The sequence below is a fragment of the Cryobacterium sp. TmT2-59 genome, assembly GCF_004403545.1.
GTDB lineage: Bacteria > Actinomycetota > Actinomycetes > Actinomycetales > Microbacteriaceae > Cryobacterium > Cryobacterium shii.
The window spans coordinates 1-51659 of record NZ_SOGM01000013.1 but is presented as its reverse complement, the minus strand read 5'-3'; the positions used below and the strand labels follow the sequence as shown (position 1 = coordinate 51659).

Annotated in this window: 43 protein-coding genes, 3 tRNA genes and 1 pseudogene; 20 read left to right on the top strand and 27 right to left on the bottom strand. The window is 67.9% G+C overall.

Annotated elements, in window-relative coordinates:
- Positions 1–138 precede the first annotated feature (138 nt).
- Positions 139–849 (top strand): annotated as a pseudogene (locus E3T24_RS17630) (AzlC family ABC transporter permease); the annotation flags it as partial.
- Between the two features lie 75 nt (positions 850–924).
- Positions 925–1236 carry an AzlD domain-containing protein gene (locus tag E3T24_RS17625; protein ID WP_134367837.1) on the top strand — a complete coding sequence of 104 codons (312 nt, stop codon included), beginning with the start codon at positions 925–927 and terminating at the stop codon, positions 1234–1236.
- A gap of 25 nt (positions 1237–1261) precedes the next feature.
- On the opposite strand, the gene E3T24_RS01720 is transcribed toward E3T24_RS17625, so the two are convergent.
- The 3 genes from E3T24_RS01720 to E3T24_RS01710 form a co-directional block, all read right to left on the bottom strand.
- Positions 1262–2341: an alpha/beta hydrolase gene (locus tag E3T24_RS01720; protein ID WP_134404752.1), complete on the bottom strand. Its 1080-nt coding sequence runs from the start codon at positions 2339–2341 to the stop codon at positions 1262–1264.
- Positions 2342–2431: 90 nt separating this feature from the next.
- Positions 2432–3592: an FUSC family protein gene (locus E3T24_RS01715; RefSeq protein WP_241976114.1), complete on the bottom strand. Its 1161-nt coding sequence runs from the start codon at positions 3590–3592 to the stop codon at positions 2432–2434.
- Entirely contained in the window at positions 3589–4065 is a 477-nt protein-coding gene (locus tag E3T24_RS01710) for a GNAT family N-acetyltransferase (protein ID WP_134403088.1), read from the bottom strand. The genes E3T24_RS01715 and E3T24_RS01710 overlap by 4 nt, the downstream gene beginning before the upstream one ends.
- A gap of 261 nt (positions 4066–4326) precedes the next feature.
- Between E3T24_RS01710 and E3T24_RS01705 the strand changes: the two genes are divergently transcribed.
- Positions 4327–6480 carry a DEAD/DEAH box helicase gene (locus E3T24_RS01705; RefSeq protein WP_134434216.1) on the top strand — a complete coding sequence of 718 codons (2154 nt, stop codon included), beginning with the start codon at positions 4327–4329 and terminating at the stop codon, positions 6478–6480.
- A gap of 98 nt (positions 6481–6578) precedes the next feature.
- On the opposite strand, the gene E3T24_RS01700 is transcribed toward E3T24_RS01705, so the two are convergent.
- The 7 genes from E3T24_RS01700 to paaI all read right to left on the bottom strand — a co-directional run bounded on the left by E3T24_RS01700 (position 6579) and on the right by paaI (position 13225).
- Positions 6579–9332, bottom strand: a complete 2754-nt coding sequence (locus E3T24_RS01700) for an HAD-IC family P-type ATPase (RefSeq protein ID WP_134434215.1) — start codon at positions 9330–9332, stop codon at positions 6579–6581.
- Between the two features lie 9 nt (positions 9333–9341).
- Entirely contained in the window at positions 9342–9854 is a 513-nt protein-coding gene (locus E3T24_RS01695) for a universal stress protein (protein ID WP_134404744.1), read from the bottom strand.
- A 72-nt stretch (positions 9855–9926) separates the two neighbouring features.
- Positions 9927–10271 carry a helix-turn-helix domain-containing protein gene (locus E3T24_RS01690; RefSeq protein ID WP_134367849.1) on the bottom strand — a complete coding sequence of 115 codons (345 nt, stop codon included), beginning with the start codon at positions 10269–10271 and terminating at the stop codon, positions 9927–9929.
- A gap of 61 nt (positions 10272–10332) precedes the next feature.
- Positions 10333–10689 (bottom strand): hotdog fold thioesterase, encoded by a 357-nt coding sequence (locus tag E3T24_RS01685; RefSeq protein ID WP_134367904.1) that lies wholly within the window; start codon positions 10687–10689, stop codon positions 10333–10335.
- 60 nt (positions 10690–10749) lie between these two features.
- Positions 10750–11358 carry a TetR/AcrR family transcriptional regulator gene (locus E3T24_RS01680; RefSeq protein ID WP_134367851.1) on the bottom strand — a complete coding sequence of 203 codons (609 nt, stop codon included), beginning with the start codon at positions 11356–11358 and terminating at the stop codon, positions 10750–10752.
- 96 nt (positions 11359–11454) lie between these two features.
- Positions 11455–12774, bottom strand: coding sequence for a phenylacetate--CoA ligase PaaK (paaK, locus tag E3T24_RS01675; RefSeq protein ID WP_241976112.1), 1320 nt, complete (start codon positions 12772–12774; stop codon positions 11455–11457).
- Positions 12775–12796: 22 nt separating this feature from the next.
- On the bottom strand, positions 12797–13225 hold the full coding sequence (paaI, locus tag E3T24_RS01670; RefSeq protein WP_198416047.1) for a hydroxyphenylacetyl-CoA thioesterase PaaI: 429 nt from the start codon (positions 13223–13225) through the stop codon (positions 12797–12799).
- Between the two features lie 138 nt (positions 13226–13363).
- Here paaI and paaA point away from each other — a divergent pair, with 138 nt between their 5' ends.
- From paaA to E3T24_RS01640, 6 genes are all read left to right on the top strand, one after another.
- Positions 13364–14347 (top strand): 1,2-phenylacetyl-CoA epoxidase subunit PaaA, encoded by a 984-nt coding sequence (paaA, locus tag E3T24_RS01665; RefSeq protein ID WP_134367852.1) that lies wholly within the window; start codon positions 13364–13366, stop codon positions 14345–14347.
- Complete coding sequence (gene paaB, locus E3T24_RS01660; RefSeq protein ID WP_104102564.1) at positions 14347–14652, top strand: 1,2-phenylacetyl-CoA epoxidase subunit PaaB; 306 nt, start codon at positions 14347–14349, stop codon at positions 14650–14652. The genes paaA and paaB overlap by 1 nt, the downstream gene beginning before the upstream one ends.
- Positions 14649–15479: a 1,2-phenylacetyl-CoA epoxidase subunit PaaC gene (gene paaC / locus E3T24_RS01655; protein ID WP_134409868.1), complete on the top strand. Its 831-nt coding sequence runs from the start codon at positions 14649–14651 to the stop codon at positions 15477–15479. The genes paaB and paaC overlap by 4 nt, the downstream gene beginning before the upstream one ends.
- Entirely contained in the window at positions 15473–16000 is a 528-nt protein-coding gene (paaD, locus tag E3T24_RS01650) for a 1,2-phenylacetyl-CoA epoxidase subunit PaaD (RefSeq protein ID WP_134367856.1), read from the top strand. Before paaC ends, paaD begins: the two co-directional genes overlap by 7 nt.
- A 2-nt stretch (positions 16001–16002) precedes the next feature.
- Positions 16003–17184, top strand: a complete 1182-nt coding sequence (gene paaE, locus E3T24_RS01645; protein WP_134403085.1) for a 1,2-phenylacetyl-CoA epoxidase subunit PaaE — start codon at positions 16003–16005, stop codon at positions 17182–17184.
- Between the two features lie 80 nt (positions 17185–17264).
- A complete protein-coding gene (locus tag E3T24_RS01640) occupies positions 17265–18038 on the top strand; it encodes an enoyl-CoA hydratase/isomerase family protein (protein WP_134367860.1) in 774 nt (257 codons plus the stop codon).
- A gap of 446 nt (positions 18039–18484) precedes the next feature.
- Here E3T24_RS01640 and E3T24_RS01630 read toward each other — a convergent pair whose 3' ends face one another.
- The 5 genes from E3T24_RS01630 to E3T24_RS01610 all read right to left on the bottom strand — a co-directional run bounded on the left by E3T24_RS01630 (position 18485) and on the right by E3T24_RS01610 (position 24281).
- Entirely contained in the window at positions 18485–19192 is a 708-nt protein-coding gene (locus E3T24_RS01630; protein WP_134367862.1) for an ABC transporter ATP-binding protein, read from the bottom strand.
- The gene (locus tag E3T24_RS01625) at positions 19189–21105 is read right to left on the bottom strand and encodes a branched-chain amino acid ABC transporter ATP-binding protein/permease (protein ID WP_134367864.1); all 1917 of its coding nucleotides are present in this window, start codon (positions 21103–21105) and stop codon (positions 19189–19191) included. The genes E3T24_RS01630 and E3T24_RS01625 overlap by 4 nt, the downstream gene beginning before the upstream one ends.
- Positions 21106–21109: 4 nt before the next feature.
- Positions 21110–21982: a branched-chain amino acid ABC transporter permease gene (locus tag E3T24_RS01620; protein ID WP_160141074.1), complete on the bottom strand. Its 873-nt coding sequence runs from the start codon at positions 21980–21982 to the stop codon at positions 21110–21112.
- A gap of 2 nt (positions 21983–21984) precedes the next feature.
- Positions 21985–23169: an ABC transporter substrate-binding protein gene (locus E3T24_RS01615; RefSeq protein WP_134404738.1), complete on the bottom strand. Its 1185-nt coding sequence runs from the start codon at positions 23167–23169 to the stop codon at positions 21985–21987.
- A 146-nt stretch (positions 23170–23315) separates the two neighbouring features.
- Positions 23316–24281, bottom strand: coding sequence for an EamA family transporter (locus E3T24_RS01610; RefSeq protein WP_134367869.1), 966 nt, complete (start codon positions 24279–24281; stop codon positions 23316–23318).
- Between the two features lie 61 nt (positions 24282–24342).
- Here E3T24_RS01610 and E3T24_RS01605 point away from each other — a divergent pair, with 61 nt between their 5' ends.
- The 6 genes from E3T24_RS01605 to E3T24_RS01580 all read left to right on the top strand — a co-directional run bounded on the left by E3T24_RS01605 (position 24343) and on the right by E3T24_RS01580 (position 32108).
- A complete protein-coding gene (locus E3T24_RS01605; protein ID WP_134367871.1) occupies positions 24343–24957 on the top strand; it encodes a copper resistance protein CopC in 615 nt (204 codons plus the stop codon).
- 80 nt (positions 24958–25037) lie between these two features.
- The gene (recQ, locus tag E3T24_RS01600) at positions 25038–27050 is read left to right on the top strand and encodes a DNA helicase RecQ (RefSeq protein WP_134403082.1); all 2013 of its coding nucleotides are present in this window, start codon (positions 25038–25040) and stop codon (positions 27048–27050) included.
- Between the two features lie 76 nt (positions 27051–27126).
- Positions 27127–27705, top strand: coding sequence for a class I SAM-dependent methyltransferase (locus E3T24_RS01595; RefSeq protein WP_134367875.1), 579 nt, complete (start codon positions 27127–27129; stop codon positions 27703–27705).
- Positions 27706–28027: 322 nt separating this feature from the next.
- A complete protein-coding gene (locus E3T24_RS01590; RefSeq protein ID WP_134367910.1) occupies positions 28028–30175 on the top strand; it encodes an acyl-CoA dehydrogenase in 2148 nt (715 codons plus the stop codon).
- 82 nt (positions 30176–30257) lie between these two features.
- Positions 30258–31214 (top strand): prolyl aminopeptidase, encoded by a 957-nt coding sequence (pip, locus tag E3T24_RS01585; RefSeq protein ID WP_134367877.1) that lies wholly within the window; start codon positions 30258–30260, stop codon positions 31212–31214.
- Positions 31215–31223: 9 nt separating this feature from the next.
- Complete coding sequence (locus tag E3T24_RS01580) at positions 31224–32108, top strand: neutral zinc metallopeptidase (RefSeq protein WP_134403081.1); 885 nt, start codon at positions 31224–31226, stop codon at positions 32106–32108.
- Positions 32109–32172: 64 nt separating this feature from the next.
- Here E3T24_RS01580 and E3T24_RS01575 read toward each other — a convergent pair whose 3' ends face one another.
- The 6 genes from E3T24_RS01575 to E3T24_RS01550 all read right to left on the bottom strand — a co-directional run bounded on the left by E3T24_RS01575 (position 32173) and on the right by E3T24_RS01550 (position 40947).
- Positions 32173–35088: a fibrinogen-like YCDxxxxGGGW domain-containing protein gene (locus E3T24_RS01575; protein WP_134403080.1), complete on the bottom strand. Its 2916-nt coding sequence runs from the start codon at positions 35086–35088 to the stop codon at positions 32173–32175.
- Between the two features lie 186 nt (positions 35089–35274).
- Complete coding sequence (locus E3T24_RS01570; RefSeq protein WP_241976101.1) at positions 35275–36234, bottom strand: CDP-alcohol phosphatidyltransferase family protein; 960 nt, start codon at positions 36232–36234, stop codon at positions 35275–35277.
- Positions 36235–36295: 61 nt separating this feature from the next.
- Positions 36296–36676: a hypothetical protein gene (locus E3T24_RS17160; protein ID WP_134367882.1), complete on the bottom strand. Its 381-nt coding sequence runs from the start codon at positions 36674–36676 to the stop codon at positions 36296–36298.
- Between the two features lie 442 nt (positions 36677–37118).
- Positions 37119–38543: a polysaccharide biosynthesis C-terminal domain-containing protein gene (locus E3T24_RS01560; RefSeq protein ID WP_160141075.1), complete on the bottom strand. Its 1425-nt coding sequence runs from the start codon at positions 38541–38543 to the stop codon at positions 37119–37121.
- Positions 38544–38635: 92 nt separating this feature from the next.
- Positions 38636–39388 carry a WecB/TagA/CpsF family glycosyltransferase gene (locus E3T24_RS01555; RefSeq protein WP_160141076.1) on the bottom strand — a complete coding sequence of 251 codons (753 nt, stop codon included), beginning with the start codon at positions 39386–39388 and terminating at the stop codon, positions 38636–38638.
- An 11-nt stretch (positions 39389–39399) separates the two neighbouring features.
- On the bottom strand, positions 39400–40947 hold the full coding sequence (locus tag E3T24_RS01550; RefSeq protein ID WP_134404730.1) for a hypothetical protein: 1548 nt from the start codon (positions 40945–40947) through the stop codon (positions 39400–39402).
- A 124-nt stretch (positions 40948–41071) separates the two neighbouring features.
- On the opposite strand from E3T24_RS01550, the gene E3T24_RS01545 reads away from it, so the two are divergent.
- Complete coding sequence (locus tag E3T24_RS01545) at positions 41072–42412, top strand: O-antigen ligase family protein (RefSeq protein ID WP_134434213.1); 1341 nt, start codon at positions 41072–41074, stop codon at positions 42410–42412.
- 34 nt (positions 42413–42446) lie between these two features.
- On the top strand, positions 42447–43376 hold the full coding sequence (locus E3T24_RS01540; protein WP_134367892.1) for a glycosyltransferase family A protein: 930 nt from the start codon (positions 42447–42449) through the stop codon (positions 43374–43376).
- Between the two features lie 75 nt (positions 43377–43451).
- Here the strand turns inward: E3T24_RS01540 and E3T24_RS01535 are convergent, their stop codons facing one another.
- The 3 genes from E3T24_RS01535 to E3T24_RS01525 all read right to left on the bottom strand — a co-directional run bounded on the left by E3T24_RS01535 (position 43452) and on the right by E3T24_RS01525 (position 47165).
- Positions 43452–44849, bottom strand: coding sequence for a family 16 glycosylhydrolase (locus tag E3T24_RS01535; protein ID WP_241978586.1), 1398 nt, complete (start codon positions 44847–44849; stop codon positions 43452–43454).
- 274 nt (positions 44850–45123) lie between these two features.
- A complete protein-coding gene (locus tag E3T24_RS01530) occupies positions 45124–45582 on the bottom strand; it encodes an adenylyltransferase/cytidyltransferase family protein (protein ID WP_241976099.1) in 459 nt (152 codons plus the stop codon).
- A 44-nt stretch (positions 45583–45626) separates the two neighbouring features.
- On the bottom strand, positions 45627–47165 hold the full coding sequence (locus E3T24_RS01525; RefSeq protein ID WP_241976097.1) for a sugar transferase: 1539 nt from the start codon (positions 47163–47165) through the stop codon (positions 45627–45629).
- Positions 47166–47559: 394 nt separating this feature from the next.
- Between E3T24_RS01525 and E3T24_RS01520 the strand changes: the two genes are divergently transcribed.
- On the top strand, positions 47560–48624 hold the full coding sequence (locus E3T24_RS01520; protein ID WP_134434212.1) for a Gfo/Idh/MocA family oxidoreductase: 1065 nt from the start codon (positions 47560–47562) through the stop codon (positions 48622–48624).
- A 65-nt stretch (positions 48625–48689) separates the two neighbouring features.
- On the opposite strand, the gene E3T24_RS01515 is transcribed toward E3T24_RS01520, so the two are convergent.
- The 3 genes from E3T24_RS01515 to E3T24_RS01505 all read right to left on the bottom strand — a co-directional run bounded on the left by E3T24_RS01515 (position 48690) and on the right by E3T24_RS01505 (position 49088).
- Positions 48690–48762 (bottom strand) — tRNA-Phe (locus tag E3T24_RS01515).
- Between the two features lie 70 nt (positions 48763–48832).
- Positions 48833–48906, bottom strand: a tRNA-Asp gene (locus E3T24_RS01510).
- A 109-nt stretch (positions 48907–49015) separates the two neighbouring features.
- Positions 49016–49088 (bottom strand) — tRNA-Glu (locus tag E3T24_RS01505).
- Between the two features lie 275 nt (positions 49089–49363).
- Here E3T24_RS01505 and E3T24_RS01500 point away from each other — a divergent pair.
- Together E3T24_RS01500 and E3T24_RS01495 are read left to right on the top strand one after the other, a co-directional pair.
- Positions 49364–50755, top strand: a complete 1392-nt coding sequence (locus E3T24_RS01500) for a M23 family metallopeptidase (protein WP_134367915.1) — start codon at positions 49364–49366, stop codon at positions 50753–50755.
- Positions 50748–51659: NlpC/P60 family protein (locus tag E3T24_RS01495; RefSeq protein WP_134434211.1), on the top strand; the 912-nt coding region annotated here is incomplete at its 3' end. The genes E3T24_RS01500 and E3T24_RS01495, both read left to right, overlap by 8 nt.

The following is a 51659-nucleotide window of genomic DNA, read 5'->3' as shown; positions in this document are numbered from 1 at the left end:
CCTGCGGACCAATAGCCCTGCGGACCAATAGCCCTGCGGACCAATAGCCCTGCGGACCAATAGCCCTGCGGACCAATAGCCCTGCGGACCAATAGCCCTGCGGACCAATAGCGGCCCGCGCACCAATAGCATTGAGCGGTGCCGACCACTCTCCGCCAGTCCCCCGGGGCCAGGGTCGGTTTGTCGATCGCGGTGGCGACCGGACTCTACGGCATCTCGTTCGGTGCCCTGTCCGTGGCGTCCGGACTCACGCTCTGGCAGACGTCGGCGCTGAGCCTGTTGCTCTTCTCCGGGGGTTCCCAGTTCGCGTTCATCGGTGTGATCGCGGGCGCCGGCACCCCCGTGGCCGCCGCCGGAGCGGCCGCCCTGCTTGGCATCCGGAACGCGGTCTACGGCATGCAGCTGAACGCGCTGCTGCACCCCCGCGGCTGGCGCCGCCTGGCCGCCGCCCACGTCACCATCGACGAATCGCTCGCCACGAGCACCGGGCAGTCCGACCCGGTCGAGCAGAAGCGCGGATTCTGGGTGGCCGGAGTCGGCATCTTCGTGTTGTGGAACGCGTTCACACTGGTCGGGGCGCTCGCCGGCGACGCGCTCGGAGACCCGAAGCAGTGGGGACTCGACGGCGCCGCGGTGGCCGCGTTCCTCGGGTTGCTCTGGCCCCGGCTCCGGTCGCGGGAGGCCGGCGCGATCGCGGTGGTCTGCGCGCTGGCGACCGTGCTCGCCGTGCCGGTCGTGCCGCCGGGCGTGCCCATCCTCGTGGCGGCCGTCGTCGCCGGCGCCATCGGCTGGTTCGGCTTCCGGCGCGGTCCGGAGGGTGAGGGGCTGGAGCCCGACATCGACCCGTATCCCGCTCCCCGCCCCCAGACTGACCGGCCGGGCGAGCCCGGGACGGCCGGGCGAGCCCGGGACGGGAGCCGTTTCGTGACCCTGTGGCTCTGGATCCTGGTCGCCTGCGCGGTGGGTTTCCTCACGAAACTGCTCGGTTATCTCGTGCCGCGCCGGTGGCTCACGAATCCCCGGGTCGCCCGCGTGGCCGGCACCCTGACGATCGGCCTGCTGGCGTCCCTGACGGTCGCGAACACGGTCGCGACCGGCCAGGAACTCGTGCTCGACGCCCGGATCGGGGCCCTCGCGGCCGCGGCCGTCGCCCTCTGGCTGCGGGCGCCGTTCCTGGTGGTGGTGGTCGTGGGCGCGGCCGCGGCAGCCGGCCTGCGCCTCCTCGGCTGGAGCTAGTCGCGCGGGGCCGGTCGCCCTGGAACTAATCGTCCAGGGCCGCGTGCAGGAACGCCGAGACCTTCGCGCGCATGGCCTCGTCGAGGATGCCGATCGAGTGGTAGCTTCCCGGCACGGTCACCAGTTCGTGCGGGATTCCCTGGCTCTCGAGCGCGTCCGCGTACCCGGTGGACTGGCTCAGCGGGATGAACTCGTCCATTGACGCCCCGATGAAGACGGGCGGGTCGCTCGGGTCGAGCTTGTTGGCTACGGACGCGGCCTCGGCGGCGGAGCAGTCGGTCGGCGCCGCACAGCCCAGGTAACGCTGCACGAGCCGCTGCAGCCCGAACGGGGCGCCGCCGGTCACGAGCCCCTGATAGCTGAGATCGACCGGTGCGGTCAGTTCGGCGACCGCGGCCACCCGCGACCCCTCGGTCAGCGGCCCGGAGCCCCGGGCACCGAGGAGGGCGGCAAGGTTGCCGCCCGCGGAACCGCCGAAGGCGCCGATCCGATCCGGGTCGATGCCGTAGCGCAGGGCGTGGTCGGGCTGGCGCATCCACTCCACGGCCAGGCCCAGGTCATCGATCGCGGCGGGGAACAGGGCATCCGGAACCAGGCGGTAATTCACCGAGTAGGCCACGAATCCCTCGCTCGCGAGCCAGGTGCAAACCGCCCGCCAGTCGCTGTTGCCCTTGTCCCCGTGGTTCCAGCTGCCGCCATGGACCGAGAGAACGGCGGGGCGCCGCGCAGACGCGGGGCCGGCCGCCGCCTCGGTCGCCGCCGCATCCGTGGCCGTCGGCGCCGGGGACGCCGTTGCCTCCGGTGCGGCCTCGGCGGGGGAACAGACGTCGAGGGTGAGCTGGGCGCCGTCCGCCCGGGTGCCGTACAGGACATCCGTGTCGACCGTCACGCCTTCGGGTGGGGCGATGGTCCGGATGCCGATGATCTCCGTCGTCACGAGTTCACTGTCGGCGGCGCCCGGCTCGTCCGGCGTCACGTCGTGCGGTGCGGGGCGGAGCCCGGCCAGCAGGGTCGTCGCGGTGAGTGCGACGGCCGCTGCGCCGAGGATCGCCGTGATGCGGACGCGGCGTGAACCGAATCGGGTGAGGCGGGGGCCGATGATCACGGATGCTCCGAGCTGCGGGTAGGTGTCTCGAGGATAGATCGTGCCCGGCCTCGCACCGAATCCCGTTCCCGGGTCGGCTCCCGCGAACGCTCAGCGTGGCGGCGCGGCATCCGGGGTAGGCGCGGTCTCCTCCGCCTCCTCCGGCCGGAGGGCCGCGAGGATCCGGGTGATGCTGATCGAGATGGTCGACGCGACGGCCATGGACGTCGCCGGAGCCGAGGCCTTCCGTTCGTCCAGTTCCGTCATCAAATTCTGGAGGGCGGCCTCTGCTTCTGTGAATGCGGCCGTCGCGCCCTCGTCCGGGTCCCAGTCCCGCAGCACCGCGGCCACGGCGTGCAGCGCGCGGCTCAGCGCCGGCCGCAGTTCGGGCCGCAGCTCGAGCTGCACCGGTGTGCCCCAGACCGCCCCGGTGAGCACCTCGGTCAGGTCGCGCACATGGAACGTGACGGTCTCGAGCGCGGCCAGGTCGTCGTAGTCCGTGCGGAGATCCCGCCGGTGGAGGCGGGCGCGGGGGTTGCCCTTGCGGCTGTCGTCGGCGTGGCTCACCGCCGCCCGCACGGCGCGGCCGACCGCCACGAGCTCCTGGCTGCGGGAGGCCCAACCGTCCTTTTCGGGTGGCCAGCTGTCGGCGAGCGCGTCGGCGACCTCCGACAGGTGCTCGGCGAGGGTTCGACGGAAGAGGGCCAGCTGGTGACCGACGGCTTCGAAGGCGAGCGGCGGGAAGAAGAGCAGGTTCACGGCGAGGCCGACCAGGATTCCCAGCGTCATCTGCTCGAGGTAGCCGATGGAGTAGCCGTCGGCATTCGGCCCGCCGACGATCAGCACGAACAGGGCGGTGACCGGGATGTACTCGCGGTTGGCGCCGAACCAGCCGGAGGCCGCGATGACGGCGCCCACGCCGACCGCGAGGGAGATGGTGAACACGTTGGGTTCGCTGAGAACGATGACGGCCCCGGCGAGCAGGATTCCGACGGCCAGGCCGCCCAGGGTCTGCAGGGCGTTCCGCACGGAGCTCATCAGCGTCGGGTACATGCTCACGAGCGCACCCAGAGGCGCGTAGTAGGGGTAGTCGTCGGCCACGCCGGGCAGGAGCGGCGCGATCGACCAGGCGATCGCGACGGCGACGGCGGCCTTGAGGGCCTGCACGATCCGCGGGCTGGTGGCCGTCGTCCCCATCCAGAAGAACGACTTCCGTGCCATCGGGGCGCTGCCCGTTGCCGCCCGGGTCAGGGTGCCCCTTGCCCGCTTCACAGCGACCCCTCCGCCAGGGCCTTGGCGAAGCAGACGCTGAACTCCTCGCCGATGTACTGGCCGAACCGGGGAATCTCACGGTAACCGGCCGTGCGGTAGAACGCGAGCGCCGCGGCACTGTCCGGCCCCGTCTCCAGAACGATTTCACGGATGCCGCCGGCCAGCGCATCCGTTTCGATCCGGTCGAGCAGGCGGCCGGCGATGCCCTGGCCGCGGGCCTCCGGGTGCACGAACATGCGCTTGAGCTCCGCCGTCGCAGCGTCATCTGCGGCCACCAGGGCGGCAATGCCGAGGGCGCGGCCGTCGTCATCCCTGGCCGTGTAGAAACGCACGCCGGGCTGCTCGAGTTCGTCGGCGCTCAGCAGAAAGTTGCTTTCGGGCGGGTAGAGGGACTGGGCGAAGTCGGCGCTCAGCCGCAGCAGGGCGGCGATCTCGGCCGGACGCGGAGACTCGATGGCGATGGTCATCAGCATCAAATAAGCGTAGACGCTGCAGACCGGCCGTGACATTTCGGCGTCAATCAGGTAACGTAGGCAGGTCGGCTCTTGACACCGTGTTTGTTTTTGTGTGCGCGGATGGGTTTGTAAGTCAGGATGGGCCGGTTTCCCAGTAATCCGCTGGTGAAAAATCACTGTATGTGAACGGCCCCGGCCATAGACTGCCCGGGTTCTCAGGTTGCGTCGCGTGTGCGTCGTTGTTCTGCCATGTACTCAACACAACCCAGGAATGTCTCCATGCCTAAAAATTTTGATCCGAAGTACGCCGCCAAGGGCGGACCGTCCAAGGGCGGCAGCAAGAGCCCCGGACACCGCGGCCACCACGCCGACGATGGTGCGCCCAAGAAGGCCCGCTGGAACGCCGGCGAACGCGCCGACCGTGCCGCCGGCCGCCCTGCCGGCAACGACCGCCCTGCCTACGGCCAGCGTCCCGATCGTCCCGCCTACGGCGACCGCCCGAACCGCAGCGATCGCCCCTCCACCGGTGGCGCCCCGCGCGGCGACCGCCCCTCGTACAACAGCGACCGTCCCCGTAACGACCGTCCCTCCTACAACAGCGATCGTCCGGCCTACGGGGACCGCGCTCCGCGCACGGATCGTCCGGCCTACAACAACGACCGTCCCCGTACGGATCGTCCGGCCTACAACAACGACCGTCCCCGTACGGATCGTCCGGCGTACAACAACGACCGCCCGCGCACGGATCGTCCGGCGTACAACAACGACCGCCCGCGCACGGATCGTCCGGCGTACAACAACGACCGCCCGTCGTACGGCGACCGTCCGGCCCGCTCCGATCGTCCGGCCTACGGTGACCGCGCCCCGCGCACGGATCGTCCGGCGTACAACAACGACCGTCCCCGCACGGATCGTCCGGCCTACAACAACGACCGTCCGCGCACGGATCGTCCGGCGTACAACAACGACCGCCCTGCTCGCTCTGATCGTCCGTCCTACGGTGACCGTCCCGCCCGCACGGACCGTCCCGCGTACAACAACGACCGCCCGGCTCGCACCGAGCGTCCGTCCTACGGCGACCGTCCCGCCCGCATGGATCGTCCGGCGTACAACAACGACCGCCCGGCACGCAACGAGCGTTCACACTCCGAGGGCGGCCACTCCAGCAACTTCTACCCGGACCGCGACTCCAAGCCGCACTTCGCCGCCGGCGACGACGTGGTGCTCGAGCGTCTGGAAGCCATCGCGACGACGGCTGCCGAAGTCGTCGGTGTGACCTTCGGCGACCTGGGGCTCGGCGAGAACATCGTTCGCGAGCTCGCCACCCTCGGCGCCTCGGCCCCGTTCCCGATCCAGGCCGCGACCATCCCGGATGTGCTCGCCGGCCGCGACGTGCTCGGCCGCGGCAAGACCGGCTCCGGCAAGACCATCGCCTTCGGCGCTCCCCTCGTGGAGAAGCTGCTGGAGAACAACGGCGCCAAGGACCGCAAGATGGCCCGCAAGCCCCGCGCGCTCATCCTGGCCCCGACCCGTGAGCTGGCCCTGCAGATCGACCGCACCATCCAGCCCATCGCCCGCAGCGTCGGCCTCTTCACCACCCAGATCTACGGCGGGGTCCCGCAGTACCGTCAGGTCAGCGCCCTCCAGCGCGGCGTGGACATCATCATCGGCACCGCCGGCCGCATCGAAGACCTGATCGAGCAGGGTCGTCTCGACCTGTCCGAGGTTGTCGTCACCGTCCTCGACGAGGCCGACTACATGTGCGACCTGGGCTTCCTCGAGCCGGTTCAGCGCATCCTGCGCCTGACCAAGAAGGGCGGCCAGAAGCTGCTCTTCTCCGCCACCCTCGACAAGGGCGTCGCCCAGCTGGTCAAGGAATTCCTGACCAACCCGGCCGTGCACGAGGTCGCCGGTGAAGACCAGGCCTCCTCCACGATCGACCACCGCGTGCTCATGATCGAGCACCGTGACAAGAGCGCCATCATCGGCCAGCTCGTCGACCGTCAGGGCAAGACGCTGATCTTCTCGCGCACCCGCGCCTACGCCGAGCAGCTCGCCGAGCAGCTCGAAGACGCCGGCGTGAAGGCGACCAGCCTGCACGGCGACCTGAACCAGGCCCGCCGCACTCGTAACCTGCAGATGCTGACCAGCGGACGCGTGAACGTGCTGGTGGCAACGGATGTCGCGGCCCGCGGCATCCACGTCGACGACATCGATCTGGTCATCCAGGCCGACGCTCCCGACGAGTACAAGACGTACCTGCACCGCGCGGGCCGTACCGGCCGCGCCGGCAAGTCCGGCACCGTCGTGACGCTGATCCCGAAGCAGCGTCGCCGCCGCATGGACGACCTGCTCGACCGGGCCGAGATCGAGGCCAGCTTCACCAGCGCGACCCCGGGCGACTCCGCGGTTCGCGACCTCGCGGGCATCTAACCCGAGCAGCACCCGGCAGTACCGCACAGCAGCACCTGAAGAAGGGGCACCCGCCGTCACGGTGGGTGCCCCTCCGCGCGTTCCGGGGCAGGAAAGCCTCAGCGGCGAGCCGCCCGACGACCGGTTGCCCGCACGATGGCCTTCCGGATCTCCTCGATCCATAGCACCGACGACCCGACCAGTACGCAGAGGCCCCACTGGGTCGGCGTGAGGGCGGTGGTGTCGAAGAGCGCCTGGAGCACGTCGATCTGCACCACGAGGATCTGCAGGACTATCACCGCGGTGAGTGCCAGCCAGATGCTGCGGTTGGTGAACGTCTGAAGTGAGAAGACGGAGTGGGTGTCCGAGCGCACGTTGAGCAGGTTGAAGACCTGGTAGAAGACGAAGGTGGTGAACGCAAGGGTTGTGGCGAAGGCTGGGTTCCCAGCACTTTCCGGGAACAGCGGGGACGCCTGAGTCAACACGGTCAGGGTGCCCGCGGCCATGACGAGGCCGAGCCCGAGAATGCGCAGCATCCGGTCCCGAGTGATCAGGGGTTCGTCCGACGGGCGCGGAGGCCGGCTCATCGTGCCGGGTTCGGCCGGATCCAGGCCGAGCGCCAGTGCGGGTGGGCCGTCCATGATGATGTTGACCCAGAGGATCTGCAGCGCAGTGAACGGCGCACCAGCGGCCCAGCCGGTGACGCCCGCGATCAGGAAGATGAGCACGAATCCCCACGCGGTGGTCAGCTGGAACCGGACGAACTTCAGGATGTTGGCGTAGATTCCGCGTCCCTCCCGCACCGCGGAGACGATCGTGGAGAAGTTGTCGTCGGTGAGGATCATGTTTGCGGCGCCTTTGGAGACATCCGTGCCGGTGATACCCATGGCGATGCCGATATCGGCCTGCTTCAGTGCCGGCGCGTCGTTGACGCCGTCCCCGGTCATGGCCACGACATCGCCGCCGGCCTGCAACGCCCTGACCACCCGGATCTTGTGGGCCGGGGTGACCCGCGCGAGAACCCCATAATCGGCGGCGTAGACGGCGAGCTCGTGGTCGTCGAGGTCGTCCAGCGTGGCACCGGCAGCAGCCTCGCCCGGCAGGCCCAGGTTGCGGGCGATGGCCGAGGCCGTCACCAGGTGGTCGCCCGTGATCATGTGCACGCGGATGCCGGCGCCGAGCGCCACCGAAATAGCCTCGGCCGCCTCAACCCGGGGTGGGTCGACGATTCCGACGATGGCGTAGAGGGTCAGCCCGGTGACCAACGAGCGACCGGAGTCCTCGCCCGGAACGGTGCCGGCGTCGAGGGTGCGTCCGGCGATCATGATGGTGCGAAGGCCGTCCCCGGCCAGCTCCTGGATGGTGTCGTGGATCCGTTGCCGCAGAGTGTCGTCCAGAGGGCGGAGGCCGTCGTCGGTGAGCACGGAGTCGGTCAGGGGCAGCAGGGCGCCCGGCGCGCCCTTGGCGAAGCAGCGGTGTCCGGGTTGCGGGAGTCCGCTCGTCGGCTCGGCCGGTCGGTGGAACGTGGCCATGAATTTGTAGTCGGAGTCGAAGGGCACTTCGGCCACCCGGGGGTGGGTCCGCCTCGCACCCGCGACGTCGATGCCGCCCTTCTCGGCCAGCACGGCCAGGGCCCCCTCGGTGGGGTCGCCGACCAGCACGCCGTCGTGCAGCACGGCGTCGTTGCACAGGGCCATGGTCAGGAACGCCTCCGTGAGGTCAGGCATTGGGGCGTCGTCGGCGGTGAGGATCCTGCCATCGGTGGAGTAGCCCTCGCCGGTGATGCGGAAATCGCGGCCATGGGTGTGCAGCCGGCGGGCCGTCATCTCGTTCATGGTCAGCGTGCCGGTCTTGTCGGTGGCGATGTGGCTGACGCTGCCGAGCGTTTCCACCGCCGAGAGCTGCTTGATGATCGCGCCCTGGGCGGCCAGTCGCGAGGCACCCATCGCCAGGGTGAACGCGACGACCGCGGTGAGACCCTCGGGAATGGTCGCAACGGCCAGCGAGACGGCGGTGATCAGGAGTTCGGTCCAGGACTCCCCGCGCAGCAGGCCCAGCACGAAGACGATCGCCACCACGACCAGCGCCGCGATTGTGAGCAGCTGGGCCAGCTGGTCGATCCTCCGCTGCAAAGGCGTTTTGTCGTTCTTCACCTCGTTCAGCAGCACCGCTATGCCGCCGACGGCCGTGCCCATGCCGGTGTCGGTGACCACCATGGTGGCCCGGCCGCGGGTGACCAAGGTGTTCATGAAGAGCATGTTGGTGCGGTCGGCGAGCGGCAGTCCGGCATTGTCCAGCGCGGGTATGGTTTTGCCGACCGGTTCGGATTCCCCGGTCAGGGCAGCCTCCGCCACCTGGAGGCCGGCAACGTCGATGACCCGGCCGTCCGCCGGAACGGAGTCGCCGGCGTCGAGGAGCACAATGTCGCCCGGCACCAGCTCGGAGAACTGCACCTCGAGTTCGGTGCCGCCCCGGCGAACGACGGCCCTGCCTTCCGATAGCTTTTGCAGCGCCTGGAGGCTGCTCTCAGCCCGTCGCTCCTGCACATAATTGAGGACGGTGTTCAGGATGATCACGGCCAGGATCACGATTGGCGTTTCCAGCTCCCGCGAGACGACGGCGCTGACGACCGCGGCTACCAAGAGCACGATGGTCATCTTCTCGGCCAGAAGGCGCACGATCTTGCGCCAGGTCGGCACGCGCTTCGGCTTACGAAGCAGGTTCGGTCCGTAACGCCGCCGGCGGTCATCGACGGCGGAGGCGGCAAGCCCGGTGCGGGCGTCGACGTCCTGGGCCGTGGTGGTTTCAGCGGCCGAGAGAGTGTGCCAGGCGGCGTGCTCGGTTGCCTCCGCTGGGGACCAGGTGGCAGGCATCCGTTTGGGTCAGCCCGTCGCCGGCTTGCGCGTCACCAGCACCGGGCAGACCGAGAGTCGGGTGCACTGGTCGCTGACCGAGCCCAACAGAAGGCCGGCCAGGTTGCCGCGGCCGCGGGAACCGACCACGAGCATGCGCGCGTCCCGCGACACCTCGATCAGGCTTCGGGCCGGCCCCGCATGCACGGCCCGGTAGTCGACGCTCACGTGCGGGAAGGCGTGCACCATCGCTGCGGTGTCTTCGATCAGTGCTGCCCGAACCGCGTCGGAGTATTCGGCGAAGGACGATACGTAGCCGAACTCCCAGCTCGCGGGCCTGGGGGCGGTGTCGATTGACCAGGCGCGCACGATCACGATCGGGGCGTGCAGCTGGTCGGCGAGCCCGAAGGCCGTGCTGAGCGCGTGGTCCGCGAAGGTCGAGCCGTCGTGGCCGACGACGATGCTGCCGGGCGGTGCCGGCGGTTGCCTGGTGGCCGCGGCGGTTTCCGATCTGGCTGCTGGGGTGGTGCCTTCGGTGCTCACGGCGGACTCTCCGGACTAAGGTGACGAGTAAGGCAGAACGATCAGAACACTCCCAGATTAGTGAACTGCGGTTCAGGTGTCCAGTGTGGGGGGCGGGGTCGGCACCAGCACGGCGAGCAGCTCGTCGAGTTCGTGGCCGTCGGACACCGGATGCCGGAACGGTCGCCCGGTGGCGATCTGGTAGTTGTTGCGCCGCCCGATCCTGGTTCTGGTGATGTAACCGTCTGCCACGAGGTCGGCGATGATCTTCTGGGCGCCGCGCTCGGTGACGCCCACCCGGGAGGCCACCTCGCGCATCCGGCACTGCGGATCGCGCGCGATCGTGACGAGAACGTGCGCGTGGTTGGTCAGAAACGTCCAGCGGGCGTCGCTCCCGGGGGCAAGTCGGGGTTCCTGGTCAGGGTCCGATGCGTTCATCTAAGCGAGAGTAGTCCACCGGCGTCGCGCAGGTGTCGGCGGTCTCGAGCCCGTGGACGGACTACGGCCGCTCCGGCGCCTCGATGATCAGGTTGGTGATGCGGGCCGTGCAGAGGCGGCGGCCCTGGTCGTCGCTGATCACGATCTCGTGCGAGGCGATGGTGCGGCCGAGCCGGATGGCCGTGGCCACGCCGGTGACGATGCCCGACCGGGCCGCGAGGTGGTGCGTCGCGTTGATGTCGAGTCCCACGGCGCTGCGGCCGGGGCCGGCGTGGATCACGGCCGCCCACGAGCCGAGGGCCTCGGCGAAGGCGACGGATGCCCCGCCGTGCAGCAGCCCGAACGACTGCCGGTTGCCCTCCACCGGCATCGTCGCGACCACCCGTTCCGCGGACTGTTCGACGATGGTCACCCCCATCTTCTCGTCCAGTTCGCCGAGCGTGATCTTCCAGTTCTCGTTCACTTTTCCCACTTCCGTTCAGTTCCCGGCCGGCACGCGCAGCCCGTCGAGGGCCACCGCGAGCACGTCGTCGGCGAGCGTCTCGGCATCCTCCGGGCCTTCCGGCCGGTACCACTCCACGATCGAGTTGACCATGCCGAACAACAGGCGGGTCACGATTCGAGGGTCGATGTCGCTGCGCAGGGAGCCTTCGTCGCGAGCTTCCGTCACGAGCGCCGACACGGCCCGGTCGAAGGCGCGTCGTCGGGCCAGCGCGGTGCGTTCGACGACCGTGTTTCCGCGCACCCGAAGCAGCAGGGTCACGTAGGGCAGGCGGGAGGTCAGAACCTCGACGGCCCCGCGCAGCACCCAGGCCAGCCGGTCGATCGCCGGGCCGACCCGGGCGTTCTCGTCCCGCAGCACCCCTTCGAGCCCGTCGAGGGCCTCGTCGAGGGCCAGCTCCAGCACCTCCTCCTTCGAGGAGAAGTGGTGGTAGATCGCCGATTTCGACAGGAACAGCCGCGTCGCGAGCACGCCCATCGACGTCGCGTCGTAGCCGAACTCGTTGAACGCGGCGACCGCGACCTCGAGAATGGCGCGTTGGTCATAGCCGGGACGGCCGCGTTTGGTGACAGGTCGCTCAGACATTACCGAGAAGTCTCTCACGACCCGGCCCGCCCGCGTCGAGGCGCGGGCGAACCGGCGTCGAAACGCCCTTCCCGGGAAAAGCGCAGTACGGCCCGCTCAGCGCAGGTCGTAGACACGCTTGTGCTTGCCGGTGCTGCGCTCGAGGGTTCCGGGTTCGACGATCAGAACGCTCACGCTGGACCCGATCAGGTCCTTGATCCGGTGGATCAGCAGCGCGGCGGCGATGTCGGAGGATGCGTTGGTCGCGTGCTCGTGCCGTTCGATCCGCACGGTCAGCTCGTCCATTCGGTTCGGCCGGGTCAGTTCGATCACGAAGTGCGGGGAGAGGTGCTCGATGCCGAGCACGATCTCCTCGATCTGGGTCGGGAACAGGTTGACGCCGCGAAGGATGATCATGTCGTCGTTGCGGCCGGTGATCTTCTCCATCCGGCGCATGCCGGGGCGGGCGGAGCCGGGCAGCAGGCGGGTCAGGTCGCGGGTGCGGTAACGGATGACCGGGAAGGCCTCCTTGGTCAGCGACGTGAACACGAGCTCGCCCTGGGTCCCGTCCGGGAGCACCAGGCCGGAGTCGCCGTCGATGATCTCGGGCAGGAAGTTGTCCTCCCACAGGTGGGGGCCGTCCTTGGTCTCGATGCACTCGTTGCCGACGCCCGGGCCCATGACCTCGCTGAGGCCGTAGATGTCGAGGGCGTCGAAGTCGAGGCGGTCTTCGAGCTCGAGGCGCATCTGGTTGGTCCACGGCTCGGCGCCGAGCACGCCGGCCTTGAGGCTGGACGAGCGCGGGTCCATGCCGGCCGCGACCATGGCATCCGTGATGGTGAGGAGGTAGCTGGGGGTGGACATGATCACGTCGGGCTGGAAGTCCTGGATCATCTTGACCTGCTTGTTGGTCTGCCCGCCGGACATCGGGATCGTGGTGGCGCCGAGCGCCTCGATGCCCGCGTGCGCGCCGAGCCCGCCGGTGAACAGGCCGTAGCCGTAGGCGTTGTGCACGCGCATGCCGGGGCGCACGCCCGAGGCGCGGAGGCTCCGCGCCACCAGGCCGGCCCACATCTTGAGGTCGTTCTTGGTGTAGCCGACGACGGTCGGCAGCCCGGTGGTGCCGGAGGAGGTGTGGATGCGGGCGACCTGGTCCATCGGCACCGCGAACATGCCGAACGGGTAGGAGACGCGCAGGTCGTCCTTCGTGGTGAACGGCAGCAGCGACACGTCATCCAGGGTGCGGATGTCATCGGGGTGCACGCCGACCTCGTCGAACTTGCGGGTGTAGAGCGGCACGTTCTGGTACGCGAGGCGCACGGTCTTCTGCAGCCGGGTCAGCTGCAGCGCCTGCAGCTCGTCCCGGGACATGCGCTCTTCCAGGTCGAGTTCATCCTGGGCCGGAGCGTGCAAGCGGGTCTTGGTCATCGTTGACATGAGGCCTCCTGGTGGAAGTGAATTAGTGAGCGGCGGTGCCGGGGAGAGGAAAATTGGTGGTGCGGCTGCGGCCGCGGAATTCCGCGATCGGCACGTTGTGCTCGGTGGCGACCCGCACGTCGTAGAGGCCGGAGCGGCCGCTCTTGGTGCGCAGCACGGCGGTCGCGGTCAGGGTCTGCCCGACGGTGGTCGGCTTCAGGAAGGTGATGTCGGCGCCCGACGCGAGCGTCACGTGGTGGTCGTCGTTGCAGGCGATCGCGAACGCGGTGTCGGCCAAGGCGAAGACGATCCCGCCGTGGGTGACATCGAATCCGTTCATCATGTCGTCCCGCAGGAGCATGGACACGACGGCCCGGCCCGGCTCGGATGCGTGCACGACCATCCCGAGAGCGGCGGACGCCCGGTCGTTCATCATCATTGCCCCGTTGGAGGGAGGTGGAGCATCCGTCATGTGGTTCTCCTCATTGAGTTCCGTGTGAATTGAGTTCCGTGTGCCGCAACCGCAACACGTGGTTGTGGGGCTAGTAGGGAAACCATATACTAACTGAACGATCGGTTGGTAAAACTTCGCCAAGCCCAGGAGTCAAAGATGACAATCCCGCCAGTTCCCTACGCTATCGCCCCGGAGAGTACCGACACGGTCTCCGCCGAGGAACAGCAGTTCAACGACCTGATTGCCGCCGATTCACGAATCGAGCCGCGCGATTGGATGCCGGAGGGCTATCGCAAGACCCTCATCCGGCAGATTTCCCAGCACGCGCACTCCGAGATCATCGGGATGCAGCCGGAAGGCAACTGGATCACCCGGGCGCCCAGCCTGAAGCGCAAGGCGATCCTGCTGGCCAAGGTGCAGGATGAGGCCGGTCACGGTCTCTACCTCTACTCCGCCGCGCAGACCCTCGGCATCAGCCGCGACCTGATGACCGAGCAGCTGATTGCCGGCAAGGCCCGCTACTCGTCGATCTTCAACTACCCGAGCCCCACCTGGGCCGACATGGGCTCGATCGGCTGGCTCGTCGACGGCGCCGCGATCTGCAACCAGGTGCCGCTGTGCCGGGCGTCCTACGGCCCGTACGGCCGCGCCATGGTGCGCATCTGCAAGGAAGAGTCCTTCCACCAGCGCCAGGGCTTCGAGATCCTGCTCGAGCTGATGAACGGAACGCCCGCCCAGCGCGAGATGGCCCAGGAATCGGTCAACCGCTGGTACTGGCCGGCCCTGCAGATGTTCGGACCGCCCGACGACGACTCGCCCAACTCGGCGCAGTCGATGGCCTGGAACATCAAGCGGTTCTCCAACGACGAACTGCGCCAGCGCTTCGTCGGAATGCTCGTGCCGCAGGCCGAGGTGCTCGGCGTCACGCTGCCGGACCCGGACCTGCGCTGGAACGAAGAAAAAGGTGTGTACGACATGGGTGAAATCGACTGGACCGAATTCCACGAGGTCCTCGCGGGCCGCGGGCCGGCGAATGCGCGGCGCCTCCAGCGCCGCCGCGACGCACACAACGAGGGCCAGTGGGTGCGTGAGGCTGCTGCCGCGTACGCCGCGAAGCAGGCCGTGAAGGCGGTCGCATAATGAGCGCTCCCGGTGCATCCGAGAAGGAGATCTGGCCCCTCTGGGAGGTTTTCGTGCGCTCCAGCCGCGGAATCAGCCACACCCACGTGGGCTCCCTGCACGCCCCCGACGCCACCCTCGCGGTGCGCAACGCCCGTGACCTCTACACCCGCCGCAACGAGGGTGTCTCGATCTGGGTCGTGCCCGCCGACGCGATCACCACGAGCGACCCGGATGCCAAGGGTGCGTTCTTCGAATCGCCCGCCGGCAAGAACTACCGCCACGCCAGCTACTACACGAAGAGTGAAGGGGTGAAGCACCTGTGAGCGACACCATCGAGCAGGACGCACACGGCCACGTCGACGTCGATAAGGTCGAGCTCTCCGCCGAACTGGTCGAAGCGGCATCCGTCGCCTCGCACGACGTCGCCGAATACGCGCTCTGGCTGGGCGACGACTCCCTGGTTCTGGCCCAGAACCTGGGCTGGTGGATCTCCCGCGCCCCTGAACTGGAAGAGGACATCGCCCTCGGCAACATCGCCCTGGACCTGATCGGGCACGCCCGTTCGCTGCTGCACTACGCCGGCGCCGAATCGGACCGCACCGAGGACGACCTGGCCTACTGGCGCGACGAACCCCAGTGGCGCTCCGCGCACCTGTTCGAACAGCCCAACGGCGACTTCGCCCACACGATCGCCCGACAGTTCATCGCCGCGCACTACCTGTTCGAGCTGTACAGCGCTCTGATGGAGTCGACGGATGCGACGCTCGCCGCGATCGCCGCGAAGGCGGTCAAGGAGGTCGACTACCACCGCGACCACTCCATCCAATGGGTGCTGCGCCTCGCGCAGGGCACCGAGGAATCCCGCCGGCGCATGATCACGGGCCTCTCCGACCTGTGGCCGTTCGTCGAAGAGCTCTTCGTCGACGAGCCGCTGATCGACCGGCTCGAGGGCGTCGCCGTTCGACCGTCTACCCTGGAGGCCACGGTTCTGGCCGCCATGCTCCCCGTCCTCGCCGAAGCCGAGCTCGAGGTTCCCCGCGGCTTCATCTCCTCCGGGGGCGGCCGCCGCGGCGACCACTCCGAGAACCTCGGGCCGCTGCTCGCCGAGATGCAGGTGCTGGCCCGGGCGCACCCCGACGCGAAATGGTAGACGTGGCATCGATCGCCCGTCCGCGCCCGAGCGACGCGGCCTCGCAACGGGCCTGGGACATCGCCGCCGAGGTCTGCGACCCCGAGGTGCCCGTGCTCACGATCGAGGACCTCGGCGTGCTGCGGTCGGTCGCCGTGACCGCGGACGGCACCCACGTCATCCTGACGCCGACCTACAGCGGATGCCCGGCGATGGAAGCCATGCGCGACGACGTCACCACGGCGCTCACCGGCGCCGGCTATGACAACGTCACCGTGGAGCTCGTGCTCTCCCCGGCCTGGACCACCGACTGGATGAGCGAAGAGGGCAAGGCGAAGCTGGTCAGCTACGGCATCGCCGCTCCGACCGGTCACTCCGGCGTGCGCCCGACCGGCACCGTCCGGCTCCAGCTCGCGGTCAAGTGCCCGCGCTGCTCCTCACTGAATACGCGGGAACTCGCCCGCTTCGGTTCGACGTCGTGCAAGGCACTCTACGAGTGCCGCGACTGCCTCGAACCGTTCGACTACTTCAAGGTGTTGTAACCATGGCCGCACTCAATCTGGGCAGTACCGATTCCCGAACGACCGTCACCGTCCTCGACGAGGGCTCCGACGAGGGCGCCCCCGCCGCGGGCACGAAACGCCGCGCCCGGTTCCATACCCTGACCGTGGCCGACGTGCGCCAGCTCACCCAGGACAGCGTCGAGGTGACCTTCGCGGTCCCCGAGGAGCTGCAGGGGGAGTTCGACTACGACCCCGGGCAGCACCTGGCCCTCCGCGCCACCATCGACGGCCGCGAGCTGCGCCGCAGCTACTCGATCTGCCGCCCCCGCGCGGTGGGATCGGTCAGCGTCGCCATCAAGCGCGACCTCGGCGGCGTCTTCTCCAGCTGGGCGAACACCGAACTGCGCGCCGGGGACCAGATCGACGTGATGAGTCCGCAGGGCACCTTCACCACCGCCCTGGACTCCCTCGACGACAAGCACATCGTCGGCATCGCCGCCGGCAGCGGCATCACGCCGCTGATGTCGCTCGCGCACACGGTGCTCGAACGCTCCGACAGCTCGCGCTTCACCCTCGTCTACACGAACCGCACCGCACTCGACGTGATGTTCCTCGACGAACTCGCCGACCTCAAGGACAAGTACCCGGCCCGGCTGGCACTGCACCACGTGCTCTCCCGCCAGACCCGGTCCTCGTCGCTGCTTTCCGGCCGGATCGACGAGGAGAAGCTGCGCCTGATGCTGGCCAACATCATCCGTCCCGCCGCGGTCGACGAGTGGTTCCTCTGCGGCCCGTTCGAGCTGGTGCAGCTGTGCCGGGACACCCTGGAGAGCGTGGACGTCGAGCCGAGCCACATCCGGTTCGAGTTGTTCACGACCGGGGAGCCGACGCACGCCTCCGGCGACACCGGGCGGCCGGTCATCGTCGGGATCGGCGACAAGACCTTCGAGATCGAGTTCACCCTCGACGGCGAGAGCGCCACGGTGACCACGCCGGTCAACGCGCACGAGAGCATCCTGAACGCCGCCCTGCGCGTGCGCCCCGACGTCCCGTTCGCCTGTGCCGGGGGAGTGTGCGGCACCTGCCGCGCCAAGCTCGTCAGCGGTGACGTCACGATGACCGAGAACTACGCCCTGGAGCCCGACGAGATCGCCCGCGGCTACGTGCTCACCTGCCAGTCGCACCCCACGACCGACAAGGTCGTCGTCGACTACGACGTATAGCGCCCGTTGGAGCGCCAGCAGAAGCGCGCGTTGAAGCGCTAATAAATAGGTACGGCGCGCAAGCGCAGAAAGCGGTTCCCGTGATCGATCTGACCATCACGGACGACGTTGCCTACGTCGTCCTGAACGCCCCGGACAAGTTGAACGCCCTCGACCAGGCGGCCCTGGCCGACCTCGAGGCCGCCTACGAGACCGCGGAGGCGGCGGGTGTGCGCGCCCTCGTGCTGCGCGGCGAGGGGCGGGCGTTCTGCGCCGGCCGCGACATCTCGGGCGTCGACCCGCGCGACGACGACGTGATGGGTTTCCTGGGGGGACTCGTCACCCCGCTGTTGCAGCGGATGAGCGCGTTCCCGGCCCCCACCTTCGCCGCCGCGCACGGGGCGTGCCTCGGCGTGGGCCTCGGGCTGCTGATCGCCACGGATGTCGTCTACGTCGCCGACACCGCGAAGATCGGGTCCCCGTTCGCGAACCTCGGCGCCACCCTCGACTCGGGCGGGCACGCCCTGTTCGTGGAGCGGCTCGGCGCGCATCGCACGCTCGACCTGATCTACTCAGGCCGCCTCATGTCGGGAGCGGAGGCCGTGGCCTCCGGCCTGTTCAGCCAGGTCTTCCCGGCCGACCAGGTCACGGATGCCACGGAGCGGGCCGCCGAGCGGGCCGCGCATGGTGCGACGCAGGCGTTCCTCGCCAGCAAGGAACTGGTGCGCGCCCTCCGGGACGATCGCCTCGGTCTCTGGCAGAGTGTCGCGGCGGAGAACCGGGCCCAGGCGGCGCTCTGCGACACCGCGGACTATCGCGAGGGCTTTGCCGCCTTCCAGCAGAAGCGCAAGCCCGTCTTCACCGGCCGCGACTGACCCCGCTCACCCCGCTCACCCCGCTCACCCCGCTCACCCCGCACACCCCGCTCACCCCAACCGCCAGACCCGATGTCGTGTGAACCAATTCGACGGAGATTTTGCGTTAAAAGGGGTTTCCGGAGGTGTTCGGGGCAATTTTTGGCAAAATCTCCGTCGAATTCGTTAGTTGCCCGTGCCCGGCGGGCCTAAATGCCGGCCGCGTTCAGAGGCCGCGACTGACCGGATCATCCCCGCGCGTCCCGGCCACGCGCGTCCTACGCCGCTGCGCTGGTGGCACGCCATGCGCGAAGCGGCGCAGCACCCGCGTAGCCCCCCCCGGCGCCTGACGACGGATGCCCCGGGCGAGAACAGAGGAGGGGTGCGCATCCGCAGATGCGCACCCCTCCTCCTTTGAGCTCGCGTGCGTTGCCGTAATGGGCAGCCCGCGCTTCGCAACCGGCCCGCTACGCGGCCGCGCCGCCCAGGTACGCGTTGTGCACCTCGGGCAGTTCCACCAGTTCGGCCGGCGTCCCCGTGAGCGCCACCCGTCCTCGGTGCATGACGACCGCGCGATGCGCGATCTTGAACGAGGCGCGCACGTTCTGTTCCACGAGGAGCACCGCGAGCTGCTTCTCGACGCAGAGCCGGGAGAGCACCTCCATGATCTCGGCGACCACCTTCGGCGCCAGTCCGATCGACGGCTCGTCCAGCATGATCGCGGTCGGGTCGGCCATCAGGCCGCGCCCGATGGCCACCATCTGCTGCTCGCCGCCCGAGAGCGTACCGGCGGCCTGACCCATGCGGGTCCGCAGCCGGGGGAACAAATCGAGGATCGACTCGACGTCACCGTTGCCCTTCTTCGTCCAGGCGCCCAGCATCAGGTTGTCACGCACCGAGAGGGTGGGGAAGCAGAGCCGGTTCTCGGGCACGTGGGTCAGGCCGAAGCCCGCCATCTTCTCCGAGGGCTTGCCGGTGATCGTGCGGCCCTCGAGGGTCACGCTGCCCGCGGTGGGCCGGATCTGGCCGCTCACGGCCCGCAGCAGGGTCGTCTTGCCGGCCCCGTTCGAACCAACGACGGCCACGATTTCCCCGCGCGCCACCTCGAAGGAGACCTGGTGCAGCACCGCGAGCTTCCCATAGCCGGCGTCGAGGCCGGAAACGATTAGCGTCATGCGTGCTCCTCCAACTCGATCAGTTCCGCTTCGGCCTCATCGAGGTCCGTGCCCAGGTAGGCCACCACGACGGCCGGGTCGTTGCGAACCGACTCCGGGTCTCCGTGTGCGATGAGCACGCCGTCGTCGAGAACCGCGACGTGGTCAGCGAGGCTCATCACCTGCGCCACATCGTGCTCGACGAGCACGATCGTGAGCCCGGCGGCCCGCAACCGCCGCAGCAGCTCGGCCATCACGTCGCGTTCCGCGCCGGACAGGCCGGCCATCGGCTCGTCGAGCAGCAGCAGGGCCGGCTCGGCGGCCAGGGCCCGGCAGACCTCCATGATGCGCTGCTTGCCGAACGAGAGGTCCGAGGCCGAGTCGTCCGCGGCATCCGTCAGCCTCATCGACGCCAGGATCTCGTAGGACGCGGCGCGGTGGGCGCTCTGCTCGCTCGATTGCAGTCCCAGCATGCCGCGGAGCACGCCGGCGCTGCCCTTGCGATACCGGCCCATGTACACATTGCCGACGACATCCGTCGACGTGAACACCTGCAGGTTCTGGAACGTGCGGGTCAGCCCGTGCGCGGCGGCCACGTGCGGTTTGCGGCCGGAGATGACCTGACCGAGGAACGTGACCGTGCCGGAAGTCGGGGTCAGGGCACCGGAGATCATGTTGAAGCAGGTCGTCTTCCCGGCACCGTTGGGCCCGATCAGACCCAGGATGCTGCCGGCCGGCACAGAGAGGCTGACATCGTTGACAGCGACGACACCCCCGTAGCGCTTGGTGAGGCCGGAGATCACGAGGATCGGCTCGCCGGCCGCGACCGGAGTGCTGACCGCCGGGAGCTGCGGGATCGTCGTGTCGTCCTCAGCGGCGTGCGCATGCGCGTCGACGGGCGGGCGCTTCCCCCCGAACGGCAGCTTCTGCCACAGGGTGGTCGCGGCCTGGAAGAGGCCGCCGGGGAGCAGCAGGATCACCAGGATCAGCACGATGCCGTAGCCGAGCAGCTGCACCTCGCCGGTGGCGCCGGGGAAGATGGCCGGGATGATGTCGCGCATGCCCTCGCCGAGGAACTGAACGAGGAAGGCGCCGGCGACGGCGCCCCAGACCGATCCGAGGCCACCGATGACGACCATCAGCAGGATCGAGACCGACAGGTGGAATTCGGAGGTCGACGGGCTCACGATCGCGACCTGGTACGCGTAGAAGACGCCGCCGAGGCCGGCGAACCCGGCGGAGAGCACGAAGACCTTCAGCCGCAGGGCGTAGGTGTTGACGCCGAGGCTCTCGGCGGCGAGTTCGGAGTCGTTGACGGCCGAGAGGGCGCGACCGGCGCGGCTGCGGGTGAGGTTGAGGGCCAGGATCAGCCCGATCACCACGAACGGCGTCACGAACCAGAGGAAGAACCCGTTGTTGTCGATCGGGATCCCGAAGACCGTGGGCCGCGAGATGCCGTAGATGCCCGTGGTGCGTCCGGTGACGTCCCATTCGCGCACGCCGATCATCACGATGAAGCCCAGTCCCAGGGTCGCCAACGCGAGGTAGTGGCCGCGCAGGCGCATCAGCGGAAGGCCGACGAGCAGGGCGACCAGCATCGCGGCGAGGACGCCGATGGTGGCCGCGACCGGACCGGGCAGATCGAGCTTGGTCAGCAAGATCGCGTGCGTGTACGCACCGATCGCGAAGAACGCGGCCTGCCCGAGGCTGACCTGCCCGGCCAGGCCCATCAGCAGGTTGAGCCCGATGGCCGGCAGGGCGAAGATCATCGCGAACACGACGATGTTCATGACCGAGGAACTGGCCGTGAAGGGGACCACGATCATCAGAACGACGAGGACGCCGCAGCCGATGAGCATGCTCTTGTTGTTCATCCAGAAACGGGCTCCGGGGGAGCGCATCCCGGCGGGGACCGGTGTGGTTGCATGTGTCATTTCGCTACACCCTGACCGCTGTGGGCTTGAGAACGAGGCCCTGGGGACGGACGACGAGCACAAGGATGAGGATGAGGAAGGCGGCGCCGTCCCTCAGGCCGGATGCGACATAGCCGGCCACGTAGGCCTCGATCATGCCGAGCAGGAGTGCCCCGACGATCGCCGCACGGAAGGAGACGAATCCGCCGAGGACGGCGGCGACGAAGCCCTTGAGCCCGAGCAGCACGCCACCGGACCAGAGGGAGAGGTAGATCGGGGAGGCCACCACACCGGCGACCGCCCCGACGAATCCTGCAATCGCGAACGCCAGCACCGACGCGGCAACGGGGGAGATCCCCACGATGCGCGCCGCGACGGGCTGCTCCGCACACGCCCTCAACGCCTTGCCCCAGCGGGACTTCTCGTAGAAGAGCACGATTCCCCCGCCGACCACGACGAGGGCGCCGATCATCCAGAATTCCTGCGAACGGATGCTCACGCCACCGATCAGGATGTTGGTCCCCGGGAACAGGGGCACCCCCTTGGCCTCCGGACCCCAGGCCAGCAACATGATCGCCTGCAGCAGCGTGGAGACGCCGAGGGTCAGGATGATGGACGTGAGCGGAGTCAGCTTCTTCACCCTCGCGATGATCAGCCGTTCCATCGCGATGGCCACGAGGGTCACCGTGAGGATGGCGACCAGCACCCCGAGGAAGAGGGGCATGCCCGCCGCGACGAGCCAGGCGGAGCCCAGGCCGGCCAGCATCGCGAACTCGCCCTGGGCGATGTTGATGACGTGGCGCACGGTGTAGACGGCGATCAGCCCGACGGCGAGCAGGGCGTACACAGATCCCTGTGAAAGCCCTGCCACCGTCAGTTGCAGGAAATCAGTGAGCACAATCAGTCCTTGAGGAGGTTCCAGCGACCATCCTCGGCCTCAGCCAGGATGAGGGCGGAGGCGTCAAGGCCGGAGTGGTTCTTCGCGGTCATCTTGAAGACCCCCGAGATGCCGGTCCACTTGGCGGTCTCGAGCTCGGTGCGCAGGGCCTCGGGGTCGGTGCCGACCGCGTCGATCGCGTTCACGGCGATGTGCCAGGCGTCGAATGCGTGGCCGGCGAAACCGGAGGGCTGCTCGCTGTAGGCCTTGCTGTAGTCCGCCTTGAACTGGTCGATGACCGTGCTCTGGGGGTTGTCGGCAGCCAGCTGGTCGGCTACGAGCAGGCGGCCCATCGGGGCGATGACGCCGTTGGCGGCGTCACCGGCAGCGTCGAAGAACGCCTGGTTCGAGATGCCGTGCGAGTGGTAGACCGGCTTGTTCACGCCGAGCTGCACGTAGGCCTTCTGGGCCAGGCCGGCGGAGGGGTTGATGCCCCAGATGATGACGGCGTCCGCGTCCGAGCCGCGCACATTGGTCATCTGCGGGGTGAAGTCGGTGGCGCTCGGCTCGAAGGCCTCCGTCATGACGAGGGTGATGCCGCGCTCGGCGCCGAGCTTCGTGATGTAGTCCGCGACCCCTTCGCCGAATCCGGTGGCGTCGCGAACGAGGGCGAGCTTGGTGTAGCCCTTGGCCTTGGCGTCGTCGAGGATGCGCTCGATCACCACCACGTCGTTCTGCGCGGTCTTGAAGACCCACTGGGAGCCCTCGACGATGGCGATGTTGGCGGCGACGGAGATCATCGGGACCTTCGCGGCTTCGGCGATGGGGCGCATGGCCAGGCTGGGCCCGGTGCGTGAGGCGCCGATGATGAGGTCGACCTTGTCGCTCTCGATCAGCTTGCTGGTGGCCTTGGCCGCGCCGTCTTCGGTCGACTGGTTGTCGACGATCGTGAGCTCGACGTCGCGGCCGTCGATGCCGCCGTCGGCGTTGAGCTGCTTGGCCAGCATGGTGAGGGTGTTCTGCTCGGGGACGCCGAGGCTGGCGCCGACGCCGGTGACGTCGAGAACGGCGCCGATCTTGATCGGCCCTGCCTCCGCGGCGGGGTCGGCGTCAGCCGTTCCCCCGAGGTTCGAGGTGCTGCATCCGGCCAGCGCAAGGGCTGTGACGACGGCAATCGGCGCGATGAAACGCAGACGAGACTTCTTCATTGGAATCTCCTTCAGAGGAACAGATAATTAGTGACCGACCAGTCGTTCACTAATTCAGGTGTGGCCTGACAGTATCGTGGCGCCATCGTTCGGGGCAAGGGTCTCGGACGTACTCGTTGGTAACGAGTGGGTGACGTTCCGCGCCGTCAGGCCAGGGCGAGCATGCCGGCCGCCGCCAGTGCCAGCGCCAGGCCCAGCCACTGAACCGGGGCGATCCGTTCCCGGAGCACCACGGCGGCGAGCAGGATCGTGCCGGCCGGATACATGGCCGTCAATACGCTCATCACGCTCAGATCACCGGCACGGATGCCCAGCAGCAGCAGGAAATTGGCGACCACATCGACCACGCCGCAGGCGGCCGCGAGGCGCAGGCCTATGAACAGGGTCGACCGGCGGTGGGACGTGGCGTCGGCATTCGTCTGGGTGTCGGCACTGGCATTCGCGATCGCGTCGGCTCCCGCCTCGCCGGTCGTCGCCGGCAGGGTCCCGGCGACCGTGAGCGCGCGGCGCCGGCGCAGCGCGACCAGGGCAAGCAGCCCGACGACGGCGAACATGATCGACCCGTTCACCGCGCGGTTCAGCACCAGTGGAACGAGTCCGCTGTCCTCGGGAGTCAGGTCGATCATGATCATGAAGGCGCCGATCATGGCTCCCGAACCCAGTGCCATCAGCACGCCGATCAGGCTCGGCCGCACTGCGCCGCGCTCCGGCACGAAGCCAACGAGCACAACCGCGAGCAGGGCGAGACCCAGCGCCCAGTAGCCGATCGGAGCCAGCCGGTCGCCGCCCGCGAGCCCCACGGTCGCCGGCACCACCGCCGACACCACGGCGGTGAGGGGGGAGAGGATGCTCATCGGCCCGATCGCGAGGCAGGCGTAGAGCAGGGAGATGGCGATGGCGCCGCTGACTCCGGACGCCGCGCCCCAGAGCACGGCCTCGGCCGACCAGGCTCCGCCCACGAACGGCAGGAAGAGCAGCAGGGCGACCAGCCCCGAGGTCGCCGCGACCGCCGTCGCCAGCACCGAACTGATGCGCTTGGCGGCCAGGCCGCCCAGGAAGTCGGCGCTGCCGAAAATGAGCGCGCCGGTCAGGCCCAGAACAGCGGTAAGCATAGAACCAGAGCCTACCGATCGGAGGCCCATGCCGCCGCCCGCGGCGGCTTAGGCTCGAGTAATGCGAAGAAACAAGGTTCAGCGCCGATCTGTCCGAGTGCTCCTGGGTGCCGGCCTGGTCGCGGCGGCGCTGGGCTGGTCGGCCTCCCCGGCGCTCGCGCACAACGATGCGGTCGAGTACTCGCCGGCGGAGGGCGCGGTCGTCACCGAGCAGCCCGGGATGTTCCGGGTGACGACGAACGACGAGTTGGTCGACCTGGGCGAGGGTTCCGGTCGCGCCATGGCGATCAGCGGTCCGGCGGACGCGACCACGCCGCTGTACTACGGCGACGGCTGCGTCACGCTGGCCGGTCCCAGCATCGAGACCACGGCCCAGCTCGGGCAGCCGGGCGAATACACCGTCACCTGGCAGGCGGTGTCGGCCGACGGGCATCCGGTGTCCGAGGAGTATTCGTTCACCTGGCAGCCGGCCGAGGGGCAGGCCCTGGCGGCCGGGTCTGCGGCGGTGCCGACCTGCGGCCAGGCCGCCGGGTCGACGGATGCCACAGCCGCTCCGGCCGAGCCCGGGGGCACCGTTCCCGACGCCGCCTGGATCTCCGCCGCTGCCGCCGCAGTGGTCCTCGCCGGGGCCGTCGCCCTCTTCGCGATCCGCCGCCGCACCCGGCGCACACCATGATCGCCCGCGCAGCCCGAATAGCACGTCACTCCTGTCGGCTCCTGGGCGGCCGTGTCGGAGGTCGCAGGTAGAGTTACCGGGTGAGTTGGAACGCCGAAATACCGTGGGATCCTGACGAGTTCGAACCACCCGACGAGTTCGACGCACCCCCGCCACCCGACGGCTATTCCGGCGGCGCGACCGCGTGGGAGTCCGCCCCGGCAGGCCTGGGCGGCGCCGGCCCGGCCCCCCAGCGTCCGGCGGTCGCCCCGCCGCGCCGCGCCTCCGCGAAATTCGGGACCGCCGCCGAGGCGCTGCACACCGTCTTCGGCTACGACTCCTTCCGCGGCGAGCAGGCCGCGATCATCGACCAGTTGATCGGCGGCGGTGACGCGGTCGTGCTGATGCCCACCGGCGGCGGCAAGAGCCTCTGCTACCAGATCCCCTCCCTGGTGCGCGAGGGAACCGGCATCGTCATCTCGCCGTTGATCGCGCTGATGCAGGACCAGGTCGACGCGCTGACCGCGGTCGGCGTGCGCGCCGCATTCCTCAATTCCAGCCAGGATGCCGCCGCCCGCGGCCAGGTCGAACGCGATTACCTCGCCGGCAACCTCGACCTGCTCTACGTCGCCCCCGAGCGGCTCTCCTCCGAAGCCACGAAACGCTTCCTCGACCGCGGCACCATCGCCTTGTTCGCCATCGACGAGGCACACTGTGTCTCCCAGTGGGGGCACGACTTCCGTCCCGACTACCTGGCCCTGTCCGAGCTCGCCGACCGCTGGCCCGACGTACCCCGCATCGCCCTCACCGCCACGGCCACCGACGCCACCCACAAAGAGATCACCACCCGCCTGCAGCTGGGTGAGGCCCGCCACTTCGTCGCCAGCTTCGACCGGCCGAACATCCAGTACCGCATCGTCGGCAAGGCCGAGCCGCGCAAGCAGCTGCTCGCCTTCATCAAGGCCGAGCACCCCACGGATGCCGGCATCGTCTACGCCCTCAGCCGCAAGACCGTCGAGGCGACCGCCGACTTCCTGCGGCAGAACGGTCTCAACGCCCTGCCGTACCACGCGGGCCTGGACCAGGGCCTGCGCGCCCGCACCCAGTCCCGGTTCCTCCGCGAAGACGGCGTGATCATCGTCGCCACCATCGCGTTCGGGATGGGAATCGACAAGCCGGATGTGCGCTTCGTCGCCCACATCGACCTGCCCAAGTCGGTCGAGGGTTACTACCAGGAGACCGGCCGCGCCGGCCGCGACGGCCTGCCCTCCACCGGTTGGCTCGCCTACGGCCTGCAGGACGTCGTGCAGCAGCGCCGCATGATCGACGAGTCGCCCGGAGACCTCGGGCACCGCCGCAAACTCTCCGCGCACCTCGACGCGATGCTCGCGCTCTGCGAGACCGTGAGCTGCCGCCGGGTGAACCTGTTGCGCTACTTCGGCCAGTCCAGCGAACCCTGCGGCAACTGCGACACCTGCCTCGAGCCCCCCGTCGGCTGGGACGGCACCGTCCCCGCCCAGAAACTGCTCTCCACCGTGGTGCGCCTGCTCCGGGAGCGCAACCAGCGCTTCGGCGCCGGCCAGCTGATCGACATCCTGCGCGGCAAGGTCACCCCGCGCACCACCCAGCACAGCCACGACCAGCTGGCCACCTGGGGGATCGGCGCCGACCTCAGCGACCAGCAGTGGCGCGGCGTCGTGCGGCAGTTGCTGGCCCAGGGCTTCCTGGCCACCTCCGGCGAATACGGCACCCTGGTGCTCACGGATGCCGCGGCCGAGGTTCTCGCGGGCCGCCGCACCGTGGAGCTCCGTACCGAGCCCGAACGCGCCGCCCGCCCGGCCGCCGGCGTGCGCAAGGGTGCGGCGAAGGCGGCCGCGGCCGATCTCAGCCCGGAACAGGGCACGCTGTTCGAGGCGCTGCGGGTCTGGCGCTCCGCCCAGTCCAAGGAGCAGGGCGTGCCCGCGTACATCGTCTTCGGCGACGCCACCCTGCTCGCAATCGCTGCGACCCGGCCGGTCTCCCTGGCCGACCTGGACGGCATCTCCGGCGTGGGCGCCAAGAAGCTGGAAGCATACGGTTCGGCCATCCTCGAGGTCGTCGCGGCCGGCGCCTGACCCGCGTCGCCGCTGCACCGATCCCGGTCCTGCCGTGAACCGGCGAAATGGCGCCGGACCGAGTAGAACATGAGTCATGGACTGGACCGAGTACTTCGACACGCAGACCGGCCGGCCGCCGCGGTCGGTGCTGCTGCGCACCCTGGGCCTGCGCGGCGACTCGGGGCCGGGCACCGCGGTCGACCTGGGCTGCGGTGAGGGCACCGAGACCCGGCACCTGCTCGCCGCCGGCTGGCGCGTGCACGCGTTCGACGCCGACCCGGGCGCCGAGGCGCGGGTGCGGGGTGCCCTGGACCGCCCCCGGGCCGAGCGCCTGACCTTCCATTCGGCGCGGTTCGAGGACTTCCCCGCGCTTCCCGCCGCCGATCTCGTCTATGCGGGTTTCTCCCTGCCCTTCTGCGACCCGAAAGCGTTCCCCGGGCTCTGGACGGGCATCCGCGGAGCCCTGAACCCGGGCGCCTGGTTCGCCGGCGAGTTCTTCGGCCCCCACGACGCCTGGGCCGGTCGCGCCGACATGAACTTCCACGACCGGGAAGGGGTCGATGCCCTGCTGGCCGGCCTGGACCTCGTCGACGTGATCGAAGACGACCGCCCCGGCCAGTCCGCGTTCGGTCCCCGGCACTGGCACGTCTTCCACGTCATCGCCCGCGCCTGACCCTGCCCCCACGCCCAGCCCGGCTCTAACCAATTCGACGGAGATTTTGAGTTAAAACCACGTTTTCGGCCATTTCTGGGTTCGTTTCGGCAAAATCTCCGTCGAATTGGTTCGGGCGGGAGGGCGCCGGAGGGGAGCCCTAACCCGCCCCGTTTGTGGGTATGGGTGAAGCCAGGCCGGTAAGCATTGTGGGGAAGCTACAAGACGGATGCCGCGCCGAGCATGCTTTGTTGTAGCCCCGTCACGCACTATTTCCCCCGCTTGCACGAGCGACCTAACGTATAAGAAAATTTCGAGTTCGCGCGAAGACGAAGGACCAATGATGGTTGACACTGCCCAGCGCTCCAGCAACAAGACCCCCGCCCGCCCCACGGGAACCCCTGCCGTGACCCCCGGCGTCGACACCGGCCCGGTGCTGATCGCCGGCCAGTCCGGCGCTCCCACGATTGACCTGGAGTCGCTGAACCGGCGGCTCCTCGGCACCTGGGCGGACGTGCGCCTGAAGGCCCGCGAGCTCACCGCCCGCCCCGACCTGCAGCGGATCGAAGGCCAATCCATGGCCGAGCACCGTGCGCGCGTGCTGGGTCAGCTCAAAATCCTCGCCGAGAACGGACACGTGCACCGCGCGTTCCCGGCCCACCTCGGCGGCGCCGACGACCACGGCGGCAACATCGCCGGGTTCGAGGAGCTGGTCACGGCCGACCCGAGCCTGCAGATCAAGGCGGGCGTGCAGTGGGGACTGTTCGGGGCTGCGGTGCTGCACCTCGGCACCGGGAAGCACCACGACGCCTACCTGCCGGGCATCATGACGCTGGAGGTGCCCGGCGTGTTCGCGATGACCGAGACCGGCCACGGCTCCGACGTCGCCGCCATCGGCACGACGGCCACCTACGACCCGGCCACGCAGGAGTTCGTCATCGACACCCCGTTCCGCGCGGCGTGGAAGGACTACCTCGGCAACGCCGCCAAGGACGGCATCGCCGCTGTGCTCTTCGCCCAGCTGATCACCGACGGCGTCAACCACGGCGTGCACGCCTTCTGGGTCCCGATCCGCGACGAATCCGGGACGTTCCTGCCCGGCATCGGCGGCGAGGACGACGGTCTCAAGGGCGGCCTGAACGGCATCGACAACGGCCGGCTCCACTTCGACGGGGTGCGCATCCCGCGCGAGAACCTGCTCAACCGCTATGGCGACGTCGCGGAGGACGGCACCTACAGCAGCCCGATCGCCAGCCCCGGCCGCCGCTTCTTCACCATGCTCGGCACCCTCGTGCAGGGCCGCGTCTCGCTCGACGGAGCCGCCACCCAGGCGTCGGCGATGGCCCTGACGATCGCCATCACCTACGGCAGCCAGCGGCGCCAGTTCACGGCCGGCAGCGACACCGACGAAGAGGTCATCCTCGACTACCAGCGCCACCAGCGCCGGCTGCTGCCGCGCCTGGCCACCACCTACGCGCACACCTTCGCCCACGACGAGTTCCTGGTCAAATTCGACCAGGTCTTCAGCGGCACGGCGAGCACGGATGCCGACATCCAGGACCTGGAAACCCTCGCCGCCGCGCTGAAGCCCCTGTCGACCTGGCACGCGCTGGACACCCTGCAGGAGGCCCGCGAGGCCTGCGGCGGGGCCGGCTTCCTGGCCGAGAACCGGCTGGTCGGGCTGCGGGCCGACCTGGACGTGTACGCCACCTTCGAGGGTGACAACAACGTCCTGCTCCAGCTCGTCGCCAAGCGCCTGCTCACCGACTACAGCCGCAGGTTCGCCTCGGCCGGCCCCGGCGTCCTCGCCCGCTACGTCGTGCAGCAGGCTGCGGGCCGCGCCTATCACGGCTCCGGTCTCCGCAGCCTCGCCCAGGTGCTCACCGACTTCGGGTCGACGGCCCGCTCCGTCGGCCACCTCCGGGATGCCGAGGTGCAGCGCGAGCTGCTCACCGACCGGGTCGAGACCATGATCGCGGAGATCGCGGGCAAGCTCCGCCCGGCCGGCAGGCTGCCCGCGAAAGAAGCCGCGGCCCTGTTCAACGCCAACCAGGACCAGCTGATCGAGGCGGCCCGCTCCCACGGGGAGCTGCTGCAGTGGGAGGCCTTCACCCGGGCGGTGGAGACCACTGAGGATGCCGGCACGAAGCAGGTCCTGACCTGGCTGCGCGACCTCTTCGGTCTCGGGCTGCTCGAGAAGCACCTGGCCTGGTACCTGATCAACGGGCGCCTTTCGGCGCGGCGCGCACAGTCGGTGACGTCCTACATCGACCGCATCATCGTGCGACTGCGCCCGCACGCCGTCGACCTGGTCGACGCGTTCGGCTACAGCCCGGAGCACCTCCGGTCCGCGATCGCGAGCGGCGCGGAGCAGGAGCGCCAGGACGAGGCCCGCGACTACTACCGCGGCCAGCGTGCCTCCGGGCAGGCCCCCGTCCCCGAGAAGTCGCACAAGCCCCAGAAGCCCGCCCAGTCCCCGAAGGCCGGCTAGCAGTCCCCGTTCCGGTCGAGAGTGCCCGTTCCGCGGGTCACTCTCGACCGGAACGGGAACCCTCGCCCCGTAGGCTCGGGGGATGCGTACCTTTTATCCCGAGATCGAACCCTACGAAACCGGACTCCTCGAGGTCGGTGACGGGCAGACCATCTACTGGGAGGCATCCGGCAACCCCGACGGAAAGCCGGCCGTGTACCTGCACGGGGGACCGGGCGGCGGGTCGAGCCCCAAGCAGCGCCGCGTCTTCGACCCCGAGAAGTACCGCATCATCCTCTTCGACCAGCGCGGCTGCGGCCAGAGCACGCCGCACGCGAGCGCAGCGGATGCCGACCTCAGCACGAACACGACCTGGCACCTCGTCGCCGACCTCGAGAAACTGCGCGAGCACCTCGGCATCGAGCGCTGGCTCGTCTGCGGCGGCTCCTGGGGCAGCACCCTCAGCCTCGCCTACGCGGAGACGCATCCCGAACGCGTCACCGAACTCGTCCTCCGCGGCATCTTCACGCTCCGTCCGGTGGAGCTCGACTGGTTCTACGAGGGCGGCGCCGCGGCGATCTACCCCGACCTGTGGGAAAGCTTCATCGCCCCGGTCCCGGTGGAGGAGCGCGGCCACCTGATCCAGGCCTACCGGCGCCTGCTGCACGACCCGGACCAGTTCGTGCGCGAACGGGCCGGGATCGCCTGGTCCACCTGGGAATCGTCGACGATCACCCTGCTGCAGCAGCCCGACACGATCGCGCACTTCACCGAACCGGCCTTCGCCGTGGCCTTCGCCCGGATCGAGAACCACTACTTCACCAACTCCGGCTGGTTCGAACCGAACCAGCTCATCCGCGACGCCGACCGTCTGAGGGACATCCCCGGCGTGATCGTGCAGGGCCGCTACGACATGTGCACCCCCGCGTTCACCGCCTGGGACCTGCACCAGAACTGGCCCGAAGCCGACTTCCGGCTGATCCCGGATGCCGGTCACTCCTTCGACGAACCCGGAAACCTGGACGCCATCATCGAGGCAACCGACCGGTTCGCAGGGTAACTTCTTCCCATGACTTTCAACGACAACGCGAACATCGGCGGCGGCCGGGTCAGCAAGCGAGGCCGGAAGACAGGCGTCGCCGTGGGCGGCGGCGGGCTGGGCGTGCTCGCCCTGTTCCTGCTCTCCCAGTTCCTCGGCGTCGACCTGACCGGGCTCGCCGGGGGCGGCCAGTCGGCCGCCGAGCCCGGCAGCGTCTCGAACCTCGCCGAGTGCACGACCGGCGCGCAGGCCAACGCCGACGTGGGATGCCGGATGAAGGGTGCCGCGGCATCCCTCGACACCTACTGGACGGAGGAACTGCCCCTGCTCGGCGTCGCCTACCAGCAGCCGCAGCCGGTCGGGCTGTTCACCGACAGCACGGACAGCGGCTGTGGCGCCGCATCGAGCGCCACCGGCCCGTTCTACTGCCCGCCCGACGCGACCATTTACATCGATACCGCGTTCTTCGACGATCTCCGCACCCGGTTCGGCTCGTCGGGCGGCCCGCTGGCCGAAATGTATGTCGTGGCGCACGAATGGGGCCACCACATCCAGAACCTGGAGGGAACCCTCCAGAAGTCCCAGGACGGGCAGACCGGGGCCGCTTCCAACGCGGTGCGGGTGGAATTGCAGGCCGACTGTTATGCCGGCGCGTGGGCCGGAGCGGCCTCCGAGACCCGGGACGCCGGCGGGGTGCCCTTCCTGAAACCGATCACGGAGGCGCAGATCCAGGATGCGCTCAGCGCGGCATCCGCCGTCGGAGACGACCGCATCCAGGCGGCCACTTCGGGGCAGGTGAACCCGGAGGCTTGGACCCACGGCTCCAGCGCCCAGCGCCAGCGGTGGTTCCAGACCGGCTTCGGCGGCGGCGCCGCCAGCTGCGACACGTTCGCCCCGGCCGACGCGGAGCTGTGACTGCCGCTTCGCCGGCCGGCGCGGGCCGGCCGGCGAAGCGGCAGTCGTTTCAGCTGCACTGGGCTCACTGACCCACTGCCGACAGCTCGAAGCTGTGGCTGGGGGTCGACTTGTAGTTGGAATGCACCTCCACCGCGATGACGTTGGCGCCGGTTCTGAGTGCCGACCCGGGAACGCTGACTGTCACCGAGTTGGCGACCGCGGTGGATGCGGATACCGCCACGGTGGCGTAGGTCGTGGACGTCACGGCGCCGGCGTTGATGTTCTTGCGCAGAACTTCCACTCCGTTGACGTAGGCGACGATGCCGTCGTCAGCGCGCGTGGTGAGCGTCATCGTTGCCACCTTCGTCGCATCGGCCACATCGAATGACTTGCGGTAGTACGACGTGAGCGGCTTGGGATCGGGGGACGTGAGAGTCGTGCCCAGGAGTGCCTGGCCCCAACCGAGCGGCGCCGCACCGGTCGACCACGTGGAGGAGTCGTATTCCGGCGCTTGCCACCCGGCCGGAGGCGCCGTTGCGCCGAACGAGTAGGCCCAGGTCGCACCGGTGTTGACGAATGTCGTCGTCACCGGCTGAGGCTCCGGAGCGGGCGCTGCGGCGACCACGGTGGCCGGTGTGCTGGCGGACCAGTTACCGGCGCTGTCGGCGGCCCGCACGAAGTACTTCGTTCCGACGGCCGCTGCGGGCAGTGTCACGGTGAGCGAGCCTGTCGTCGCAACCACTCGGTCGTCACGGAGCACCTGGTACGACAGCCCGGCGCGGTTGTCGGTGGAACCGCTCCACTTCAGCACATCATTCGCACCCGAGGGCGTTACCGAGAGCCCGGACGGGGCACTGGGAGCCTGCGTGTCATTCTGCGCGAAGCGGACGAAACCGCCTGACCACTGCTTGGCGAAGTTGGACTTCACCGACGCCTCGTAGTCACCGCCGAACCAGGTGACGCCCGTCGAATCGTTGAACAGCGCCCACGCGCCGGCACCGTTTCGCTGGCTGACCATCGGGCTGAACGTCGAGATGGGCTTGCCGGTGACGTTGTCCCACGCACCCGCGCTGCTGATCTTCGTGGCCCGGGTCCAGCCCGTGCCCACCGACGGCCACCGTCGGGCGCCGGCGTAATTCGTGTAGAAGCAGTGGCATCCGCCGTAGACCGTTGTCCCGTCACTGGAGATGGCCTGGAAGTCACCACCCGACTTGCCGACGTTGGTGCTCGTCTCGGTCATGCCCGTTCGGTCGTAGCTGTACAGCATGTGCTCTGACCCGCCGATCCAGACCTTGTCGCCGACTTCCTTGACCGCCTGCTGGTAGTTGGCGGTGCTGGAGAAGTCGATGGTCCAGGGGACGACCGACGCGTCTGCCGCGTTCAGCGCGGCGCCCTTGACGGCCGCGGACGTCTTCGAGGCGGTGAAGTACCCCGCGAAATAGACCCGGTCTTTCTTCGGAGACGCATCGAGCGCCATCACCGTGCCGTTGAACTCGGGGTTCCAGGTGCGGTCGGGGGTTCCGTCCGTGACGGAAACCCGGCCCGCCGCTCGAATGTAGACCGGACTCGTGGCCGAGCCGCCGGTCATATGGGTGAATGTCCCACCGACGTACAGCAAGTTGTCCTGCACGTCCAGGGCACGAACAATCGGCACCCCGCCGCTGAGGTTGTTGATCAGCGTCGTGGTGAAGGTGGTGCTCGTGGCGCCCGTCGCGGGATCCAGGACGACCAGGCCGGCGCGAGCCGCTCCGTTGACCTGCGTGAAATAACCGCCGGCCGCGATCCGCCCGTCCGGCAGCACGGCCAGTGCTTTGACCTGCTTGTCGAACGTCGGACGGAATGACGAAATGAACTCGCCGGTCTTCACGTCGAACGCTGCGAGATAGGGCTGTGCAACCTGGCTGGCACCTGCCGACGTCTTCTGCACCGTGAGGAAGTTACCGCCGACGTATACGACGCCGTTGCCTTCAGCGAAGGCAGACACTTCGTTGCTGCCTTCCACCGAGTTGGGGCCGGCGCCCAGTCCACTGACTCCCCACACCGTCGGTTTGGCGAAGCTTTCGGCGGAGCCCGCCTTCTGGTACTTGGCCGTCCCTGCATCGGGGATGGCGCTGTAGATGGCGCTGCTCAGCAGCTGGGGGCGAAGATAGACCTGTGTGAAGGGTCGGGGGTTTCCGGCGGTGGCGCTCGGGGCCCAGAGATAGCTGGCGGCATCGCTCGACCCGCGGGCGGCCGTCCCGAACCCGAACCCGGGCTGCCAGCCCTGATTGGCTCCGGTCACGGTTTCAATTCGATTCAGGGCGGTGCCCGATCCGAAGGCGCTGGTTTGGCCGCCGGTGCCGGAGAGGGTGCCGATCCGCCAGGACGCGACTCGCTGTTCGTTGTTGAACATCCACGACCACTCATCGCGTGGCGAGGAAAACGTGAAGGTGCTCTCCTGCCACGTTGTTCCGGCGATGTCGGCGGCGCGCCGCAGACGGATGCCGTCCGGCAGAGATTTCACGGACTGTCCGTTCAGGAGCGCTCCGATCACCACACTGGAGAGCTGCTTCGGGGCGAACGCCGCCTGGCCGGTTATCGTGCTGCGAACCTCGGCGGCGGTCCCCTGGCCTTCATCGGACTCGGACCATCCGCTCCTGCCCCGTCCGACCAGTACCCAACCGCCACCGGTGGTGTCCTGATCACAGTAGAACTGTCCGGCGGACCCGAGTAGTGGTGTGTTCAACCAGTACACGCCGCTGGGCGCAGCGGGTGTGACCTGCTTGATCTCCCAGCAGGACGCTGCTGCCGTGGCTTCGGAGAGGCCGTCGGGTGATGCTGGCGCCGCACTGGCACCCACAGGTACCAACACCGAGGCGAGAATGACGCCGGCTGCCGCCAGGACCCCGAGGCGTCCGGTCGTCGAACGGCCGTTCCGCCGTGGGTTGCGCGCGATGTGATTGCTCATCGTCCCGGCTTTCGGGTCGCGGGGGCGGGGCAGGGTCGGGGTGATTTTCACGGTGATGATCTCCTGTAGTTCGGGTTACAGGCGGACGATGGTCACAGCAGCCGATCGTCCTCGCCGCGTCAACAAGCAAACGTGAGAGAAAATCAGCAATGTGCGCAGCATAGCCCGATTGCAATTTGGTAAAAGCCCCCCCGTTCGAGTGGCAAATGGGGGGCGGTGACGGCGATCCGGAGTGGTCTAGGCGTTGCGGGCTCTGTGCGACGTTCTGCCTCCGGCGGGGCCGGCACCGTTGGCGGTGCGCAGATTGATGTACTTACGACGCATAGAAATCACGGTGTGCAGAAGGTTCACGGCGAACATCGCGGTATACGCGATGACGAAAATTGGCGGGAGTCCCCACAGGAGAAACATCCAGCAGAAGGCTCCCGTGTCGGTCGGCAACAGCAGAAAAGACCGTGTTGGGCCCGCCTCGGGGGTTGGCGTCGAGTGCGGTTTGGATAATTGTTCGGCGAGGATCTGGCTCATGAATTCGACCACGCTCACCAGGCAATAGCCCAGCACCACTGCGAGAACCCAGGACGGCTGACCCTGGATCGAGAATCCGACCAGCACTGCGAGGTGAATCGCCGGAGTTCGCCACGCGTCCACCACATGGTCCAGCCACTCTCCGGCCGGGCTGCCCGTGTGCTGCAGGCGGGCAACCTGGCCATCCGCGGAATCAAGCAGATAACCCGTCGCGAGCAGGATCGCCACGAGGACGCCCACCCATGGTCGGGGATCGCCGGTAACCAGGAGCGCGATCGCCGCGAGCGAGAAGGTCGCGCTGAGTGCCGTGACGGCGTTCGGAGTCCAGTGCATGGCAAAGGCTGCCGCAGCCGCATAGCGGCCGAGGCGCCGGTTCACCCAGCGCGTGTAGGCAGGCACGCCGATGCCCGGTTTCTGGGCGGCGTTCAGTCCGGTGAGCGCTTCGCGATACCGGTGCGTCCGCTCCTGGTTGGGGCCGAACCAGACCGAGCCGTGCCTCCGCTTCGCTGCTGCGGCGGAAGCCGCCCCGCCGGCTCCGGGATAATCGACAGGGCTCGGGGTCACCGCCGCTGATTCGAAGCCAGGATTGGGTTTCACGAGACCCGTGAGCCCCGTGGCCACGGCCCGGCGGCTGGAAAGCAAGGGACGAATCGGCTTCCGGTTGGGCGACACGGGGACTCCTTTGACTTTAATCGGTGCCCATTCGGCACGGTAGTGAGTGGAACCAACTCGATCAGCAGGCGAAGTCGTCCGGAAACGACCGGGCGACGACTTTCCAGGCGCCGGAGATGTACTGCAACGTATAGAGGTTCAAAGCTCGCTGCGTGCCGGGAGTGCCGACCGGCTCACCGTCGGCGTCGAGCGTTCGAACCTTGCTGGAGTCGACGCAGGCCTGGGCGACGACGGTGGCGGGATCGGCCGCTGGGTCTGACCGCACGATCGTCAGGGCCTCGATGGTGGCGGCGCCCTCACGTTTCCAGCCATTCGTTTCCAGCTCCTGCGTGTCGTTCTGGGCTTCGGCGAGGATGGCCCCGGACGCCGCCGCGGTCAGGTCGTCGGTGGCGCCCGAACCTGTCGGGTCCACCGCGACGGAGGCCTTTAGGAACTTCTCCACCGCCGCGGTGGCTTGTTCGGGTGGCAAGGGCTCTGGGGCGCCGGGCTTGGTGGCTGGCCCGGGTGCTTCGGCGGGAGCGGGGCCGGGTTCTGGGGCCGCGGGCGCGGGGGTGCTGCCGGGCGTGTTGGTTCCACGCGGTGAAGCGGATTCGCTCGAAAGGCGTGTGCCGCCCGCGGGTGTGTTCGCTTCGGACTGGACCGGCCAGGAGAAATAGGCGGCCGCGGTCAGCGCGACGACGGCAACAGCGGCCGCGCCCAGCATCCTTTTTGCCCGCCGTCGACGTCGCGTGGGAATGTCCTGATCTTTCACAAGTGGTCTCCTGTGTCGGGTTCACATACGCGCAGGTTCACGCAGGGAGATAAATGAAACATGCTCGAAATTTCTCTTAAGATAGCCCGACTTCTCAAATCGCCGAGCCCCTTGCGTTGTGACGTTCCTTTCGTCAGGCGCGGGTGAACCGAACGAGGTCGGTGAGGTGCAGTCGCTTCCGGTCGAGTGCGCACCACACGAGAAAGAGGGCTGCGCCGATCGCCAGGGTCAATACCAAGGCGAGCATCGTCTCTCCCAGTGTCTGGAGCAGTATGAGCGCGGGGATGCCGAAGGTCGCGATGGGGATCACTAGGGCGTAAGCGATCGTCGGCGCCCAGATTCTGATGCCGATGAAATGGCGCACCTCGGCGGCCGCGAGCATGGCGTCGATCAGCATGCTCAACGCCCACGAGATCGCGGCGCCGTTGATGCCGATCAGGGGGACGAGGATCACGTTGCCGAGAACGTTGATGACCAGGACGACCGCCTTGTTGAAGGCAGCCCAACCGCTGCGCCCACTCATCAGCAGAACCGAATGAATGTTGCCGGCGGTGAATGTCAGGACGGCGCCGACACAGAGGATCACGAGCACCCCTGCTCCCGCCTCGAAGCCCGGTCCCAGCAGGCGGAGCACGACCGGTGCGAACGCGGCTAGCACCACGTAGATGGGGGTGCTGATCAGGACGAGCCAAATGGCGGCGGTTCGATACAAATGCTCGATATCGGCGAACTTCTTCGCGAACAACAGTGCGCTGAATCGGGTCGAGACCACGATCCGCAGCGCCGTGTCGACGATGAACCCCGCCGCCACGAGACGGCTGGCGCCGCCGTAGACGCCGGCGGAGGCTGAACCGGCGAGGAATCCGACGATGAGTATGCCCAGCCAGAGGATCGACTGCTCCAACCCGGCGGACAGGACGCGGGGGAGCGCGTACATCACCACGCTCGTTCGGAGCGCCGGCTGGACGCGCCAGACGCCCCGCAGGCCGGCGGCTCTTTCGTGGCGCCTCACTTGGAAGCCGAGTACGACGAGGGCCGCGACGAGGGCGATGACCACCGGTGCCGCCCAGGCCACCGTCACGGCGACCAGTGACCCTCCGGCGATCGCCACCAGCCAGACACCACCGGTACGAAGGCTGGGCATGGCGATGCTTCCCACGCTGACGTAGGGCAGAACCCCACCCAGACCCCTGGTCGCGGCCAGCGCCACGAGCATCAAAGCTCCCGCCGGCAGGAACCAGCCGGCGGCAGCGATCGCCTGGGCCACATCGGCGGCATGACGGTCACCCGACAGGGCGAACGTCGGCGCGAGGGCGATCATCCCGATCGCGCAGACGATGCCGCACGCTGCCGTGACCAGGAACATCATGGCGAGGGTGCCCCGGATCTTCGACGGATCGTTGGCGCTGAGGCGCGGCATGATCCACACGGCCACCGAGTCCATCCCCGCCCGCGCGAGGCTCAACACAATGGTGAAGACAGCTATCGCTTGCAGGATCACCCCGGACCCGGTATCACCCAGGACACGGGCCAGGACCACAGTCAGGACAAATCCCATGAAGGCGCTCGTCGCCGCACCCAGGAAACCCGCCGCGCCTTCGCGCGCCAGTTTCCCAGAGCTGTTGTCGATGACTCCTACTTTTACTTCGGTCACGGGAGGATGACCCGTGTCCGCCTGCGCAGGAGTTGCCGCGCGAGCCGCAGGATGAAAGCCGGGTTGCCGATCAGATAGCGGGAGGCAAGCCGCCGAGGCTCGAGCATCAGGCGCCACAGCCATTCCAGGCCCGAGGAGAGCATCCACCGTGGCGCACGCCGGTTATCGCCACTGGCCCAGTCGAAAAGCCCCCCGCAGGTCAAGATCACGTGAGCGTTGAGCTGGTGCCGGTGCGCCTCGATCCAGTACTGCTGCATCGGGTCACCCAAGCCCACGAACAGGAGGTCCGGCTTGAACGCGTTGATCTCGTCGATGACCTGCAACACCTCGCCGGGCGCCGTGTAGCCGTCGCGACCGTCGATGACCAGTCCGGGATTGGCTTCGCGGAGTCGGGCAGCTGCGCGGGCGGCGACGCCCGGCTTGCTGCCGTAGAGAAAAATGCGCTTGCCCCGCTCCGCCGCGACCGCCGCGAGCGGGTTGATCAGATCGGTGGTCGCGATTCGCTCGGGAAGCCCAGCGCCCAGGAGCCTGGATGCCCAGACAATCGATTGACCGTCGGGGTACCGTAGGTCCGCCCCCCGCAGCACCTTGCGGAAGCCCCTGTCTGTGGCCGCCAGGTTGCACACCGCAGCGTTGACGCCGACTGCCACCCGGGTGCCCCGGACAGCGGTCCACTGAATGATGGTTTCCACGATCTCGGCACCGGTGAGCCGGCTCACCGGCACATTGATCACCCGCACGTTGTCCATTCGAATGGTGGTCATGGTTTTGCCGCCGGGAGCAGGGAGTCGGAGTCGGCGTCGGCGTCGGTGTGGGTGTCGACGTCGACGGAATCGGCCATGGGGGCGGCGCGCCCGTCTACCGCAGGGTCCTCGACCTGAGTGCGCACGATTCGGTCGTGCGGCACAAGGACGGTGCCCAGGAAGGTGATGGCCAGCCGTGACGCTTCGTCGAGGATCTGTTCCGCGTCATCGGCCCGGGTCCGATGCTTGACCGCGATGAGGACGAGGGCATCTGACAGCCGCAGGGCGGCCAGGGCGCTCGACTGGGATGCGCTGCGCCCGATCACGACAAAATGCAGCTCTCCTGCACGCCGTGGCGCGAGGGCCGGTGCGCCACCCGAGGGGAATGAAACCGTCAGCTGACGCGCGAGTCCACTCTGGTGGATTTCGCCGTCGTCTTTGACTATCGGGTCGGTCAGGTCGAGGCTGGTGCGCAGCATCCGTTTGAGGCCGGGGGACGCGTTGGGCAGGATAAGAGTGCTCGGCACGCCTGACGCTGCCGTCACCAGGGCGAGGTTCACCGGGATGTCGAAGAACAACTCGGCGGGAGTGTCGTCGACGAACGCGATGACCTGGGCATCGTGCGGCAGGTCTGCGAAGATGCGTTCGCGCGCCGTCCGAAGCTGCTCGAGCGTGGCCTCGTCCTGAGGAATCGACGCCACGACGGAATTTACGTCGGCAAGGACCGGGGCATCCGTTGCCCGGCGAACCTCGTTAGCGTTGCGCATCCGGTGGTCGAACCGATTCACCAGGAATGCGATCACGACGCCGACCACGCCGCCGGCCAGGAGGCCGATGAGTAGCCACTGCACCAGGCTCGGCGCAACCACCTCGTTGCGGGCGGCCTCCGAAATCACCTCTCCACCCTCGGTGTCGACCTGCTCGAGCGCCCCTTTCTGCCCCAGCAAGGCGTTGAGCTCGATGGTCACGAGGTCACGGTCGCTCGTTGCCTGATTGGCCGCGAGAGTCCCGGCTTCGGCTCCACTGATGCGTGAGTTGGCATCAGTCAGCTGGGTGCCCAGGGTGGTGCGGCGAGCTTCAACCCCTTGCAGGATGGTATCGAGCTTGGATTGGGCACGGGAGGTCCGATAGGCCAGGTACGACTGTGCAACGGCATCCGCGCCCACCCTGGCTTGCTCGCTCGTCGGCGCGGCATAGTTGATATGCACGATGGACGCGCCGCTTGTCGAATCAACCTCCAGGTTGCGCCGCACCTCGTCCGGCGTCACACCGGACCCCATCTTCTTCGCGGCAGCGAGTGCCACGGTGTACGAGGTGGCAATCTGTGTTTCGGTCGTGCCGTCGAGCAGATTCGATGCTTGTTTGGACGTGTCGAACGGGTCTGTCGAAATGATGCGGAGGTTGACGACGGCCGTCGCCTTCACGGGCGGGGGGTACGCGGCGAATAGCACCAGGGCCGCCAGCCCGCCGAGCACGACCCCGGCGAGGACGACGAGCCACTGGCGGCGAAGGACGAACCAGTAGTAACCCAGTCCCACGGTTGCAGCATCTGACTGTTGCGACATACTCCACACCCAACTCTGGCCGAATGGGGGCCAACTGGCCCGACTGCAGGCATAGTAATGTGATCTACACAAAAAAGTGATGGGCCCTCAGTTTTGTGCCTGTCCCCAATTGGAGGGAGGGCAGATGCGTTCATTGCGAACGGAGGGCCGGTGGCGCCGGGCCCCCAGATGGGGCGACATCTCGGTCTGGCAGGGATCGGCGACGACACCCGACCTGCCTCGCTGGCCGCTCACGGCGATGTTCGTTCTGTTCCCCATTTGGTGGCTGCTCGGTCCGGGCGAGGCTATGTGGATCGCCCTTGCCGCGGTCATGCTCCTGCTCCTCCTCAGGCATGGAGAGATCCGGGCGCCGCGAGGCCTGGGTATTTGGCTGCTCTTCCTGCTGTGGATGGGTTGTTCGGTCATCGGCATCGACAGTGGAGGACGCCTCCTCGGGTTCGTCTACCGGGCGCTGCTGTACGTCACCGTGACAGTGGTGTTCCTGTACGTGTACAACGCGCGTGCCACCCTGACGGCGAGATATGTGCTGGGAGTCCTGACGGTGTTCTGGCTGATCGTCGTGGCGGGCGGGTACCTCGGAGTGTTCTGGCCGCTGTTCTCCATCGACACCCCGCTGGGCATGGTGCTGCCGTCGTCGTTGAGCTCGAACGACCTCATCCGGGAGATGGTCGTTCGCCGCGTCACCCAATACAGCCCGGACGCGTGGGCACCGATCGATCCTCGGCCCAGCGCCCCCTTCCTCTACACAAACGGCTGGGGGAACGCGTACTCCGCACTCTCACCGATGGTGGTCGCATACCTCGTCATGGTGCGGCGCGAGCGACGATTCTGGTGGCTGCTGCCGCTCATTCCGCTTTCTTTCGTGCCCGCGTTCCTCACTTTAAACCGCGGGATGTTCCTCGGACTGGCGTTGGCGTTGGCCTACGTTTTGCTTCGCTGCGTCCTCAGCGGAAACGTTCGCGCGATTGCAGCGCTCGCCGGGCTGTCTTTGGTCGCGGCGGGTGCCTGGGCGGCCCTCCCGGTCGCGGACAGGCTCGACCACCGGGTTGAAGTCAGCTCATCGACCGAGGACCGCGCTGACCTGTACGTCGAGGCATTCACAAGAACCCTCGAGCAACCGGTCTTCGGCTACGGGGCACCACGGCCCTCCGAGACGCCCGGCGCGCCCTCCGTCGGCACTCAAGGTCAGTTCTGGATGGTGATGTTCTCCCACGGCTTCCCGGGAGCGGCCCTTTTCATGGGATGGCTCGCCTGGGCATTCTTTCGTTCAGTTCGCGAGCGGGACCCCGCCGGCCTGGCGTGCAACACAGTGATACTGGTCACCCTTGTGGAATCGCTGTACTACGGCATTATGACCACTGGGCTCATGGTGGCCATGCTGGCCGCAGCCGTTGCCCTGCGTCCGACAGAAGATGCCGAGCCGGCCCCGCTGAAATCTCAGCCGTCCCGGGTTCGTCAGATCTGACGCTGTCGTTCACTAACCGGAGAGGTGGCCCGAAATGTTGAAGGAAAGTGCGCCAGAGAGCGTCGACGTCATCATCGCCACGCGAGGGAGGCCGGAACTGCTGCGGGCCGCGGTGCGGTCCATCCTTTGTCAGGATTACGGCGGGGAGATCACCCTGACCATCGTCTTCGACCAGACTGCTGTCGACCCGCTGGAAGACATCGATATCCCCGCCGTGCGCCGGCATGTCCGCACTGTGCCGAACACACGGACGCCGGGGCTTGCCGGCGGCCGGAATACCGGGATCCAAGCGGGGACGGGGGATCTCATCGCCTTCTGTGACGATGATGATGAATGGCTGCCCGGCAAACTTCGCCGGCAGATCGAGGCCTGGACGGGCGATCCGGAGGCGGTGCTGGTCGCGACGGGCATCCGGATCGCCACCGCCGGGCGGATGGTGGACCGGCTACCACCGGAGCGAACGGAGTTTGCGGATCTCATCCGCTCTCGGACCACGGAGATTCACCCGTCCTCGTTCCTGATGCGGCGATGCGATGTGGTGGAGCGAATCGGGCTGGTCGACGAGGAGTTGCCGGCCTCCTACGGCGAGGATTACGACTTCCTCCTCCGCGCGGCGAGAGTCGGTCACATTCTCGGGGTGGGCGAGCCGCTGGTCATCGTGCATTGGAACCGGACATCGTTCTTCGCCGGGAAGTGGCGCGGCATCGCAGACGGACTCACCTACCTGCTGAGCAAGCATCCGGAATTCGCCCAGAGCGCGCAGGGCTCGGCTCGTATAGAGGGTCAGATTGCGTTTGCGCTGGCGGCCCTCGGGGAGCACGGTGAGGCATTCCGCTGGGCACGAAGCACCCTCCGCCACGACCGTTCCCAACTTCGTGCGTACGCCGCGATGGCGATTGCCGCGCGACTGGTACCGGCGGGCGCCCTCGTCAGCGCCGTCAACCGGAGTGGCCGTGGTTTGTGACCTGGCTCGACACCGACGGCCCAGCCCTCACCGGAGAAAACCGGTGAGGGCTGGGACGTTGGCGAGTCGCTGGGGTCAGCGCTTGTAGACCCGCACGTAGTCAACCTGGTAGGCCGCGGGGAAGACTGTGTCCGCGGTCGGTGATCCAGGCCAGTTTCCACCGACGGCCATGTTGAGCCGGATGTAGAACTGCTTGACGAAGGCCTGGTCAAGCCAGGAGGTTGTGGACAAGTTGCGCTCGAACGTCAGCACGCCGTCGACGTACCACTTGATGGAGCCGGGTGCCCACTCGACGGCATAGTCGTGGAATCCGTCCGCCGTGGTGCCGACCGGAAGGTCGTAGTTCGTGACCTGCCTGGGGTGTGTTCCCACGTAGTCGTAGTGGATGGTCTGGGAGATTTGGTTGGCGCTGAAGGCCTCGCCCTTGGCAGTACCGACAGCCTCGAGGATGTCGAGTTCACCGATTCCACCCGTCGTCGGCCGCATCCAGAATGCCGGCCACAGCCCCTTGGAGGTGCCCTGGTTGAGCGGCGTCTTGGCGCTGATCTCGAACCGGCCGTATTCGAAGTCCACCTTGTTCTTGGTGCTCAGCATGCCTGAGGTGTACGAACGCCCCCCGGGGAAGCGCGGGTCGTTGGTGCCGCACTTGATCGGGGTGGCTTCCTTGCGGGCGGTGATGGTCAGCACGCCGCTGGAGACGTTGACGTTCTCCGGGCGGTCCATCAGGCAGGCAAGCTCGTTGTTGCCATCGCCATAGGTCGAGTTGTTGTCGACGTTCCAGGCGTCACGGTTGACCGTTGATCCGTTGAACTCGTCCGCCCAGGCCAGGTTCCATCCGGCCGGGGCCGGGGCCGGAGCAGGAGCTGGAGCTGGAGCAGGAGCAGGAGCAGGAACCGGTGCGGCGTTGGTGGTGTCGACGAGGGTCACATCGTCAATGACGAGAGCGTTTCCAGGGGACAGCTTGGCACCGAGGACGTTGATATTCAGAGTGGTGGACGTTCGCGTGGCCTTGTAGGCAGTGGTGATTCGCTCCCACTTGGTGTCCGTGCGCCACTGCCAGGACTGACCGCTGCTGATGACGCTGGACGAGGCGTCCTCTTCGAGCAGCCGAAGGATGACTCCCTGGTTCGCTTGTTCCGCACGGACCCACGCCGTGGCCTCGTAGGTGTGACCTGCGATCAAACCGGATGCCGAGTCGACGACATCATTGAGCGTCACCGTCGCGGCAGCGCTGGAGGTGTTCGTCAATCGAGCCCCTGCGCTTCCGTTCAGACCATTGGCGGTTGCGGCGAGGCGGGTATTCCTTGCGCCTTCCCAGCCGGCGGTGCCTGATGAGAAATTGCCGTTCACGACGGCAATCGTGGCCGCTTGGGCGGCAGGTGCGGTGAGACTCACTGCGCCGACGGCAGATATCACCGTTGCCGCAACAGCGAAGAAGACTCTCCGTTTGCCCGAGCCGGGCCTGGCGCTCATTGTTTCTGAGCGTCTTGGCTTTTCTATTAACATGTGTCTCCCAGCCGCAAGAGGCTTCACGCCTGGCGGCAGTATATCTTTGCGCCGTGGGGCGTGTTTTTCAATGGCGTGCGGGAGCCCTTTCCTCTCTCCGCGGAGTCTGGGGTGTTTCTCGCGGAGTCTTTTACTTCGTGAGGCATGATCACTTTACTGGTATGCCCCATTTTCTCTGGCCTTTGCCGGAGCATTCACAGGCTTCCACCGCAGGCTCGTGGGCCCGGGGCAGACAAGGGGCCTAACCCGATCCGCCGATTCTCGCGTCCAGATTTGGTTCCGCGAGTTGCTCCAGCGCACGCCGAAGAAGAGTACTCGAGGTTGCCATCGTGTACGGAAAATATTCGATCACCACGCCCACCTTGGCGAACTCGACCTCAAGGCGGCGAGCACGCTCGGTACCCTTCCAGTCATCGCCCTTGAAGTAGACGTCGAACGGCGTCGCACGCCACGCGGCCAGCTTGTCCAGCACGTCTTCCTCCACCGCTTCGTCGACGAAGGAGATGTGACGGACGATCTCGATCCGCTCGGCGCAGGGGATCATCGGCGCCCTGCCCTTGGTGATCTTGAGCATCTCGTCCGAGACGACACCCGCGATCAGGTGATCGCACCGGCTTTTGGCGTGCTTGAGGATGTTGAGGTGCCCGATGTGGAAAAGGTCATAGGCGCCACCGGCGTAGCCGATTCGTTGAGTTCCCACGTGCTCCGTTCCTGGTTCTCGGGGTCTGCCGCGCGGCCAATTCATCAGTACGCACCCACCGGTTGCATGACCGTCTTGAAGGTGCGCCAGATGATGATCAGGTCACCGGCCAGCGACCAGTTCTCGACGTAGTAGAGGTCCAGCCGCACGCTGTCCTCCCAGCTCAGGTTCGACCGGCCGCTGACCTGCCACATCCCGGTCAGGCCTGGCTTGATGTACAGGCGACGGTGCACGTGGCTCTCGTAGGCTTCCACCTCGATCGGGAGCGGGGGGCGCGGCCCGACGAGGCTCATGTTCCCGATCAGGATGTTCCAGAGCTGGGGCAGTTCGTCCAGCGAATACTTGCGGAGCACCCGTCCGACCCGGGTGATGCGCGGGTCATTGCGAATCTTGAAGAGCGCTCCGGATGCCTCGTTCTGGTCGAGCAGGCCGGCGAGGTCGTCCTCCGCCGTCTGCACCATGGAGCGGAACTTGATCATCTGGAAGGTGCGCTCGTTGCGTCCGCACCGCTCCTGGTGGAAGAGGACGGGGCCGGGCGAGTCGACCTTGACGGCGATCGCGATGGCGACCAGGAGCGGCCAGAAGAAGAGGAGTGAGATCCCGGACACGCCGATGTCGAGGACGCGCTTGGCCACGTGCTTTGCACCCTCGAACTGCGGGATCTCAACGTGGATCAGGGGCAACCCCTCGACCGGCCGAAAATGGATGCGGGGACCGGCGACATCCGTCAGCTGGTTGGACAGCACCAGCTCGGCGGACGTCCCCTCCAGCTCCCAGCCGAGAGTGCGGATGTACTCGCTCCCGCCGGCGGGCTGGCCCGCGACGATCACGGTGTCCACGGCGAGCTCGGCGGCCGCGACCGCGACATGTGCGAGGTCGGAAACCACCGGAATGGTTCGGTTTCCTTTCGTCACCGGCGCCTTCGAACCGTTCACGAGCGCGACCCCGACCACGTAATAGGTGGCGCCGGCCTTCTCGATCTGTCCGACCACGTATTCAACGTCCGCTGAGTTGCCGACCACGATGACTCGCGCCAGGTAGTGTCCGAAAAGCCTCTGGCGCAGGAGCCACCGGCGCCACAGCCAGCGTTCCAGGACGAGGCCGCAGATTCCGAGGGGGAGCGCGAGCACGAAGAAGCCGCGCGCGACATCGACCTGGAACGCGAGGAAGCCGATGGCGAGCAGCCCGAAGGCGAGCGCACTCGCGTTGATGACCTGCTTGTACTCCGTCGGCCCGATGCCGATGACGCGCTTGTCCCTGGTGTGGAAGACTCCCAGGGTCGCGATCCAGCTGAGCGCGATGAGCAACGCAACAAGCCAGTAGTCGGCTTGATACCCGCCAACGGATGCCCGGGCGCCCTCGCCGCCGAATCTGACGAGCAGGGCTGCCGCCACGGCGGCCATGACGACACCCGCGTCGCTGACGAGGAGCTTCGCGCGGAACTGCCTGGCCCAGACCAGGCCGGAGGTCTTCGCATCGACGCTGACCGGGGCCTCGAGCGCCGGTGCCGGCACCAGTGCAAGCTTCGGCTGGGCGAGAGGGAGACGCCCCGCGAAGGGCAGGTGCGGTCGTGGGTCCGTCACGGTAGCCTCACCCCGCCACCGGTCATGCGGGGCTGGGCGCGATGAAGCGCTCGGAGTTCGGCCTGGGTGGGGCCGGTCAAAATGGGTCGACAAAAGAGCCGACACGTTACGCACGTGTTCACGGATCCCCCTGCATCTCGGGTGTACAGATCGGGACTGGCAGCGCCCGGGCGCTCCCGTCTAGGGAACGAGATTGCCCGGGCGAAAAAATAAATGATGAAAATTCAACTGCTTGCGGGCCGACCATACCCCGGAACGCGCGGGACGGCTCGTACCCCGAAAAGGGGGGGTGCGCGGGACGGCAACCCGTGGCACCCTCTGCGTCGTGAGTAAACCTCATCTCTCCGGCGACGCATTCACCCGTTGACTCAACGCACATCAGGATTGGGAAAAAGTGACTCCTAAGCTGCGCATCGCCGTCATCGGCGCGGGGGCTCGGGGGGCGAACCTGGCCCGAAACTTTCACAACAGTCCCCGCTGGGAGCTTGTCGCCATCTGCGACATCGACCGCGACCGCGCTCGGAAGGTGGCAGACACGCTATACGGCGCACGGGCGGTGACGGCCCTCAGCGAACTGCTGGACGCCGAAGACCTGGACGCTGTGGCCGTCGCCACCCCGGCACGGACGCATCACGGCATCACCAGGGCCGCCCTCAGCGCCGGTAAACACGTCATGGTCGAAATGCCCCTCGCCGACACCGGGGCGCGCGGGCGCGACATGGTGCGGGCCGCCGCTGAGCGAGGCCTGGTGCTGATGGCGGTCCACGCCTACTGCTACGCGCCGACCGTTCTGACGATCCGGGACCTGATCCAGGAGGGCTCGCTCGGCGACATCCTGTTCATTGATTCCCTGCGCATCGAACCGGGCCTCATCCAACCGGAGATGGACGTGTTCTGGGACCTTGCACCCCACGATCTGTCCGTCCTCGATTTCATCCTGCCGGGCGGACTCCGGCCACTGAGCGTGTCCGCGCAGGGAGACGACCCGCTCGGGACGGGTAAGGCCTGCGTCGGATACCTTCTCCTGCCTCTGGCGAACGGTGCCACTGCCCAGGTGTACGTCAATCGGCTCAGCCCCACCAGGATCCGCCGGATGATCGTCGGTGGCACGAAATGCACCGTGCTGTGGGACGACCTCAACCCACAACAGACGGTGAGCGTCTATGACCGTGGCGGGGACTTCGACTCGCAGGCCCTGGACGGGGCAGATCAGACGACCGCGACCCTTCCCTATCGACCGGGGAACCCCGGGTCGCCGATAGTCTCCGAGCTGGAGGCGCTGGGCGCGATGGCCTGCGAGTTCGCGGACAGCATCCGTCAGCTGAGGGCGCCGCGCACCGACGGTGAGGCGGGGCTTCGGGTGCTATCCGTGCTGGAAGCGGCGACCCGGAGTCTGGCTACGGCCGGCTCCGCACGGGCACTCGACGAAGATCGGCTGGCGGCGCGGGGGCCTGCGTGAGCACGGTGAGGCCCCGGGACAAAAAAAGAAGGCCACCCCAGTAGAAGCCTGGGAGTGACCTTCAGTGGCCCCGACCGGCGTCGATCCGGTGACCTTTCGATTTTCAGTCGAACGCTCTACCAACTGAGCTACAGGGCCAGAAAGAAACCTCGAGAAGTCGCTTTCCAAGGAAAAAAACCCCTTCTTTCGAAAGGGCTTGTTTCCTTTGCGACCCTGACCGGACTTGAACCGGCGACCTCCGCCGTGACAGGGCGGCGCGCTAACCAACTGCGCTACAGGGCCTCGTGATGAGAATCAATCGATCTTCTGAACCAACTGATTTTCACTGCTGAGCTTTTACTGCGTTTTTCGTACTCGTTCATTCTTGCACATTCAGACTTGCATTCTTGCGTAGCCCCAACGGGATTCGAACCCGTGTTAACGCCGTGAAAGGGCGCCGTCCTAGGCCGCTAAACGATGGGGCCAAGACGCCATAAACCGCATGGCTTCCGACGCATAAGCATACGGTCTGCTGCCGGGAAATCCCAAATCGTGTCCCGTGAGCGTGTCGCTAGCGACGTCTCGTGCCGCCACGCCCGTGAATTGCGGGCCGGTTGGGTGGAGCCGGTTTAGGTTCAGGAGGGGTGTTTATAACCTCATGTTGTTACTGTGAAGAAGAGTTAACACAGTGATTGCTGTGATTAACGAGCCCGATCGGGGAGTAATGAAGCGCACGGCACATCCGAATGGCCGCGAAGCAATGAAGCGACTGGGGGGTCTCCGGTCACCTGGGGGTGCCCGCATCCGTCGTCGACCTCTGAGTCTGATCACCGGTTTCATCGCGGCCCTTGCCCTGTGTGTCACGCTCGTCGGCCCGGCTGGGTCCGCCCAGGCCGTGGACTACCCGACCTGGCAGGACCTGCAGAACGCCAAGTCCAATACGGCGGCGGCGGCGACGCAGGTCACCCAGATCCAGAACCTGATCGCGAATCTGCAGGACCAGGTCAAGCAGACGCAGGCCGAGTCCGAGGCGCGCGGCGCCGAACTCCAGGTCGCCCAGGAGAAGTTCGACGAGGCAAGCCGCCGTGCCGTCGACCTGCAGCAGCAGGCCGACGCCAGCACCGCGGTTGCCCAGACGGCCACGCGCCAGGCCGGCCAGCTGGCCGCGCAGCTCTACCGCACGGGCGGTACCGATCTGAGCGTCAACCTCTTCCTCGACGGCCAGGACAGCAGCGAGGGTGCGGATGCGCTCCTGTCGAAGCTCGGCAGCATGAGCAAGCTCGTCGAGCGCAGCACCGGCGTCTACGAGGAGGCGCAGACCGCACGGAACGCGGCCCAGTCCCTCGGCGACCAGGCCAAGATCGCCCAATCCGAACGTGAAACCCTGCGGGTGGCCGCCGAGGCCGCCCTCGTCGCGGCGCAGGAAGCCGCGCAGGCCGCCACCGACGCGCTGGCCGAGTCGGAGGCGAAGAGCATCGAGCTCAACGCCCAGCTCGCCTTCATGCAGGACGCCCAGGCGACGACGGCGGCGGGGTACGAGGCCGGCGTGATCGAGCGGGCCCGCCTCGCCGCGATCGAGGCCGAGCGGGTGCGGGTGGAGCAGGCCGCGGCCGAAGCCAGAGCGGCCGCCGCGGCAGCGGCAGCGGCCGCCAACCGGAGTAGTAGCAGCGGCAGCAGTAGCGGCGGCGGCGGCGGTGGTGGCGGCGGAAGCAGCGGCGGATCGGTCGGCGGCGGCGGCTGGGCAGTTCCCGCCAATGGGCGGATCACGGATGGTTACGGTCCGCGCGCGGTGATCTGCGGCAGCGACGGCTGCAGCAAGGGCTTCCACAGTGGCACCGACCTCGGCGCCGGCTGCGGCGCGTCGATCTACGCGGCCAGCAGCGGCACCGTGATCTATGCGGGCGGGTACGGCACGTACGGCAACTTCGTCCTGATCCAGCACGCCGGCGGGATATCCACCGGCTACGCCCACATCCGGCCCGGAGGCATCGGTGTCTCGAACGGCCAGAGCGTCTCGGCCGGGCAGCGGATCGCCAGCGTCGGCGAAACGGGAGCGGCCAGCGGCTGCCACCTGCACTTCGAGGTTCGCACCAACGGCAACCAGATCAACCCTGCTCCGTTCATGGCCGACCGAGGAGCTTCCCTTGGCTAAAGACACCGCCCGAGGCTCGATTCGGCACACTCCCGCCCGGCTGTTCGCGGCCGTCGCGGTCGGGGCGGTCGCGGCATCCGCAGCAGGAGTTACTCCGGCGGCGTTCGCCGAACCGGGGTATCCCAGCTGGGACGACGTGCAGAAGGCCAAGCAGAGCGAGGCGACCAAGCAGGCCGAGATCGTCACGATCACCGGGCTGCTGGGCGACCTGCAGGTGCGGGCGGATGCCGCGTCGAAGTCGTCGCGGATCGCCGCCGAGGCCTATCGAGTGGCCCGGGACGATCTTGACGCCGCCACGGTTCGCGAGGCCAGCCTGCTGGGCCAGGCCACGTCCGCGAATAAGCGCGCGGCGACATCCCGGATGCGGGCCGGTCTGATCGCAGCCCACCTCGCCAAGACGGGGGCGCAGGACCTGTCGCTCAATCTCTTCCTCAACGGGGACGGCGCCGACGACCTGCTGCACCAGCTGGGCACGGCCAGCAAGCTGGGCGAGCAATCCGAAACGATCTACAACCAGGCCGTGCAGGACAAGAACACCGCCGAGGCTCTGGGCGAGCAGGCCACCGCCGCCACCGCGGAACGTGCCCGCCTCTCGGCCGAGTCCGTGACCACCTACGACGCCGCAACCGCGGCCGCCCAGGTCGCGGAGGCGGCCTTCCAGACGGAGCAGAAGAGGTCGAACGACCTGTTCGAGCAGCTGGCGCTCCTCAAGGACACGACGGCCGAGGCCGAGCGCTCCTTCCAGGCCGGTCAGGATGCCGTGGCCGCCGCCGCCGCTCTCGCTCGGGCGCAGGCATCCGCCGCAGCGAAGCAGGCCGCCGCCGCGGCGAAGGCACCGGCCGCCTCGCCGGGAGCCGGGGCCCAGGCACCCGCAGCGGCCGTCCGTCCGGCGCCGGCCGCCCAG

Coding starts and splice junctions, on each gene's coding strand:
- E3T24_RS01535 (WP_241978586.1), bottom strand. CDS start 44,849: ATGAGCGCCAGGCCCGGCTCGGGCAAACGGAGAGTCTTCTTCGCTGTT.
- E3T24_RS01700 (WP_134434215.1), bottom strand. CDS start 9,332: ATGCCTGCCACCTGGTCCCCAGCGGAGGCAACCGAGCACGCCGCCTGG.
- E3T24_RS01625 (WP_134367864.1), bottom strand. CDS start 21,105: ATGACACATGCAACCACACCGGTCCCCGCCGGGATGCGCTCCCCCGGA.
- E3T24_RS01615 (WP_134404738.1), bottom strand. CDS start 23,169: ATGAAGAAGTCTCGTCTGCGTTTCATCGCGCCGATTGCCGTCGTCACA.
- E3T24_RS01630 (WP_134367862.1), bottom strand. CDS start 19,192: ATGACGCTAATCGTTTCCGGCCTCGACGCCGGCTATGGGAAGCTCGCG.
- E3T24_RS01580 (WP_134403081.1), top strand. CDS start 31,224: ATGACTTTCAACGACAACGCGAACATCGGCGGCGGCCGGGTCAGCAAG.
- E3T24_RS01540 (WP_134367892.1), top strand. CDS start 42,447: ATGTTGAAGGAAAGTGCGCCAGAGAGCGTCGACGTCATCATCGCCACG.
- paaI (WP_198416047.1), bottom strand. CDS start 13,225: ATGACGGATGCTCCACCTCCCTCCAACGGGGCAATGATGATGAACGAC.
- paaE (WP_134403085.1), top strand. CDS start 16,003: ATGGCCGCACTCAATCTGGGCAGTACCGATTCCCGAACGACCGTCACC.
- E3T24_RS01560 (WP_160141075.1), bottom strand. CDS start 38,543: ATGGGATTTGTCCTGACTGTGGTCCTGGCCCGTGTCCTGGGTGATACC.
- E3T24_RS01705 (WP_134434216.1), top strand. CDS start 4,327: ATGCCTAAAAATTTTGATCCGAAGTACGCCGCCAAGGGCGGACCGTCC.
- E3T24_RS01555 (WP_160141076.1), bottom strand. CDS start 39,388: ATGGACAACGTGCGGGTGATCAATGTGCCGGTGAGCCGGCTCACCGGT.
- E3T24_RS01605 (WP_134367871.1), top strand. CDS start 24,343: ATGCGAAGAAACAAGGTTCAGCGCCGATCTGTCCGAGTGCTCCTGGGT.
- paaB (WP_104102564.1), top strand. CDS start 14,347: ATGAGCGCTCCCGGTGCATCCGAGAAGGAGATCTGGCCCCTCTGGGAG.
- E3T24_RS01610 (WP_134367869.1), bottom strand. CDS start 24,281: ATGCTTACCGCTGTTCTGGGCCTGACCGGCGCGCTCATTTTCGGCAGC.
- E3T24_RS01595 (WP_134367875.1), top strand. CDS start 27,127: ATGGACTGGACCGAGTACTTCGACACGCAGACCGGCCGGCCGCCGCGG.
- paaA (WP_134367852.1), top strand. CDS start 13,364: ATGACAATCCCGCCAGTTCCCTACGCTATCGCCCCGGAGAGTACCGAC.
- pip (WP_134367877.1), top strand. CDS start 30,258: ATGCGTACCTTTTATCCCGAGATCGAACCCTACGAAACCGGACTCCTC.
- paaK (WP_241976112.1), bottom strand. CDS start 12,774: ATGTCAACGATGACCAAGACCCGCTTGCACGCTCCGGCCCAGGATGAA.
- E3T24_RS01680 (WP_134367851.1), bottom strand. CDS start 11,358: ATGTCTGAGCGACCTGTCACCAAACGCGGCCGTCCCGGCTATGACCAA.
- E3T24_RS01545 (WP_134434213.1), top strand. CDS start 41,072: ATGCGTTCATTGCGAACGGAGGGCCGGTGGCGCCGGGCCCCCAGATGG.
- E3T24_RS01550 (WP_134404730.1), bottom strand. CDS start 40,947: ATGTCGCAACAGTCAGATGCTGCAACCGTGGGACTGGGTTACTACTGG.
- E3T24_RS01690 (WP_134367849.1), bottom strand. CDS start 10,271: ATGAACGCATCGGACCCTGACCAGGAACCCCGACTTGCCCCCGGGAGC.
- E3T24_RS01710 (WP_134403088.1), bottom strand. CDS start 4,065: ATGCTGATGACCATCGCCATCGAGTCTCCGCGTCCGGCCGAGATCGCC.
- E3T24_RS01500 (WP_134367915.1), top strand. CDS start 49,364: ATGAAGCGACTGGGGGGTCTCCGGTCACCTGGGGGTGCCCGCATCCGT.
- E3T24_RS01590 (WP_134367910.1), top strand. CDS start 28,028: ATGGTTGACACTGCCCAGCGCTCCAGCAACAAGACCCCCGCCCGCCCC.
- paaD (WP_134367856.1), top strand. CDS start 15,473: ATGGTAGACGTGGCATCGATCGCCCGTCCGCGCCCGAGCGACGCGGCC.
- E3T24_RS01685 (WP_134367904.1), bottom strand. CDS start 10,689: ATGGGGGTGACCATCGTCGAACAGTCCGCGGAACGGGTGGTCGCGACG.